This is a genomic window from Promicromonospora thailandica (genome assembly GCF_024171955.1).
Lineage (GTDB): Bacteria > Actinomycetota > Actinomycetes > Actinomycetales > Cellulomonadaceae > Promicromonospora > Promicromonospora thailandica.
Map to the genome: position 1 here is coordinate 225,463 of NZ_JAMTCS010000001.1, position 56,702 is coordinate 282,164.

A 56,702-nucleotide genomic window follows, 5' to 3' on the forward strand; every position below is an offset into this window, starting at 1 on the left:
GCCTCGCCTACGAGGACGTCACGTTCCCGTCGGCGGACGGCACGCCGCTGGAGGCCTGGTTCATCCCCCGCGAGGGCTCGGACAAGCTGATCATCGCGAACCACCCCCTGTGGTTCAGCCGCACCGGCCTGCCCGCGCACCTCGAACCCTGGCGGTCGCTCGGCGCGCTCGGGGGCAACGACTTCGCGGTCGACTTCCTGCCGGACTACCGGATCCTGCACGACGCCGGCTACAACGTGCTGACGTACGACATGCGAAACCTCGGCCAGAGCGGCAGCGCGAACGGCGGCCGCGGCAGCGGCGGCCGGTTCGAGGCACGCGACGTCATCGGCTCGCTGCACTTCGCCCGGTCCGACGCGCGCACGCGTGGCATGACGATCGGCCTGTTCAGCCGCTGCCAGGGCGCGAACGCCACGATGTTCGCCATGCAGGAGCACCCCGAGGAGTTCGAGGACGTGCGCTGCATGCTCGCGCCCCAGCCCCTGTCGGTGGGCGTGACCATGCGGCGCAGCCTGGAGCTGCTCGGCATCCCCGGACGCATCGACGACCTGGAGCGCGAGATCCAGCTCCAGGTGAGCCACACGTTCGCCGAGATGACGCCGGTGACCTGGGCACGCAGCGTGCAGGTGCCGACCTACCTGTACCAGGTGCGCGACGACCTGCTGACCGACCCGAGCGACGTGCAGGGCATGTTCGACAACATCCCGGTCGCCGAGAAGGAGCTGCACTGGATCGAGGGCACGACGGCCCGTTGGGACGGGTACCTCGACTTCCAGCGTGACCCGCAGCCCAAGCTCGACTTCCTGGCCCGGCACATGTCCTGATCACCGGGCGGCGCCGCCGGACGGAGGAACGGTCGCCGTACGACACCTCGTACGGCGACCGTTCCTCCGTCCGGCCGATCTCGCTCCGGGTCAGGCGAGGCCCGCGCGGCGCAGGGCGTCGGCCATCGCGGTGTCGGCCGGGGCCGGGCGGGCACCGCGCCCACCGCCGCCCTGCCTGCCCTGACCCTGACCGCGACCACGGTTGCCGCGGCCGTCACCGCCCCGGCCGTCCCCGCGGCGTCCGCCACCCTGGCCCTCGCCCGAGCCCTGGCCACCGCGAGCGCCCGACGTCCGCCCGCCGGGGGCGGAGCCCACCTCGTCGTCCAGGCGCAGCGACAGCGAGATGCGCTTGCGCTGCAGGTCGACGTCCATGACCTTGACCTTGACGATGTCGCCCGACTTCACGACCTCGCGTGGGTCGCTGACGAAGTTCTTCGACATGGCCGAGACGTGCACGAGGCCGTCCTGGTGCACGCCGACGTCGACGAACGCGCCGAACGCCGCCACGTTGGTGACCTGCCCCTCCAGCACCATGCCGGGCACGAGGTCGCCGAGCGTCTCGACGCCGTCGGCGAAGGACGCCGTGGTGAACGCCGGGCGCGGGTCGCGGCCGGGCTTCTCCAGCTCGGCGAAGATGTCGGTGACCGTGGGCAGACCGAAGGTCTCGTCCACGAAGTCGGTGGGCCGCAGGGTGCGCAGGGCACCGCCGTTGCCGATCAGGGCGGGCACGTCGGCGCCCGACGCCGTGACGATGCGCCGGGCCAGCGGGTACGCCTCGGGGTGCACGGACGACGCGTCGAGCGGCTCCTCGCCGCCCGTGACCTTGAGGAAGCCCGCGCACTGCTCGAACGCCTTGGGGCCCAGGCGCGGCACGTTCTTCAGCGCCGACCGGGAGGGGTAGGGGCCGTTGGCGTCCCGGTAGGAGACGATGTTCTCCGCGAGCGTCGAGGTGATGCCCGAGACCCGCGAGAGCAGCGGCACCGACGCCGTGTTCAGGTCCACGCCCACGCCGTTCACGCAGTCCTCCACCACGGCGTCCAGCGACCGCGACAGCTTGCTCTCGGTGATGTCGTGCTGGTACTGGCCCACGCCGATCGACTTGGGGTCGATCTTCACGAGCTCGGCGAGCGGGTCCTGCAGGCGGCGCGCGATCGAGACGGCGCCGCGGATGGACACGTCCAGGTCGGGCAGCTCCGCGCTCGCGTAGGCGGACGCCGAGTACACGGACGCGCCGGCCTCGGACACCACGGCCTTGGTCAGGCCGAGCTCGGGCACCTTCTTCATGAGGTCGGCGGCGAGTCGCTCGGTCTCGCGCGACGCCGTGCCGTTGCCGATCGCGACCAGGTCCACGTGGTGCTTCTGGGCGAGCCGGGCCAGCACGGCCAGGGACTCGTCCCACCGGTTGGCGGGGGCGTGCGGGTAGATGGTCGCGTGCTCGACGACCTTGCCCGTCGCATCGACCACGGCGACCTTCACGCCGGTGCGCAGGCCCGGGTCCAGGCCCATCGTGGCGCGCGTGCCGGCCGGCGCCGCGAGCAGCAGGTCGCGCAGGTTGGCCGCGAACACGCGCACGGCCTCGTCCTCCGCCTCGGAGCGCAGGCGCAGCCGCACGTCGATGCCGAGGTGCACCAGGATCTTGGTGCGCCACGCCCAGCGGACCGTGTCGGTGAGCCAGCGGTCGGCGGGGCGGCCCTGGTTCGCGATGCCGAACTGGTGCGCGATGGTGGCCTCGTACGACGTCGGCACGCCGGGCTCGATGCCCTCCTCCGGCTCGATCGTCAGGTCCAGCACGTCCTCCTTCTCGCCCCGGAACAGGGCGAGCACGCGGTGCGAGGGCAGGCTGGACAGCGCCTCGGAGAACTCGAAGTAGTCGGAGAACTTGGCGCCCTTGTCCTGCGCGCCGTCGCGCACCGCGGAGAGCATGCGCCCGCGCTGCCACAGCCGCTCGCGCAGGGTGCCGATCAGGTCGGCGTCCTCGCCCATGCGCTCCACGAGGATCGCGCGGGCGCCGTCGAGGGCCGCGGTGGTGTCGGCCACGCCCTTGTCGGCGTCGACGTACGCGCCCGCGGCCGCGGCCGGGTCGAGCGACGGGTCGCCCAGGAGCGCCTCGGCGAGCGGCTCCAGGCCGGCCTCGCGTGCGATCTGCGCCTTGGTGCGCCGCTTGGGCTTGTACGGGAGGTAGATGTCCTCCAGGCGCGACTTCGTGTCCGCCGACAGGATCTGGGCGCGCAGCTCGTCCGTGAGCTTGCCCTGCTCCTCGACCGAGCTCAGGATCGCCGCGCGCCGCTCCTCGAGCTCGCGCAGGTAGCGCAGCCGCTCCTCCAGCGTGCGCAGCTGGGCGTCGTCGAGCGTGCCCGTGACCTCCTTGCGGTAGCGGGCGATGAACGGCACGGTCGCGCCGCCGTCGAGCAGGTCCACCGCCGCGGACACCTGCCCTTCCCGTACGCCCAGCTCCTCGGCGATCCGCCGGTTGATTCCTGCCAACGTCTTCCTACCTCACATGTCGTGTCGCACGCGCCGGGTGGTCCGGACAGATTGTGCCCGGCACCACCGACATCTGTCGCATCCGCCCGCCCGTGTCAGAGGTCCAGGTCGCCCGGGTGACCCGCACGTCGGACACGGGAGCGGGTGCAAGGGGTGGGGGCGTCGGGACACAGGCACGGTGAGACCCCGCGCCGGTGCGCGGCCCCGGCCCCAGGAGGAACCCGTGCAGCGTCCAGCTCACCGTGCCACGACCGCCGGCGCGGCCGCCGCCGTCGCCCTCGCCCTGGCCGCCTGCGGCCCGGCCGCCGACGAGGGCCTGCTGCCGTCCGACGCCGAGCGCGCCGTCGTGCCCCTGGCCGACGCGCCCGCGACCGCCGGCGCCGTGCCGGCCACCGAGCACCTGGGCCTGCTGGCGCTGCGCACCGCCGCGGAACCGGACGAGGACGCCCTGGTCTCGCCCGCGTCGCTGTCCCTCGCGCTGGCGCTGCTCGCGGAGGGTGCGCGGGGCGAGACGGCCGCCACGCTCGACACCGCGCTCGGGGCGGCGGGCCCGGAGCGCACGGCGGCGTACAACGCCCTGGCGGGCGCGCTCGCGGAGCACGACGGCGACCCCGCCGTCGTACGCGACAAGGACCTGCCGGACCGTCCGCTGCTGCACCTGGCGAACCAGGCCGTGCTCGACGACGACCTCGTGGTCGAGCAGGACTACGTGGACGCCCTGACCACGTCCTTCGGCGCGGGGATCCAGCGCACCGACCTGGACAGCGGTGCAGGCAAGGCGCTCCTGGACGCCTGGGTCGACGAGCACACCGGCGGCCTGGTCGAGCGGTCCGCGATCGAGCCCGACGGCGCCCTGCGGCTCGTGCTGCAGAACGCGGTGCTGCTCGCGGCCCGCTGGGAGACCCCGTTCGAGCGGGACCTGACCACCGACGTCGACTTCACCGGGCCGGCGGGGACCGAACCCGTCGAGATGGTGCGGGGCACGCAGCCGTGGGCGTACGCGGCGCGGGACGGGTGGGCAGCCGTGCGGCTGCCGTACGACGAGGCGTTCCACGCGGACGTGCTGCTGCCGCCGCCCGGCACCGACCCCGCCGAGGTCACCACCGACACCCTTGCCGCCCTGACCGGCGCCCTGGACGCCGAGTCCCCGCGCGCGGTCGAGCTCACGATGCCGACCCTGGAGATCGAGCCGCCCGCGCTGGACCTGGCGCCCGTGCTGGAGCAGGCGGGGCTCGGCGGCCTGTTCGGCACCCCGGACCTGTCCGGTGTCACGACGGCCGAGCCGCTGCGGCTGAGCCAGGCCATGCAGCAGGCCTACCTGCGCCTCGACGAGGAGGGCACCGTGGCCGCGGCCGTCACCGAGCTCGGCGTGGAGGCGGCGGGCGGGGTGCCGGAGCAGGCGGTCCCGATGCTCGTCGACCGGCCGTACCTGCTCCGGATCGCCCACACCCGGACCGCGTTGCCCCTGTTCCTGGCCGCCGTGCGCACGCCCGCACACTGATTCGTTGATGATTCATTGACCGGGGCACCGGCCACCACTAGCGTGCGCAGCACAAACGGGTGAAACCGGATTCGAGCGGACACCCCTTCACAGCAGGAGGTACTCCGTGGCGCTGTCGTTCCTCGACCGCGAGCACACGGTGGCCACGCCCGGCTACAGCCGGTGGCTCATCCCGCCGGCGGCGCTCGCCATCCATCTGTGCATCGGCCAGGCCTACGCGACCAGCGTGTACAAGAACGCGCTGGTCGCCCACTTCGACTCGAGCCTGACCGCGATCGGCGTCATCTTCTCCATCGCCATCGTCATGCTCGGCCTCTCGGCGGCCGTCATGGGCACGTGGGTGGAGCGCGTGGGCCCGCGGGCCGCGATGTTCACCTCGGCCTGCTTCTGGGCGGCGGGATTCCTGGTCGGTGCGCTCGGCATCGCGACGTCGCAGCTCTGGCTCGTCTACCTGGGTTACGGGTTCATCGGCGGCATCGGCCTCGGCATCGGCTACATCTCGCCGGTGTCCACGCTGATCAAGTGGTTCCCGGACCGTCCGGGCCTGGCCACGGGCATGGCGATCATGGGCTTCGGCGGCGGCGCCCTCGTCGCGTCCCCGCTGTCCCGCCAGCTCATGGCGGTCTACGACAGCGGGTACGACCCGGCCGACCCCACCTCCGTGGCCTCCGGCAGCGCCGTCACCTCCCTGTTCGTGACCCTGGGCATCGCCTACTTCCTCGTCATGATGCTGGGCGTGTTCACGGTGCGCGTGCCCGCGCCGGGCTGGATGCCCGCGGGCTTCGACGCGAGCTCCGTGGCGGCCCGGCCCATGGTGTCGACGGCGAACGTCTCGGCCGCGAACGCGATCCGCACCCCGCAGTTCTGGCTCCTGTGGACCGTGCTGTTCTGCAACGTGACGGCAGGCATCGGCATCCTGGAGCAGGCCGCGCCGATGATCCAGGACTTCTTCCGCGACGGCGGCACGTCGTCCGTGGCGCCGACGACGGCGGCCGGGTTCGTCGCGTTCCTGTCGCTGTTCAACATGGCGGGACGGTTCGCGTGGTCGTCGACGTCGGACTACATCGGCCGCAAGCCCACGTACGTGATGTACCTGGGCGTCGGCATGGTGCTGTACGTGCTGCTGGCCACGGTGGGCAACCTGTCCACGGTGATCTTCGTGCTGGTGGCGGCCGTGATCATCTCGTTCTACGGGGGCGGTTTCGCCACGGTGCCCGCCTACCTGCGCGACCTGTTCGGCACGTTCCAGGTGGGCGCCATCCACGGCCGCCTGCTCACCGCGTGGTCCGCCGCGGGCATCGCCGGACCGCTGATCATCAACGGGTTCCTCGACGCGCAGGGCACGCCCGGCGAGCTCGTCGCCGCCGACTACCGGCCCGCGCTGTTCACCATGGTGGCCGTGCTGGCGGTCGGCTTCGTGGCCAACGCCCTGGTGCGGCCCGTCGCCGCACGGTTCCACGAGCCGGCGGATCCCGCCGGTGAGCTCGCCGAGGGGAAGGTGTGAGCATGCCTGAGCAGACATCCGGGCAGCCCGGCAACCAGGTGCCACGGCTGGTGGTGACGTGGCTCGTCGTGACGGTGCCGCTCGCCTACGGCCTGTTCGAGACGATCCGGGGCGTCATCCCGCTGTTCACGTCGTAGCGGCCGGGGCGGCCCCGCGCGTGGTACATCCTGGACCAGGCGGGGCCGTCGCGGGATCGACGGCGGCCGCCGCTCAGCCCAGCCGGTCCGCGCGGGTGTAGACGTTCATCGAGTCGCCGCGCACGAACCCGAGCAGGGTCACGCCGCTCTCCTCGGCGAGGTCCACCGCCAGCGTGGACGGCGCCGAGATGGCGGAGAGCACCGGGATCCCCGCCCGCGCGGCCTTCTGCACCAGCTCGAACGACGCCCGCCCGCTGACCTGGAGCACCGTCCCGGCGGCGGGGAGGACGCCGTCCCGCAGCGCGGCGCCGACCACCTTGTCGACGGCGTTGTGCCGGCCCACGTCCTCGCGCACGTACAACGCCTCGCCGTCCGCCGTGAACAGGCCCGCGGCGTGCAGGCCGCCGGTGCGGTCGAAGGCGCGCTGCTGCTCGCGCAGCAGGTCGGGCAGGGCAGCGATCACCTCGGGGTCCACCACCACAGGGTCGGCGGCGACCGGCCAGCGCAGGCCGGCCAGCACCTCCACGACCGTGTCCGAGCCGCAGACGCCGCACGCGCTCGTCGTCGCGAAGGCGCGGGCCCGCGGCGGCTCGACGCCCCGCGCGAGCACCACCTCGACGGTGTTGTCCTCGTCGGGGCACAGACGCATCGCCACGATGTCCGACGGCGCAGCCACCGCACCCTCGGAGACCAGCCACCCCGCCACGAGGTCGAAGTCGTGCCCGGGGGTCCGCATGGTGACGGTCAGCGTCTCACCGGCGCCGGCCGCGGAGCCGTCGGAGGCAGGGCCGCCGACCGGAACCACCGGGCGTACGGGCCCCACGGTGCCGACGGGCACGAGCGGCGCACGCGACCGCGCCACGGCCGGCACGAGCCGCACCATCAGGGGTTCCTCGACGGCGAGCGTGTCGGGGCGCTGCGCACGGTTGCCCTGCCGGACGCGGACCACACGACGTCGGTCGGTGACGACTCCCATGCCGCAAGTCTCGCACCCGCGCCCGCCGCCCTGTCCAGCCCCGCGCACGTCGGTCCGCGTCCGTGAGCTCGGCCCTTCGCCCCGGTCGGAGCCGGGTGTTCGGTCCCTTGCCCTGAGATCGGTCGTTCGACCGACCGATCTCGGGGCAAGGGACCGAACACCGCACGCCAGGAGATGCAAGTGACCGATATGTCATACCTCCACACCGGGGTGAAAGCGGCGTAGTGTCGCCCGTGTGACCGACGTGAGCGACGCAGCCCGCACCGACGCCCCCGAGCAGAGCCTGCGCATCGGACCACCGAAGACGACCGCCGCGGGCGTGCCCGGCGTGGTGCACGGGCTCGCCCACGTGCTCGACGAGGCCGGCGTCGCGCGCGGCCTGCGCACGCTCCCCATCCTGAACCAGCACGGCGGCTTCGACTGCCCCGGCTGCGCCTGGCCGGAACCGGGCAAGCCCCACGTCGCGGAGTTCTGCGAGAACGGCGCCAAGGCCGTCGCGGAGGAGGCCACCCGCCGGCGGGCGGACGCCGCGTTCTTCGCGGAGCACCCGATCTCGGAGCTCGCCACGTGGACCGACCACCGGCTCGGCAAGTCCGGGCGCCTCACGGAGCCGATGCTGCGCGAGGAGGGTTCGGACCACTACCGCCCCGTCTCCTGGGACGAGGCGCTCGACCTGGTCGCCACGGAGCTGCGCGGCCTGGACTCGCCGGACGAGGCCGCGTTCTACACCTCGGGCCGCACCAGCAACGAGGCCGCGTTCGTCTACCAGCTGCTGGCCCGCAAGCTCGGCACCAACAACATGCCAGACTGCTCGAACATGTGCCACGAGTCGTCCGGCACGGCGCTGACGGAGACCCTGGGCATCGGCAAGGGCAGTGTCTCGCTGGAGGACATCACCGACCACGCCGACCTGGTGGTCGTCGTCGGCCAGAATCCCGGGACCAACCACCCCCGGATGCTCACCGCGCTGGAGCACGCCAAGGAGCGCGGGGCGCGCATCGTCGCCATCAACCCCCTGCCCGAGGCGGGCCTGCAGACCTTCAAGAACCCGCAGCGCGTCAAGGGTGTGGTGGGCCCGGGCACGAAGCTGGCCGACCGGTTCCTCCAGGTGCGCCTCGCGGGCGACCTGGCCCTGTTCCAGGCCGTCAACCGCCTGCTCCTGGAGGCGGACGACGACGCCCGCACCGCCGGCCACCCGGGCGTGCTGGACCACGCGTTCATCGCCGAGCACACCTCGGGCTTCGAGCACGCCGCCGCCGCGTGGCGCGCCCTCGACTGGGCCGACGTCGACGCCGCGACGGGTCTCGACCGGGCCGAGATCGAGGGGTTCGTCGAGGACGTGCTGGCGGCGAAGAACGTCGTCGTGTGCTGGGCGATGGGGCTGACCCAGCACAAGCAGTCGGTCGCCACGATCCGCGAGGTCGTGAGCTTCCTGCTGCTGCGCGGGAACGTCGGCCGGCCCGGTGCCGGCGCGTGCCCCGTGCGCGGGCACAGCAACGTGCAGGGCGACCGCACCATGGGCATCTGGGAGCGGCCGACCCCCGCGTTCCTCGACGCGCTCGGCGCCGAGTTCGGCTTCGAGCCGCCCCGCGCGCACGGCTACGACGTCGTCGACACGGTGCGCGCCCTGCGCGACGGGAAGCTCAAGGTCTTCATGGCGGTGGGCGGCAACTTCGCGTCGGCCACGCCGGACAGTGCCGTCACCGAGGCCGCGCTGCGCGAGGTGCCGCTCACGGTGCACGTGTCGACCAAGCTCAACCGGTCGCACGTGCTGCCCGGCCGGCGGTCCCTCGTGCTGCCGTGCCTGGGCCGCACCGAACGGGACACGACCGGCGGGCGCGAGCAGGTGGTCACCGTCGAGGACTCGATGAGCGTGGTGCACTCCTCCCGCGGGCGGCTGGCCCCGGCGTCGGCGTCCCTGCGCAGCGAGACGGCGATCCTGTGCGACCTGGCGCGGCGCACGCTCGGGGCCGACGACCCGACCCCCTGGGAGGAGTTCGCCGGCGACTACGCGCGCATCCGCGACTCGATCTCCCGCGTGATCCCCGGTTTCGAGGACTTCGAGCGCCGCGTGGCCGAGCCGGGCGGATTCGTGCTGCCCCACCCGCCGCGCGACGCCCGCGTCTTTCCCACCACCACGGGCAAGGCGAACTTCACCGTGAACGAGCTCGAGGTGGTGCGGGTGCCCCAGGGCCGCCTGCTGCTGCAGACGGTGCGCTCCCACGACCAGTTCAACACCACGGTCTACGGCCTGGACGACCGGTACCGGGGCGTGAAGAACGGGCGCCGGGTGGTGTTCGTGCACCCGGACGACCTGGCCGCGGGCGGGTTCGCGGACGGCGACACGGTCGACCTCGTCAGCGAGTGGCCGGGGGCGGACGGCGAGGTCGCCGAACGCCGGGCCGAGGGGTTCCGGGCCGTGCCCTTCCCGACGGCGCGCGGCTGCGCCGCGGCCTACTTCCCCGAGACGAACGTGCTCGTGCCGCTGGACCACACCGCCGAGCAGAGCAACACCCCGGCCTCCAAGTCGGTGCTGATCCGCCTCGAGCCCGCCCGCTGACGTGACCGGGGTGCGGAGGGCCGTCGTGGCCGGGTGGAACGGGTTCATCGGGCGTGCGCTCGTCGCCGACCTCACGGGCCGCGGGTACGACGTCGCGCGCGTGGGCCGGTCCGGCCCGGACGCGCGCTGGTCCGACGGGCCGGACGCGCTCCGCGACCTCGTCGACGGCGCCGACCTGCTGGTCAACCTCGCGGGCAGGAGCGTGGGCTGCCGGTACACCGACGCCCACCGCGACGAGATCCTGCGGTCGCGGGTCGAGACCACCCGGCAGCTGCGCGAGGCCGTCACGGCGTCGGCCCGGCCGCCGCGGCTCTGGCTCAACGCGAGCACGGCCACCATCTACCGCTACGCGCTCGACCGCCCGCAGACTGAGGACGACGGCGAGCTGGGCACCGGCTTCTCCGTGGACGTCGCGCGGAGCTGGGAGCGCGAGCTGTTCGCGGGCGACCTGCCCGGCACGCGCCGGGTCGCGCTCCGGATGGCGATCGTGCTCGGCGGCCCGGCGTCCGACCTGCTGGCGCGCGTGGCGCGACTCGGTGTCGGCGGGCCGCAGCTCGACGGGTGGTGGTTCGGGCACCGCCGCTACCGCGGCATCGGCGAGGACCCGACGGGCGGTCCCGTGCCCGTGCACCACAGCCAGGGCCGGCAGAAGTTCTCGTGGATCCACGTCGACGACGTGCTGCGGGCCGTCCGGTTCCTGGAGCAGCACGAGGACATCTCCGGGCCGGTGAACCTGGCCGCGCCGCACCCCGTCGACAACCGCACCCTCATGGCCGAGCTGCGCCGCGTGACCCGCATGCCGATCGGCATACCGGCGCCCCGCTGGCTGCTGGAACCCGCCCTGTGGGTGCTGCGCAACGAGGCCGAGCTGGTGCTCAAGAGCCGCTGGGTGCTGCCGGCGCGGCTGGAGTCGGCGGGCTTCGCCTTCCGCTGGCCGCACCTCGCCCCGGCCCTCGACGACGTCATCCCCCGCTGAGTGCTGGGTATCCGCCCTTCTCGTGGACGAGAAAGGGCGGATACCCAGCACTCAGCGGACGGGGGGTCGGGTCAGTGGGAGACCGCCTTCTCCGCGCCCGCGCCCGTGAGGGAGCGGACCTCCATCTCCGCGTACTTCTCGGGGTGCGACCGCTCCTTGCTCAGGAACGTGCCGACGATGCCGAGCACGAACGCGAGCGGGATGGTCACGATGCCCGGGTTGTCGAGCGGGAAGAAGTGGAAGTCGATGGCCGGGTTGCTGATCATCGACTTGCTGAGCCCCGTGACCGGGTCGGCGGGCTTGCCCGACACGACCGGCGAGAAGATGATCAGCACGACCGTCGAGATCAGGCCGCCGTAGATGCTCCACAGCGCGCCCGACGTGTTGAACCGCTTCCAGAACAGCGAGTAGATGATGGTCGGCAGGTTCGCGGACGCCGCGACGCAGAACGCCAGCGCCACGAGGAACGCGATGTTCTGGCCGTTGGCGAAGATGCCACCGAGGATCGCGATGACGCCGATCACGACCACGGTCCAGCGGGCGACGCGGACCTCGCCGTCGGCCGAGACCTGCCCCTTCTTGATGATCGAGGCGTAGATGTCGTGCGAGAAGCTCGCCGCAGCGGTGATCGTGAGGCCCGCCACCACGGCGAGGATCGTCGCGAACGCGACCGCCGCGATGATGCCGAGCAGGATCTCGCCACCGAGCTCGAACGCGAGCAGCGGCGCCGCCGAGTTCTGACCGCCCGGGGCCGCGAGGATCGCCTCGGGACCCACGAGGGCGCCGGCGCCGTACCCGAGCACCAGGGTGAACAGGTAGAAGATGCCGATCAGCCAGATGGCCACGACCACGGACTTCCGGGCCTCCTTGGCCGACGGCACCGTGTAGAAGCGCATGAGCACGTGCGGCAGACCCGCGGTGCCGAGCACCAGGGCCAGCGCCAGGGAGAGGAAGTCGAGCTGCGAGAGCGCGGACGCGCCGTACTGCAGACCCGGCTCGAGGATCGCCTCGCCCTTGTCACCGGACATGTTCACGGCCTCCTGCATGACCGCGGACAGGTTGAAGCCGTGCAGCGCGAGCACCCAGATCGTCATGGCGCCGGCGCCCGCGATGAGCAGCGTCGCCTTGATGATCTGCACCCACGTGGTGCCCTTCATGCCGCCCACCAGCACGTACAGGATCATGAGGGCGCCGACCACGGCGATGACCAGGCCCTGGCCCGCCTGGTCGGTGATGCCGAGCAGGAGCGCCACGAGGCCGCCCGCGCCGGCCATCTGCGCCAGCAGGTAGAAGAAGACGACGGCCAGCGTCGACAGCGCGGCGGCCATCCGGATCGGCCGCTGCTTGAGGCGGAACGACAGCACGTCGGCCATCGTGAACTTGCCGGTGTTGCGCAGCAGCTCGGCGACCAGCAGCAGGGCGACGAGCCACGCCACGAGGAAGCCGATGGAGTACAGGAAGCCGTCGTACCCGTTGACGGCGATGGCGCCGGCGATGCCCAGGAAGCTCGCCGCGGACAGGTAGTCGCCCGCGATGGCCGTGCCGTTCTGGGTGCCGGTGAAGCTGCGCCCGCCCGCGTAGAAGTCGGCGGCGCTCTTGTTCTGCCGCGACACCCGGAAGACGACGATGAGGGTGACGACGACGAACGCGCCGAAGATGCCGATGTTGATCCAGGTGTTGCCGACGTTCGTCGCCGCGGCGGCCATCACGGTCCCGTTCACAGCTGACCCCCCTCGATCTCCTCGCGCAGGGCCTGCGCCCGGGCGTCGAACTTGTTGTTCGCCCACCGCGCGTAGAGCGTGGTGATCACGAACGTGGACACGAACTGCAGCAGCCCGAAGACGAGGCCCACGGTGATGGTGCCTGCCACCCGGATGCTCATGAACTCGTGCGCGTACGTGCTCATCAGCGCATAGAGCAGGTACCAGACGAGGAACAGCGCGGTCATCGGGAAGACGAAGTTCCGGAACGCCCTGCGCAGGCTCTGGAACTCCTCCGAACGCTCGACGCGTTGGTAATCGGTTTCGACAGGCCCTGAAGCCCCTACGTCAGTCATGACGCCTCCATTGGCTCACGGGGCGCGCGCTCTGCTCGCGGCCCGGTGCGCTCTTCGCACCCGGGGTCAAATGTGCCGTACTTCACATGCCGGGGGCAAACAGATCCCACGGTGGGTTGACTGACTTGACCAACTCGTTATACCCGGCTCGGAGGGGGCCTCCACGAAGGAGAACCGGCTGGTCAGCGCCGCACGTACGTGAGGTCGGTGATCTCGCGCCCCGCCCGGTGCGCCTTGCGCTCGAACCCCGTCAGCACCCGCCGCTCGAAGCGCGGCGCGCGGCCGCCCGCGCCGTGCGCGTTCTCCAGGTGCTCGTGCGCGTCCAGCACCTCGAGCATCTGCTCGGCGTACTCGGCCCAGTCGGTGGCGAGGCGCAGGGTCCCTCCGGGGCGCAGCACCCGCGCCGCGAGCCCCGCGAACTCCGCGGTGACCAGGCGCCGCTTGTGGTGGCGCGACTTGTGCCACGGGTCCGGAAAGAAGACCCACAGCTCGTCCACGCCCCCGGCCGGGAGGGTCGTGGCCAGCAGCTCCGCGGCGTTGGCCTGCACGAGCCGCAGGTTGGGCAGCCCCTCCCGGCCCTGCTCGGCGCCCGCCCGTTCCGCGCTCGCGATGGTGTGCGCGAGCCCGGGCTGGTACACCTCCACGGCCAGGTGGTCCCGGTCGGGATCCGTGGCGGCGGCCTCGACCACGGCGTCGCCCATGCCCGACCCGACCTCCACGACCAGCGGCGCCGCACGCCCGAACACCGCCGCCGGGTCCAGCACGAACTCCGGGTCCACGGACGTGCGCGCGACGGCCCGCGGCACGTCGATCAGGTAGGCGTGGTGCCGCGCGGCCCACATCCGCTTCTGCCGGTCCGTCAGGCGGCCCGACCGGCGCACGAACGACACCGGCTTGGTGCGGAACCCGGCCAGCTCAGGACGGTCGGCAGGGTCCGCGGGCTCGGGTGCGGCGTCGGGCTGGACGGGTACGGGCTGACTCACACGCACGATCGTACGAGGTGTCGCCCGGTCAGCTCGCCCGCACCTCGTCCGCCAGCATCGCCGTCGCCTCGGCCGGGTCGAGGTCACCGACCAGGACGCGGAGCGTCAGCCCGTCGGCGAGGGCCAGCAGGCGCCGGGCCTGGACCAGGGCCGGGTCGCCGGCGGTGCCCGGCGGTGCGGACCCCGCGCCCGCCGCGCGGATCAGGCGGGCGCACTCGTCCTCCGCACCCCGGCGGGCCTCGGCGAGCACCTGCCGCACGGCGTCGTCGTTGATCGACCTGGCGACGTAGGCGTACCAGACGCTGACGCCGGCCCGCCCGGCGTCGTCCCGCGGGATCTGCTGGCTCACCACGTGCAGCAGGCGCTCGCGCGGCGGGGCCTGCTCCGTCTCGAGGTAGCCGCCGTAGGCACTGTCGACCAGGGCCGTGCAGCCGGCCAGCACCAGGGCCTCCTTGGTGCCGAAGTAGTGCTGGATCCGACCCGTCGAGACGCCGGCCGCGGCCGCCACGTGCCGCAGGCTCACCCCCTCGATGCCCTGCTGCGCGATCACGAGCCACAGCGCGTGGACGATCTGGGTCCGGCGCTCTGCGTGGTCGACGATCCGCGGCATGCGCGCAGTTTAGCAATACGTTCGCATCGCAACCTGTTACGATGCGAACGTATTGCAAAACGTCCGGAGGAGATCCCGATGCGCACCGACACCCCACGCCGTCGCTGGCCCGTCGCCCTGCTGGCCGTGCTCGCGGCGGTCTCGACCGGCGGCCTCGTGCTGCTCGTCGCGGCCGGCGGGCCCGGGGTGAACCACTTCCGCACCGCCGAAGGCCGCGCGGCGTACGAGGAGGCCTACGCGGCGGCCATGGCGGGCCTGCCCGAGCCGACGGCGACGCACGACGTCGCGACCACCTTCGGCACCGTCCGCGCCTACGCCTGGGTCGACGAGGAGCACCCGGACGCCACGCCCGTCGTGCTGCTGCCGGGGCGGTCGGCGGCCGTGCCGATGTGGGCCGACAACCTGCCCGACTTCGCCCGGCACCGCACCGTGTACGCCTTCGACACGCTCGGTGACACCGGCCTGTCCGTGCAGACGCTGCCCCTGGCGGACGTCGGCGACTCCGCCCGCTGGGTCGACGAGGCCATGCAGGCCCTGGGCATCGAGCGCGCCCACCTGCTCGGCCACTCCCAGGGGGGCGGCCTGGCGGCGGCCGTCGCCGTCCGCCATCCGGAGCGGCTCGCGAGCCTCACGCTCCTGGAACCGGTGCTCACGCTGGGCGTGCTGCCGATGTCGACGATCCTGTACTCGATCCCCGCCTCGCTGCCGTTCGTCCCCGAGGCGTGGCGCGAGGCGGCGCTGAACCGCATCGGCGGCGTCGAGCCGGAGGAGGTGGACCCCGACGACCCGCTGGCCCGGCTCATCACGGAGGGCTCGCGGCACTTCGCGTCGTCGTCGCTGCCCAACCCGGTGCCGCTGACCGACGACGAGCTGCGCGGCCTGGACATGCCCGTCTACGTGGGTCTCGCGAGCGACGGCTCCCTGTCCGGCGGCGACGCGGCCGAGCGCGCGACCCTGATCCCGGACGCACGGGTGAAGGTCTGGCCGGACACGACCCACTCGCTCCCGATGCAGGCCGCCGATGCCCTGGGCGCAGACCTGAAACAGTTCTGGACCACGAACGACCCGTCGCCACGCTGATGCGCTCGCCGAACGTAGGAGTTGTCGGCGCATGATCCGTCATGCGCCGACAACTCCTACGTCCGGCGGGTCACTGTCCCAGGAGGCGGGTCGTCAGCCAGTAGAGAGCCGTCGCCGCGATTGCCGTGGTGGTCACCGCTAGGGCCCAGCGGGCCACGCGCGGGGTTCGGGTGCGGAGCAGCGCCAGCAGCGGGAACGCCACCGCGACGATGCCGAGCTGCACCGCCTCGATGCCCACGTTGAACGACAGCAGCGACCACAGCAGCGTCCACGACCACGCCGCGTCGATGCCGAGCGCCCCGGCGAACCCCAGGCCGTGCACCAGCCCGAACACGAACACGACCGGCAGGCGCCACCGGTCCCAGGCGGTGCGCTCCTCGCGGACGGCCGGCGCGCGCAGGCGCAGCGCGTCCCGCACCGACCCGTGCACGGTCGGGCCCCGTCGCACCTGCCCCAGGTCCACGAGCGCCACGACGGCGATCGACGCCGCGATCACCGGCTCCACCACCGCCGCGGGCACCGAGACCACACCCAGCGCCGCGAGCAGGAACGTGACCGAGTGCGCCACGGTGAACGCGGTCGCCGTCCAGACCACGTCGCGCAGCCGGCGCGTGCCGATCAGCAGCGCCAGCAGGAACAGCACGTGGTCCGCCCCGAACAGCAGGTGCTCGCCGCCCAGCACGAAGAACTCCCCCATCTGCCGCAGCAGCCGGTGCTCCCCCGTGGTCAGGGTCGGCGACGCCGCGGTCAGCACCGCGGAGCCCTCCTCCTCGTCGAGCGCGTAGCGGACGATCGTCTCGGTCGAGTGCACGAACGACTCGGCGTCCGGGAACAGGGCGCTGGAGATCTCGTGGGTGCCCTCGGGCTCACCGGCGCACGCGAAGGCGTACGTGAGCGAGGCGTAGGCCCGCTCGCCCCGCTCCACCACGTCGACGTCCGCGAGCGCCGGGGTGCACGGCACGCCGTCGTAGGCGACTGCGAACCGGCCGGTGACGTACTCGTCGACGTCGTCCCGGTGCTCGTCGAGCTGCGCGAGCTGGGCCTCGCGGCCGGTGGCCTCGTACGCCTCGGCCCGGAGCCAGGCCGACTTCATGAGCAGGTCGTACTCGAGGTCCAGCACGGCGGACACGTCGGCCGTGCTGCCCGACGGCGCCGCGGTCACCTGGGCGTACACGTCGCTCGTCGCGTCGTGCGCCCACGCGACGGACCCTGCGACGGGGCTGCTCACCAGAGCGAGCAGCCCCGCCAGGGCCAGCGAGCGCCGGAGCGTCACCGGCGCGCCGTCGTGAACCACGCCGGCGACGCCGTCGCGGTGCCGCCCCCGGAGGTGCGGGCCGTGACGAACCAGGCGTAGGTGCGGCCGGGCTTGAGCCCGGTCCAGTGGACCGAGGCCGTCCGGCCGGAGGCCACGACGTCGCGCCCGATCTCACGCACGGGGTCGTAGAGGACCACCGACTCGGTGGCGAACGACGTGGTGCGGGAGGTCAGGTCGACCGGCAGCACCATGTTGTCCTCGCGGCCGTCGTACCGGTGCTCGGTGTCGTACTCGGTGGCGCCGAACTCACCGAGCAGCGGGGAGTAGGTGTCCACCGACATCTCGCCGCGGTCGACGTCGAACTGGAGCATGCGGAAGAAGGAGGCGCCGAGCTGGAGCTGGTCGGCCGGGTCGTAGCCGCCGATCCGGTCGAGCCCGACCCGGCCCGCGGCGACCGTGTAGAACTGGTAGTCCGCGAGCAGCTCGACCACGCCGCCGCCGATGTCGCCGATCACGGGCGGGCGCACGTTGGTGCCCACGCCGTGCCGGTGCCCGGCGAGCACGAGGAAGACGTTCGGGTTGTCCTTGACCAGCAGGTTGTAGAGCAGCGGTCCGTCGGACCCGCCGAAGGCGGCCCCGCGCCCGTCGGGCGCGGAGGACGGCTCGAGGTAGTCGTGGGTGAGCAGGATGCCGTTGCGGTCGGGGTACCGCTCGAAGATCGACGCCGCCCACTCGGCCTCGTCCCGCGTCACGCCGTAGGACAGGCCGACGGAGACGAAGTCGAGGCCGCCGGCCGAGAACAGGTCGTAGTGGTTCTCGTTCGAGCCGGGCTCCATGACGCCGCCGTACGAGGCGTTCTCCCAGCCCTCCGACAGCGCCTCGTACCGGTCCGGGCCGAAGTACTGGTCGTAGAGCGTCGGGTCGGTGCCGGACTGGTTGTCGTGGTTGCCCGCGACGACGCCGTTGGGGATGCCCGCCGCGTCGATCCGGCCCTGGGCCTGCGAGGCGAACTCGAGCTCACCGATCACCTGGTCCTCCATCTCGGGCGGGAAGGCCCGGATGTTGTTCTCGATGATGTCGCCGGTGTGGGCCACGTAGGCGATCTTGCGCTCGTCGGCGTTGTCGACGATCCAGTCCATGACGCCCTCGTAACCCTGCGCCCACACGGCGCGCTCCTCGGGCGTCTCCTGCTCGACGGCACCCTCGGACAGGTACTGCGTGTCGGTGTAGTGGACGATCGAGAAGTCGTAGTCCTCGGGGTCCTCGAACCGGTCGCCGTCGCCCGCGTCGATGTCGTCGGCGAAGGGGTCCTCACCGGTGACCAGCGCGTGCACGGTGCCGCGGTCCACGTGGTCCCGGGTGACGGTGCCCTCCAGGACCGTCGGGCCGTCGACGGCGCCGCGCGCCGCGGCGACGACGTCCCACGCGTCCGTGTCCGGGTTCCAGGCGCGCAGGGTGACCAGGCGGGCGGGGTCGGCGGTGCCCTCCCAGCGCAGCACGGGGGCCTCGACGTGGCCGCGGACGGGCACGTCGAACCGCTGGTAGGTCACGTCGGCCGACGCCGGCGCCTGCGCGGAGCGGCCGTCGCCGGGGGCCAGCGGCCTGGTGTCGATCTTCCGCTGCCCGCGCACGTCCAGCGTGGTGGGCACCTCGGCGGCGGTGCCCTGCCAGGCCTTGTTCAGGGTCAGGATCTCCGCGGCCGAGAACCGAGCGGTGACGCGGCCGCCGTCCGGCTCCGCGACCTTCGCCCGCAGCGTCGCGGTGCGTCCCACGCCGGAGGTGCCGGACGCCGGCGCGACGTCCGCGGGCACGTCCGGCACGCCGGCGCTCACGAACGTGACCTCGTGGGTCACCGCGTTGCCGAGGCCGTCCGTCGCCGAGACCGCGAGCGTGTGCTCGCCCGCGGTCAGGCCCGGACCCACGAGGTCGCCCACCGCGACCGCCGCGCCGTCGAGCGTGACGTCCGGGCCCTCGGTCACGCCGGAGGCGTCCTCGACCGAGACCGCGAGCGGCACGGCCGAGGTGAGCCGGTCGCCGTCGGCCGGTGTCGCGGAGACGAGCGCGGGGCCGGTGTTGTCGGTGAACAGGGCACGCGTGGCGGTCTCTCCCGTGGTCGAGGTCGCCGCGAGCTCGTGCTCGCCGTCGGGCAGCGTGGTGGTGTCGAGGTCGGCACGCAGGCCGCGCGCGGGCGCGTCGACCTCGAACGTCACCGTGATCTCGCGCAGCAGGTTCGCGTTCGAGCCGCACGTGCCGTCGCCCATGGCGTACGAGGGCTTGAGGCCGACGCCGGCCGCGGCGCCCGCCGCGGGCGTGAGCGCCAGGCCCGAGAGCGTGAAGTCGTCGCGGTTGCAGTCGTCCTGGAAGGTGCCGGTGACCACCCGGACCGTGTTCTCGCCGGGCCGCAGCCACTCGTTCGGGAACGTGACGTCGGCACGCTCGCTCGCGTACGAGCCGCCCAGCGGCGTCTCGATCCCGTTGACCACGAGCAGGTTGGCGGCGGCGCCGTCGACGGAGTTCGAGCCGACGTCGAACGAGAACGCCGCGTCGCCCGCGCCGAGGGTCTCGGTGGCGTCGAGCGGGTCGCCGTCGACCGTCAGCGCGGCCGTGGCACCCTCGCCGTCCGCGGGGCGCGCACCCGTGACGACGACGCCGCCGTGCGCCAGGGTGCCGTCGACCGGGGTGAGCAGCGGGGCGCCCGCCGGGGCGTTGTTCACCCGGACGGTGTGCTCCGTGGTGTCGCCCGAGGCGGTGCGCGCCTCGACCGTGTGCTCCCCGTTGGTCAGCGTGGTGGTGTCGAGGTCGGCGGCCAGGCCCGTGGTGCCCTGCGGGTCGCCCTGCACGAAGAACGTGAGCTCGGCACGCAGCAGGAGGCTCGTGTTGGAGCCGCAGCTCCCGTCGCCGAACGAGTAGGTGTACTCGTTCTCCTCGCCGTCGGCCAGCTCGCCGAGCGGGGCGAGCGTGAAGTCCGACAGCACGAAGTCGTCGTGGTTGGAGCCGCAGCTCGTCTCGATCGCCCCGACCACCACCTCGACGGTGTTCTCGCCGGTGACGAGCTGCTCGTTCGGCACCTCCAGCTCGACGCGCTCGCTCACGGCGTCGGGCAGGAGGATCGGCTCGCCGCCGTTGACCGAGACGTGGCTGCCGTAGCGCGCCTCGACGGAGTTGCTGCCCACCTCGTAGGAGAGCACCGACGTGCCCTGCGTCTCCGCGGCACCCGGCACGTCCGCGCCGTCGACGGTGAGCCGCACGACGTCGTCGCCCGGCGCCACCGGCTCGGCCGCCACGGGCACGGTGCCCTCGAGGAAGGCCCCGTCGCGCGGGGTCAGGAGCGGGCCGCCCGGGTCGGGCGCGGGCGCCGTCGTCCCGCCGGGCCGCGGGCCCGCCTCGGCGGGCGCGGCGGACGACGACGTCGCCGCCCAGCCCGTCGCCGCCAGCGTGACCGCCGTGACCGCCGCGACGAGACCGGCCTGCTGCCGTCGCCGCCGTCCGGCTCTCTCGTTCCTGGTGACTGGCCGCATGGCCGCCCTCTCTGTTGGTCGCAGCACCCTGGTGGGTGCGGGGCGGCCCGGAGCACGCCCGGACCACAACCTGGACCGGCCGGGTGAACGGGACGGATGCGGCAGGCAACAACCGGACGAACTGTCTGCTACCAGGACGAAGAACGGCGAAGGCCCCCACCGTGGTGGGGGCCTTCGCCGTGTGCTGTGCGCCATCAGGGACTCGAACCCCGAACCCGCTGATTAAGAGTCAGCTGCTCTGCCAATTGAGCTAATGGCGCCTGCCTGCGACGGAAAGATTACCAGGGCCCGGAGGCTCCCGCGCACCTGATGTCTCCGTCCACGACGGGCCGCGGAACGCCCCTGTGCCGGTGGGCAGAAGGGGGCCTGGAGACCGTCGTGCTGGTGCGCCATCAGGGACTCGAACCCCGAACCCGCTGATTAAGAGTCAGCTGCTCTGCCAATTGAGCTAATGGCGCGCAACGGGGAGAAACACTACCAGGACCAGCGGCGTCACCGGTAACCGAAAGAACGCCGCCGGCCTGTGAACTGCGCGACAGGCGGGCCGCCTACAGGTACAGGCCCGTGGCGCCGTCGGCCTCGTCGTTCTCGGCCACGCCGTGCACGTCCCGCTCCCGCAGCAGCACGTAGTCCGTGCCGCCCAGATCCACCTCGGCCCGGTCCTCGGGGTCGAACAGCACACGGTCGCCCACGTCGACCTGACGCACGTGCTCGCCCTTGGCCACGACGGTCGCCCACGCGAGCCGCTTCGGCCCGACGGCGGTCGCCGGGATCACCAGCCCCGCCGTCGACTGCCGCTCCGCCGAGTCGGTCTCGGGCTGGACCAGCAGCCGGTCGTGCAGCATGCGGATGGGGAGGTTGCCGGGGGCCGTCACGGTGCCCGCCCCGGCGTTCGGCGTCGCGGAGGTGCTCACGGGACAACGCTACGCGACGGCGACTACGGTTACGGGCATGACGACTCGCCTCGAGCCCGGGGACAAGGCCCCCGACTTCACCCTCCCGACCGCCGACGGCGGCACCGTCCGCCTCGCCGACCTCGCGGCCGGCACCGACAAGGGCGTGATCGTGTACTTCTACCCGGCCGCCGCGACGCCGGGCTGCACCAAGGAGGCGTGCGACTTCCGCGACTCGGAGGCGTCGCTGCAGGGCGCGGGGTACGCCGTCGTCGGCATCTCGCCCGACAAGGTCGCCAAGCTCGCGAAGTTCGCGCAGGACGAGTCGCTGACCTTCCCGCTGGCCTCCGACGAGGAGCACGCGACGCTGGAGGCGTACGGGGCCTGGGGCGAGAAGCAGAACTACGGCAAGACGTACGTGGGCGTGATCCGCTCCACGGTCGTGGTGAACCCGGACCTGACGGTCGCCGAGGCGTTCTACAACGTGCGGGCGACGGGTCACGTCGCGCGGGTGCGCAAGACCCTCGGGCTCGACTAGTGCCCTCCCCCGCCGACCTGCTGAACCTCGACGACGAGCTCAGCGCCACCGAGCTGGCCACGCGCGACCGAATCCGGGAGTTCGTGGACCGCCGGGTGCGGCCGGACATCGCGCGGTGGTTCGCCGACGCGTACTTCCCGCGCGAGCTCGTGCCCGAGCTGGGCGAGCTGGGCGTGCTCGGCATGCACCTGGACGGGTACGGCTGCGCGGGGCGGTCCGCCGTCGAGTACGGGCTGGCGGCCCAGGAGCTGGAGGCGGGCGACTCCGGCATCCGCACGTTCGTCTCGGTGCAGGGGTCGCTCGCGATGTCGGCGATCCACAAGCACGGTTCCGAGGCGCAGAAGCAGCACTGGCTGCCCCGCATGGCCACGGGCGAGGTGGTGGGCTGCTTCGGCCTCACCGAGCCGGGGGCGGGCTCCGACCCGGCGAGCATGACCACGCGGGCGCGCTTCGCGCCCGGCGCCGAGGGCGGGGACGCCGGCGGCGAGTGGGTGCTCGACGGCGCCAAGCGCTGGATCGGCATGGCCTCGTTCGCCGACGTCGCGATCATCTGGGCCAAGGTCCGCGAGCCGCGCGACGACGGCACCGAGCGGGACCGGGTGCGCGGCTTCGTGGTGCCGACCTCGACCCCCGGGTTCACCGCGGTGCCGATCGAGCCGAAGCTCTCCATGCGCGCGTCGGTGCAGTGCGACGTCACGCTCGACGGCGTCCGCCTGCCCGCCGACGCGATCCTGCCGGAGCACCCGGGCCTCGCGGGCCCGTTCGCCTGCCTGGACGAGGCCCGGTACGGGATCGTGTGGGGCGCCGTGGGCGCCGCGCGGGACTCGTTCGAGGCCGCGCTGGCCTACGCGCAGGGCCGGGAGCAGTTCGGTACGCCGGTCGCTGGCTTCCAGCTCACGCAGGCCAAGCTGGTCGACATGGCGCTGGAGATCACCAAGGCCCAGCTCCTGGCGCTGCGCCTCGGCCGGCTCAAGGACGCCGGACGCCTCGAGGCGCACATGATCTCGGCGGGCAAGCTGAACAACGCGCGCGTCGCGATCGACGTGTGCCGCCAGGCCCGCACGGTGCTGGGCGGCAACGGTGTGACGCTCGACCACTCGCCGATGCGGCACGCCAGCAACCTGGAGTCGGTGCGCACGTACGAGGGCACCGACGAGGTGCACACCCTCGTGCTGGGCCGGCACCTGACGGGACTCGCGGCATTCCGCTGACCTGCGGGGGCGTCAGCCCGTAGACTGTGCGCCGCGCGCGAGTGGCGTAATTGGCAGCCGCGCCAGGTTTAGGTCCTGGTGTCCTCGGACGTGCGGGTTCGAGTCCCGCCTCGCGCACCCCCCTGCGGCCGGCTGCGACGGCAGCCGGCCGCCCTCCCTCACCGGCCCGAGCGGGTGGTGCGCTGCGCCGCCGACAGCCCGTCGAGCACCTCGGTCAGCACCCGCATCCCGTCCGACTCCGCCATCCGCGCGGCCATGGCCCGGCTCGCCGTGCGGATGGCGGAGTCGGACAGGACCCTGCGCACCGCCCGGCGCAGCGCCCGCGGGGCGACCCGCTCGGCGCGGAAGCGCACCCCGACGCCGGACCACGCGACGCGCGCACCCACCTCGGGCTTGTCCTCGTGGCCCCCGGTCGCCACGATCGGCACGCCGTACCGCATTGCGAGCTGCACACCTCCGTACCCGCCGTTGGTCACGTACGCGTCGGTGCGGGGCAGCAGCTCGTCGTAGGGCAGGAGCTCGGCCGCCCGGGCGTTGCCCGGCAGCGGCGGGAGCGTGTCGAGCGGCCGCCCGCCGGTCGCCACCACGACGAGCACGTCCTCGTCCGCGAGCGCCTCCAGCGCCGGGGCGACGAGCTGGCCGAAGTCCTTGTTGGCGATGGTGCCCTGCGTGACGTGCACGACGGGACGGGACCCGTCGAGGTCTCCCCACCAGTCGGGCAGCGGCGCCGCCGTGCCCGACGCCGGGAGCGCGCCGGCGAAGCGCAGGTTGGCGGGCGCGTCGGAGCGCGGGTACTCGAACTCGGGCACGGTGAACTGCACGATGGCGTCGGCGTGCCGGGGCCAGTCGAACACCGGGGTGTCGAACGGCCTGCCGTGCAGGTCGCGGTACATGTCGTCGACGATCTCCCGGGAGCGCGCGAACACCGTGCGGTCGACGAGCGCGGCGAGCGCGGCGTTGCGGAGCCGTCCGAGCGGGCCGCGCACCGGCGGCAGGCCCATGCTGAACGGGGCGGTGTCCCGGCTCGAGATCATCAGCGGGAAGACGCCGCCGACGACGAGGGGCGGCCGGACGCCGGCCGGGTGGCCGGCCAGCAGCGCACCGCCCAGGAAGGCGGGGTCGGTGAGCAGCACGTCGACGGGCTCGGCGGCGTGGAGCTCCATGACGGCGTCGTGCTGGGGCCGTCCCGGGCGCACGAAGACATGCTCGATGTCGTGCGCGGCGGCCCGCGGGCCGCGGAGCGCGGCCCGCTCGGGGAACGTCTCGTTGAAGTCCTGCCGGTCGTCGAGGTCCGCGTCGGGCGGGAGTGCCACGTGGCGCGCTCCGGTCGCGGCCACGACGTCGGCGAACCGCGCGCCCGTCAGGAACCGGACGTCGTCACCGCGCTCGACGAGCTGCCGGGCGACGGTGAGGAGGGGGGCGACGTGCCCGTGGATCGGGACGGAGGCGATCAGGACGGAGGTCATCGGCTGGCCCATCGTGTGCGGTTGGACATATTGGGTAAGGTGCCACAGTATTGAATGTCACCTGACGGGAGTCAATGAATGTCGGTCACGGGCTCACCCACCCGCGGATACCGCTCCGACCTGCGACGACGCCAGGCAGCCGAGACCCGCGCGCGGATCGTCGCGGCGGCCGCCGAGCTGTTCGGCGAGCTCGGGTACGCGGGCACCACGCTCGCGCGGATCGCCGAGCGGGCGCAGGTCTCGGTCGAGACGGTGCAGAAGGCAGGGCCCAAGGCCGCGCTCATGCGCGCGGCCGTCGAGGTCAGCTCGTTCGGTGTCGAGGGAGAGGTCGAGCTCTCCGACCTCGACGAGGGCAAGGCCCTTCTCGCCGTGTCCGACCCCGCCGAGCTGGCGGTGTCCCTGGGCGAGCTGGTCACCGCGCTCAACGAGCGCGTGGCCGGTGTCTGGTCGGCGCTGACCGGGGGCGCCGCGCTCGACCCCGAGCTGGACGGCTACTACCGCGGCATGCTCGCGGCCATCCGCGCGCAGCAGGAGCGCACCCTGCGGGCGCTGGCCGGGCGCGGCTGGCTGCGCGACGACGTGCCGTTCGACGAGCTGCTCGCCGGGCTGTCCGTGGTGACGAGCGTCGAGGCGTACCTGCGGTACGTGCGGCTCGACGGCCGTCCGCGCGAGGAGTACAGCCGCTTCGTCGCCCGGATCGTCCGGGAGACGGTGCTGGCGCGGGAGGTCTGAACCTCCGCGCGCCAGCGGTCTTGCGTCAGTGCCTGCGGGTCAGTTCTTCTGCGCCTCGAGGTCCTTGCGCACCTGGTCCATGTCGAGGCCGCGCACGGCCTCGACGACCTCGGCGAGGCTCTTCGCGGGCAGGGCGCCGGCCTGGCGGAACACCAGCACGCCCTCGCGGAACGCCATCAGGGTGGGGATCGAGGTGACCTGCGCGGCGGACGAGATGCCCGGGTTCGCGTCGGTGTCGATCTTCGCGTGCACGATGTCCGTGTTCGCGTCGGACGACTTCTCGAAGATCGGGCCGAACATCTTGCACGGCGGGCACCACGTGGCCCAGAAGTCCACGAGCACGATGTCGTTGTCCGTGACGGTCTTCTCGAACGTGGCGTCGGTGATCTCGACGGTGGCCATGTCCTGGTTTCCTTCCGTTGAACGTCTGCTAGGTGCAGCACTTTTTCGCTCGTGGCTATTCCAGGGACGGCGCGGGGTAGGGCGCCGCGGGGCCCGAACTGGTAGAACGGACCCGTGACGGACACTGCCGACTACCCTTCCGACGACTTCTACCCCGAGCCCACGCAGCCGTCGGGGTGGCTGACCGACGAGGACCTCGCCGTCGTGCGCGCGCAGCTCCCGCTCGTGTACGTGGACGCCGTGCCGGTCCGCGTCGACGACTCGGGGGACGTGGTCGCCGTCGGCCTGCTGCTGCGCGTGAACACGCAGGGCGTGATGACGCGAGCCCTCGTCTCCGGCCGCGTGATGTACCACGAGCGGCTGCGCGACGCGCTGCTGCGGCACATCGAGAAGGACCTCGGCCCCGTCGCGCTGCCGCAGGTGCCGCCGTCGCCGCAGCCGTTCACCGTCGCCGAGTACTTCCCCACGCCCGGCATCACCGCGTTCCACGACCCACGCCAGCACGCCGTGTCCCTCGCGTACGTGGTGCCCGTGACGGGCGACTGCCGGCCGCAGCAGAACGCGCTCGACCTCGCGTGGCTGACGCCCGAGGAGGCGTGCGCCGACGACGTGCAGGCCGAGATGATGAACGGTCAGGGCATGCTGCTCAAGCAGGCCATGGCCCACGTGGGCCGGCTGCCGTAACGCGCGTCAGGTGCCGCGCGTCAGGTCCAGGACGGGCCAGTCCTCCAGGTCCGCGCGCATCCGGCGGTCGTGCGTCGCGACCACGACGGCGCTCGGCGTCACCTGGAGCGCCCGGGTGAGCTCGTCGACCAGGTCGATCGACAGGTGGTTCGTCGGCTCGTCCAGGAGCAGCAGGTGCGGGGCGTGCAGGAGCGCCCGCGCCAGCTCGAACCGGCGGCGCTGACCGGCCGAGAGCTCGGCGAGCGGCCGGTCCAGGTCCTCCTCGCTCAGCAGCCCGAGGCCCGCGACGGGTACCACGTGGTCCGGGTCCAGCTCGCCGGACGCCAGCAGCCGCAGCGCCTCGTCGGCGTAGGTCTCGAAGCCCGTCCGCAGCCGCGCCGGTCCGGTGATCGCCGGGCTCTCCTGCCCGACCACGCCGATGCGCACACCCGGCACGACCGACCGGCTGCCGCGGTCCAGCGGGAGGGCGCCGGCCAGCGCGGCGAGCAGCGTGGACTTGCCGGTCCCGTTCGGTCCCACGACCAGCAGCCGGCCGGACGGCGGGATCGCGATCCGGGTACCGGGCAGGTCCAGCCGCGCGGCCCCGTCGTCCCCGACGCGCGGGGAGCGCACCTCGACCACCGGGTCGGCCGGCTCCCAGCCCGGCGACATGGCCGGGAGGTCCGGGAAGCGGAGCTCGACGGGCGGCACCGGCACCTCGATGGCCTCGGCCTCCAGCTTCTGGATGAGCCGGTCGGCGGCCTTGACGTGGATCCGGGCCCGCGTGGCGCGGCGGTGCTTCTGGGACCCCTTGGGCGGACGCCACTCGTCGGACAGCCCCTCGTACGACTCGTCGAGCCGCTCCGCGAGCGCCGCGGCCCGCTTGCGCTCGGCGCGGTAGCGCTGCCGCCAGCGGTGCAGGGCCTGGTTCTTGGCGAACCGGTAGGCCAGGTAGCCGGGCTGCCCGTAGAGCACCGGCCTGCCGTCCCAGGAGGGGTCGAGGTCGAGGATGGCGGTGGCGGCGTCGTCGAGCAGCTCGCGGTCGTGGGTGACCAGTACCACGCCGCCGCGCCACGCGACGAGCTCGCCGGTGAGGAACTCGATGGCGGAGTCGTCGAGGTGGTTGGTGGGCTCGTCGAGCAGGAGCAGGTCGGAGCGCTCGGCGAGGCGGCACGCGAGCCGCACGCGGAACCGCTCCCCCACGCTGAGCTCGTCGAGCCGGCGGGCGGGGTCGCGCGGCGCGCCGAGGCGGGTGAGGGCCACCTCGACGCGGCGGTCGGCGTCCCAGACGGCGAGGTGCTCCGCGAGCGAGAGGGTGCGTTCGAGCACCGCGAGGTCGCCGGATCCGTGGTCGAAGGCGGCGGCCGCGGCCTCGAGCTCGGCCGCGGCGGCGCGCAGGCCGTCGAGCGTGGCGGCCACCAGGTCGCCGACGGTCTGCCCGGGCGCGGGGTGCAGCTCCTGCTCGACGAGCGCGACGCTGCCGTGCCGGCGCACCTCGCCCGCCTTCGGCGTCAGGTCGCCGGCCAGCAGGTGCAGCAGCGTCGACTTCCCGGAGCCGTTCTCGCCGACGACGCCGAGGCGCGTGCCGTCGTTCACCGTGAGGCTCACGCCGGCCAGCACGTCCCGCCCGGGGTACGCGAAGGCAAGGTCCTGGGCGACGAGGTGCATCCCCCAAGCCTACGGGCCACGCCCAGGGAGTTTCCTCGACCGGGCAGGGCGGCCCGCGGCACGATGTGCGGGCCGCCCGCCGACGCCCTGGAGAGTGACGTGCCCCGGACCACGCCCGCCCTTCGCCTGACCAACGTCCTGCTGGCTCCCGGTGCGCGCACGCGCAGGGACCCGGACGCCGTCTTCGACCGGATGGTCGCCCGCGCCGCGCGCGGCCGGGCACCGCTGAGCCCCGAGAACGCGGCGGACATCGACCACCTGCGGCTGGTCCTGCGCGCGTTCGCCGGTTTCCCGGGGCTGAGTCCCCTGGGCTGGGCGGCGGGACAGGCGCTGGTCGCGGGCCGGGTGCGCAACCGCGTGGTGGTCGGCGACCTGCTCGCCCGGCACCCGCGGATCGCCGACGAGCCCGTGGAGGCACCGGTGTTCGTCGTCGGGATGCCGCGCACCGGCACGACGCTCACCTACAACCTGCTGGCCCGGTCGCCCGGGCACCGCGGGCCGCGCCTGTGGGAGATGACCTACCCGGGGCTGCCGGTCGACGCCACGACCCAGGCCGCACTGGTGCGCCGCACGCGGCGCCGGTTCGCCATGACGTCGGTGCTCAGCGACACGTGGGACACGATCCACCCGATGTACGCGGCGGCCGAGGAGGAGGACACGTTCATCCGCGCGCACTCCGAGCTGCACTCCTCCGCCGTGCCCATGCCGGAGTACCTGGCGCTGCTGCGCGACGGCGACCTGCGGCCGGACTACCGCTTCCTGCGGGACACGCTCCGGCTCCTGTCGTACGGACGGCCCGCGCGACGGTGGGTGCTCAAGCACCCGGCCAACCTGTTCCACCTGTCCGCGATCGCCGACGTCTTCCCGGACGCCCGCTTCGTCTGGACGCACCGCGACCCGGAGGTGGCACTGGCGTCGCTGTGCTCGCTGGCCGAGTCGGCCCAGCGCATCCACCGCGTGGAGCGTGCCGTGGACCTGCACGAGATCGGCCGGGAGTGGTTGCCGCTCATGGCGGACGGCGTGGCCCGCGCCCTCGCGCAGCGCGCCGACCTTGGGCCGGACCGCGTCGTCGACCTGGCGTACGACCGGCTCACGCGGGAGCCCGGTACGGCGCTGCCCGAGCTGTTCGACCGGCTCGGCGCGCACTGGGGCCCGGCGGACGAGGCCAACCTGGCGGCCGAGCGGGACGCCCCGCGCCGCAGGCCGCCGCACCGGTACAGCCTGGAGCGGTACGGGCTGGACCCGGCCGAGGTCCGGGCGGCGTTCGGCGACTACCCGCGGACGGTCGAGAGCCTGCGGGCGTGAGGGTGGTGCGGTGCGGCGGCCGGGGCGATAGATTCGGCGATCGTCGCCCGACGGCGGCCGTGGGTCGCCGCCACGGCGATCGTGCTGGCGCTCTGGGCCGCCAGCCGCGTGCTGGCCACCGGGCGCCTCTTCTGACGAGCGGCCGTTGACGCTGTGGGTACGCGGCGGGGGTCCATCCAGGGGCCGGATGTGCCGCGTACCCACAGCGGGCTGGTCAGGCGGAGGTCACCTCCGCCCTGCGCTCGGCGGGGTACCGGATGTTCTCGACCATCTCCTGCACCTCGTGCGCCGGAGGCCTGGTGAGCAGCGACACCGTGACGGTGACGACGAGGTTCACGACCGCGCCGATCGTTCCGATGCCCTCCGGGCTGATGCCGAGGATGTGGTCGTTCGCCTCGGTACCGAACACCGGCAGGGTGTAGATCATGTACGTCGCGGTGAACGCGAGACCCGCCAGCATGCCGGACACCGCCCCGACCGCGTTGGCCCGCTTCCAGAAGATCCCCAGCAGCAGGATCGGGAAGAACGTGGACGCGGCGAGCCCGAAGGCGAAGGCGACCACCTGCGCCACGAACGCCGGCGGGTTGATGCCGAAGTAGATGGCGACCAGCACGGCCAGGCCCATCGCGATCCGGCTGACCAGGAGTCGGCGTGCCTCCGAGGCGTGGTGGTCCACGTAGCGGAAGTACAGGTCGTGCGACGCCGACGAGGAGATGACCAGGAGCAGGCCGGCCGCCGTCGACATGGCCGCCGCGAGACCGCCCGCCGCGACCAGGCCGACGATCGGGGCCGGCAGGCCCGCGATCTCCGGGCTGGCCAGCACCAGGATGTCGTTGTTGATGATCAGGTCGGCCCCCGAGTCCGGGTTGTTGCTGACCGAGCCGATCGTCTCCACGCCGTCGCCCACGGTGACCAGGCCGGTCGCCATCCAGTTCTGCACCCAGGACGGGAGGGCGTCGACGGCGGCGCCCTGCACGCCCGAGAGCAGGTTGAGCTTGGTGAACGCGCCCACGGCCGGAGCCGTCGTGTACAGCAGGCCGATGAAGATCAGCGCCCACAGGGCCGAGTAGCGCGCCCCGCGCACCGTCTTGGTCGTGTAGAACCGGATGATCACGTGCGGCAGGCCGGCGGTGCCGATCATGAGCGACATGGTCACGAGGAACACGTCGATCTGCGGACGCGCCGTGAACGCCTCGGTGTACACGGGCAGGCCGAACTCGGCACCGATCCGGTTCAGCTCGGCCAGGATCTCGCCGAACGTGATCTGCGGTACCGGGAATCCCGTCATCGTCTGCGCCACGGCCCAGGCCGGGATGAGGTACGCGACGATGAGCACCGTGTACTGGGCCACCTGGGTCCAGGTGATGCCCTTCATGCCGCCGAACACGGCGTAGGCGAAGATGACGGCGGCCGCGATGGCGACGCCCCACGCCTGCTCCACCTGGAGGAACCGGGAGAAGACGATGCCGCCGCCCGCCATCTGCCCCACCACGTAGGTGAAGGACACGATGATGGCCACGACGGCGGACACCGAGCGCACCGTCTCGGAGAACCGGTCGCCCACGAACTCCGGCACCGTGAACTTGCCCCACTTGCGCAGGTACGGCGCGAGCAGCAGGGCCAGCAGCACGTAGCCGCCCGTCCAGCCCATGAGGTAGATGGAGCCGTCCGACCCGAGGAAGGCGATGAGGCCCGCCATCGAGATGAACGACGCCGCCGACATCCAGTCCGCCGCGACGGCGGCACCGTTGGCGACGGCGGGGATGTTCTGCTCGGCGACGAAGAAGCCCTTGGTCTCCCGCACGCGGCTGCGCCAGGCGATGACGATGTAGAGGGCGAACGACCCCGCGACGAAGATCAGCGCCCAGGTCTGGATGTCGCTCATGCGCGGCTCCCGTCGTCGTTGCGCTCACTGACGCCGTACTCGTCGTCGAGCCGGTCCATGCGCAGGGCGTAGACCAGGATCAGCACGATGAACGTGTAGATGGACCCCTGCTGCGCGAACCAGAAGCCCAGGGGGAAGCCGGCGATCACGACCTGGTTGAGCTGCTCGACGAACAGGATGCCCGCGCCGAACGAGACCGCGAACCAGACCACGAGCAGCACCACCATGAGGCGCAGGTTCTTCTTCCAGTACTCCGTGCGCCAGCCGTTGCCCGGACCGTCCGGTCCGGGGGTGCCGGCGTCCGGCGGCGGCGCACCACCGGACGGGCTCTCGTGCGTGTCGGCCATGTCTCGACGCTCCTTTGCGTGTGGTGGTGCGGCCCGGCGGTGGCCCCAGCCACGCGCCGGGCCGCGGTGTGGTACGGGTCACAGACACCCCTGAGCCTGAGCAAAGGGCCCGCGCCCCGGCGCCGCAAGGGCCGACCGGGCGGACGGCGGCCGCGACCCCGCGAGCGGTCGATCGGGGCGGCGAGCGGCACGGCGGATCTTCACCCGACCGCTCGCGGCGCGATCCCGACCGCCCGCGGGCCCCGGTCCGCCGTTCGGCAGGACGAGGAGGTGAGAGCCCTCCCCGGCACGGCGCGGCGGTCCTACGATCGGCCCATGGCCTCGACGTCGAGCACCTCCGGTACCGCCGTGCGCCGTCGTGTCTTCCACCCGGGCAGCCTGGCGATGGTGATCGGCGGCCTCTGCGTCCTCGTCGGCTCCGTGCTGCCCTGGATCAGCACGCCGCTCGGCGACATCCCGGGTCACGCGAGCTACCTGGGCTGGGCCACGATGGCGGTGGCGCCCCTGGCGTTCGCCGGGGCGGTCCTGCCGTTCCGGCGCGTGGCCGTCGCCCACTGCCTGCTCGTGGCCGGCCCCACCGTCGTCGCGGGCGGGATCTACGTCGCCCAGGTGGTCCAGCTGAACGTGATCGCCGGGGCCTTCCCCACGGCCTGGCCGGGCATGGGCCTCGTCATGATCATCGGCGGCGCCGTGATCCTGCTGCGCACGGCGTGGCGCCTGCGGCGCACCTCGGCCACGTCCTCCTGACTACCCTCTCGACATGGAGTACGACGACGGCGTCGACGAGCACGACACCCCGGCCGAGGTCGACGCGGCCTTCCGGACCCTGCGCCGCGTCGCGATCACGCACGTCGTCCTCTTCCTCGTCGCCGTGCTGGGCGTGCCCGCCCTGTCCCTCACCCTCGGGTGGTGGTCGGACGGGCAGCTCGCGGGCGGCATGAGCCCCGGCTTCGCCATGGCGGCCTTCGGGCTCTACGCGTTCTTCCTGGTGATCGGGCTGGCGGCCGCGTCCCTCTCGTCCGCCGTCGAGGCCCGCATGCTCGGCGGCCGGCACACCGGCGAGGACGACGGCTTCCCGGCGGACGGCGACCGCTCGTGACGGCCGCCGGCGCGGGCACCCTCGCCGTCCTCCTCGCCCTCGTCACCCTGGTCACGCTGGTCATGCGCCCGCGGGGCTCCTCCACGGTGGACTTCTACCTGGCCGGGCAGCGGGTCGGCGTCGCGTCGAACGCCCTGGCCATCTGCGGGGACTACTTCTCCGCGGCGTCGTTCCTGGGCGTCGCGGCCGCCGTCTACGTCTCGGGGCTGGACGGCGTCTGGTACGCCGTCGGGTTCGCGGCGGGCTTCGTGCCCGTGCTGCTGTTCGTGGCGGCTCCGCTGCGCCGGTTCGGCGAGTTCTCGATCCCCGACTTCCTCGGGCGCCGGCTCGCGTCGGAGCGCGTGCGGCTGGTCGCCGTCGGGGTGGTGCAGATCGTCATCCTGTCCTACCTCATCCCGCAGGCGGTGGGCAGCGGGATCACGTGGCAGCTGCTGGTCGGGCGCGGGCTGCCGGGGCTGTCCGCGTACGCGACCGGCGTCGTGCTCTCGACGGCGGTCGTGGCCGGGCTCGTCGCGTTCGGCGGGATGCGGGGCACCACCTGGACGCAGGCGATCCAGTTCCTCCTGCTGCTGGGTGCGCTGGTCTGGCTGGCCCTCGCCGTGGCGGGGTCCGGATTCCACTACTCGTCCGCCGTCGCGGAGCTCTCGGCCGAGCCCCTGGCCAACCCGGCGCAGGGCGACGACGGGTGGTACCTGCGGCCCGAGGCCAACCAGATCGACCCGGGCACGCCCGCGCTGTTCGGGCAGCCGGGCGCGGCGTACGGGCCGCTGGCCCAGTTCGCGCTCATCCTCACGCTCGTGCTCGGCACCGCCGGCCTGCCGCACGTGATGAACCGCTACTTCACCAGCCCGACCGGCACCGCGGCGCGCATGACGACCGTGTGGGTGATCGGCCTGGCCGGCCTGTTCTACGCGCTGGCCGTCATGCTCGGCACCGCGGCCCGGCAGCAGATCGCCGCGGCCGTCGACGACCACCCGTGGCTCGACGAGCTCACGGTCGACGGCGTGCTGCGCGTCCCCGAGCACGCGCTGCCCGTCCTGGGGCGCATCTACGGCGGCGACTCCGGGCTCGCCGTCGTCGCCGCGGGCGCCCTGGTCGCCGTGATGTCGACCATCGCGGGGCTGCTGCTCGCCGCGGCCGCCTCCTGGGGGCACGACGTCTACGAGCGGCACATCAACCCCCGCGCCAGCGAGAGCCAGGCCGTGTGGGCGGGCCGGGTGAGCACGGCGTTCGTCGCCGTCGCCGCCGGCGTGCTGGCCATCGCCATGGAGCCGCGCGAGCTCACCCCGGCCGTGCCGTCCATCGTCGCGGCGATGGTGACGTGGGCCTTCGCGATCGCGGGCTCCGCGCTCACCCCGGTCTTCGTCCTGGCCATCTGGTGGCGCGGCACGACGGCGGCGGGCGCCACCGCGGGCATGGCGGTCGGCGGCACCGTCTCGGTGAGCATGTTCGTGCTGGGCGCCCTGCCGGTCGGCCCCGGGCTCGGCGAGACCCTGATGACCCCCACGCTCGTCGCCGCACCGCTCGCGGCCCTGGTCACCTGGCTCGTCTCCCGCCGGACCGCGCCGCCGGACGACGTCGAGCGGCAGTGGCTCGTGCTGCACGGGACGGCCGCCGACCGGCACGCCGAACGCCTCGCCCGGCTGACGCTCGCGAGCCTCGAACCCACACGGCGCCGGTCCGGTCGCGCCGCCCGGCGGCGGGAGGGCCGCGGTGCGAACGGGTAGCGCGCTCCTCGCGGCGACGATCTGCGGCACGTGGGCGGTGGTGTACCTCGTGACGCAGGTCGTCGTGTCGCCTCCGCTCGGGGTCGGGACCACGGTGGTGGCGGGCACCGCCGCGTCGGTGCTGCTCGTGCTCGGGTACCCCTCCGCGCTGCGCGGGCCGCGCGCTCCCCTCGCGCTGCGGCGGCGGCTCCGGGGACGCCCCGCCGGGGCGCGGCCGGCCGCACGGGAGGGACGTGGCCCCGAGGAGGGCCGCGGCGCCGAGCGGTCCCGCCGGCGCATCGTGGCGGGGCACCGCATGCCGCTGCGGTCCGGCCTCACCGCCGACGCCGCGCGCCGCACCGCCACCCGGCTGCGTCCGCTGCTCGGCGGCGACGCCGTGGTGATCACCGACCGCGAGCTCAACCTCGCCTTCGTCGGGCCCGGGTCGGACCACCACGAGGCGGGCGGCCCGGTGCGCGCGGCCGCCGTCCGGAGCGCCATCGGCAAGGGACGCACGGTGGTGTCCCGCCGGCCGTCGGCCATGGGCTGCGACGTGCCGGGCTGCCCCCTGCGCAGCGCCGTCGTCGTGCCGCTCGTGGTGGGGTCGCGCGTGGTGGGCGCCATCGGCGTGTTCCGCACGCACGACGACCCCGCGCCCCGCGACCAGGTCGAGGACATGGCGAGCATCCTGTCGCTGCACCTCGAGCTCGCCGAGGCCGACCGCGAGCGCAAGCTCGCCGCCGACGCCCGCCTCGACGCGCTGCGCGCCCAGATCAACCCGCACTTCCTGTTCAACATCCTGAACACCATCGCGTCCAAGTCGCGGACGGACCCGGACGAAGCCCGGCAGCTGCTGCTGCGGCTCTCGGACTTCTTCCGGTACGCGGTGCGGCAGGAGGGGCAGCTCGCGGAGTTCGCGCAGGAGTACTTCTTCGTCCGCACGTACCTGTCCCTGGAGCAGGCCCGGTTCGGGGACCGGCTGCGCGTGCGGTACGACGTCGACCCGCAGGTGCTCACCGCCCACGTGCCCGTGCTGACGATCCAGCCGCTGGTCGAGAACGCGGTGAAGCACGGGCTCGCGGCCAAGGTCGAGGGCGGCACCGTCACGCTGCGGGCGCGCGTGGACCCCCTGACGCGCACGACGACGATCCGCGTGACCGACGACGGCGTCGGCGTCGCCGCGGACGTGCTCGACGGTCTCGGCGGGGCGGCGCCGGGCCGGGCCGGCGACGGCGTGGGCCTCCGGAACATCTCCGAGCGGCTCACCACGCTGTTCGGCGAGAGGTTCACCCTGGACATCCAGTCGACCGAGGGTGAGGGCACGGTCGTCGAGGTACGCGTCCCGCTACGCTGAGGCGCATGCGCCCCCGCGCCCTGATCGTCGACGACGAGGCCCCGGCCCGGGCCGAGCTGCGCTACCTGCTGGAAGAGCTCGGCGGGGTGCAGGTGGTGGGCGAGGCCGCGAACGGTGAGGAGGCGCTGCTGCTCCTGCGGTCGCTCCCCTACGACCTGGTGCTGCTGGACATCCGGATGCCCGGCGGCAGCGGCCTGGAGGTCGCGGCCGCCCTGCGCGAGCTGCCGAACCCGCCCAAGGTCATCTTCACGACCGCCTACCCGGACCATGCGGTCGAGGCCTTCGACCTCGCGGCCGCGGACTACCTGGTCAAGCCCTTCGACACGGAACGCCTGGGGCGGGCGCTGGAACGCGCGCTGGAGCACACCGGGTCGGACGACGCGCCGCCGGGCCCGGGCGCACCGGCCGCCGTCGGCCCGCCGAATGGTGGGCCGGGGCGGCGCGGCGAGGAGGCCGCGCAGCCGCTCGCGCGCGTCCCGGTGCAGCGCGACGGCCGCACGGTGCTGGTCGACCAGTCGGCGATCGTGTACGCCAGCGCCGCGCGCGGCTACTCCTACCTCAAGCTCGCGGACGAGCGGCTGCTCGTGACCTTCTCCCTGAACGAGCTGGAACGCCGCCTGCACGGGCACTTCTTCCGGGCGCACCGGTCGTACCTCGTGAACCTGAACCACGTGCGCGAGCTCGTGCCGGACTTCAAGGGCGCGCTCGCGCTGGTGATGAACGACCGGCAGCGCAGCCGGGTCGAGGTCTCCCGGCGGCAGGCGCCGGAGCTGCGCCGTCGGCTGGGCGTCTGACCCGCGACCGGCGTCGGGCGGCGCGACGTTACGCTCGACGCGTGAGCACCACCGCGCCCTCCGTGCGTACCGCGCCCGTCTGGCCCGCCGCGGCCGCCGACGCCGTCGCCGTCCTCGCCTTCACCGCCATCGGCATCGCGTCGCACGACGGGAACCTGCTGAGCGCCTTCGGCCGCGTGGTGTGGCCCTTCGCGCTGGCCGCCGTGCTGGGCTGGCTGGTGGCGCGCGCCTGGCGGCACCCGGCGCGGGTGTGGCCGACCGGCGTCGTGGTGTGGGCCGTGACGGTGCTGGGCGGGCTGGCGCTGCGAGGCGTGTCGGGCGGGGGCCTGGCGTGGTCCTTCGCGCTGGTGACGGCGGCGTTCCTGGCGCTGACGCTGCTCGGCTGGCGCGCCGTGGCCACGCTGACCCGCCGCCGCCGCACGCCGCGGCCCTGACCCGCCGCCGGCCCGCCGGCCCGCCGCGCTCCCGCCGCCACTCCCGCCCCGCCCCCGCCGCCGATCCCCCGCCGATCCCCCCGATCCCCTTCGAGACCGAGGTTGCTTCGCTGTGGGCGGCTCCAAAGCGAAGCAACCTCGGTCTCGAAGCGGAGCGGCGGCGAGCAGCCGCGCCGGGGAGGCGCGGGCGGCCGTGTCCGTCGCGGGGGCGCGCTGAGCGCGGCGCCGCGAAGGTGACCCGCCGGTCAGGTTGCCGAGGCGGTCAGGGCGTCCAGGATCGCCGGGGCCAGCGCGCGGAACGCCTTGCCGCGGTGCGAGATCGCGTTCTTCTCCTGCGGCGACAGCTCGGCGGCGGTGCGTCCGCCGTCCTCGTCGACCACGAGGATCGGGTCGTAGCCGAACCCGTTGGTGCCGCGCGGCGCGGTGGCCAGCACGCCCCGCATCTCGCCGAGCTGCACCTCCTCGCGCCCGTCCGGCGTGACCAGGGCCGCCGCGCAGACGAACCCGGCCTGCCGGTGCTCCGGGCGCACGTCGCCGAGCTGGCCGAGCAGCAGCTCCAGGTTGGCGAGGTCGTCGCCGTGCCGGCCGGCCCAGCGCGCGGAGAAGATGCCGGGCGCGCCGCCCAGCACGTCGACCGCGAGGCCCGAGTCGTCAGCGACGGCCGGCAGGCCGGTCGCCGCGCACACCGCGCGGGCCTTGATGAGGGCGTTCTCGGCGAACGTCACGCCGTCCTCCACCGGCTCGGGCGCGCCGACCTCGCCCGAGGTGACCAGTCCGCCGTCGGCCAGGACAAGGCCGGCGGCCTCGAGGATGGCACGGAGCTCCCCGACCTTCTTGGCGTTGTGGGTCGCGAGGACGATGCGGGCGGCGGGCGGGACGTTCAAGGAGGTCATGCCCCGATCATGCCAGCCGGCGCGCTCGGGTCCCGCGCCTCAGAGCTCGCGGGCCAGCGCGTCCTGCTGGATCTTCGCGAGCTCCGCGGTGCCGCCCACCGCGAGGTCGAGCAGCGCGTCGAGCTCCGCGCGGTCGAACGGCGCGTGCTCGGCGGTGCCCTGCACCTCGATGAACGTGCCGCCGCCCGTGACGACCACGTTCATGTCGGTCTCGGCGCGCACGTCCTCGACGTAGGGCAGGTCGAGCATGGGCGTGCCGTCGATGATGCCGACCGAGACGGCGGACACCGAGTCGGACAGCACCTCCTTGCCGCCCTTGATGTGACCGTGCCGGCGGCCCCACGCGATCGCGTCGGCGAGGGCCACGTAGGCGCCGGTGATCGCGGCGGTGCGCGTGCCGCCGTCGGCCTGCAGCACGTCGCAGTCCAGCACGATCGAGTTCTCGCCGAGGGCGCTCATGTCGACGACGGCGCGCAGCGAGCGACCGATGAGCCGAGAGATCTCGTGCGTGCGCCCGCCGATCTTGCCCTTCACCGACTCGCGCTGGCTGCGCTCGTTCGTGGCGCGCGGCAGCATCGCGTACTCGGCGGTGACCCAGCCCTCGCCGGACCCCTTGCGCCAGCGCGGCACGCCCTCGGTGAACGACGCGACGCACAGCACGCGCGTGCGACCGAACTCCACGAGCACCGAGCCTTCGGCCTCGTCGAGCCAGCCGCGGGTGATGGTCACGGGGCGGAGCTGGTCGGTGGCGCGGCCGTCGGCCCGCACGATGTCGCTGGTGCTGGAGGTCATGCGGACCACCCTAGCGACGCGCGGGCCGACCGGCGGCCCCGGATCCGGTGGCACCCACCGCTCTGACCTCCTGACCTGGCGAAACGTGGTACGCGTCACGCGTGGCACGGCTCACGGGTCGCGGTTGCGGCGCGTTGGGATCGCTAGGCTTCACCCCGTGAACGACGCGCCCATCGGGATCTTCGACTCCGGCCTCGGCGGCCTCACGGTCGCGCGCGCCATCCTGGACCAGCTCCCCAACGAGCAGGTCCGGTACCTCGGCGACACCGCGAACAGCCCCTACGGCCCCAAGCCGATCGCCGCGGTGCGCGCGATGGCCCTGGACGCCCTGGACCGGCTCGTGGCCGACGGCGTGAAGATGCTGGTCATCGCGTGCAACACGGCGTCGTCCGCCATGTACCGGGACGCCCGCGAGCGGTACACGCAGCGCCACGGGATCCCCGTCGTCGAGGTCATCCTGCCGGCCGCGCGCGCCGCGGTGACCGCCACCCGGTCCGGGCGGATCGGCGTGATCGGCACGCGCACCACGATCCAGTCGCGCGCCTACGACGACGCCTTCCACGTCACCCCGGGCCTGTCGATCACCAGCCAGGCGTGCCCGGAGTTCGTGCGCTTCGTCGAGGAGGGCCGCACGTCCGGCCCCGAGGTGCAGAAGTTCGCGCACGAGTACCTCGACCCGGTCCGGGCGGCCGGCGTCGACACGCTCGTGCTGGGCTGCACGCACTACCCGCTGCTCGCGGGCGCCATCTCGTACGTGATGGGCGAGGACGTCACGCTCGTCTCCAGCGCCGACGAGACCGCCAAGGACGTGTACCGCACGCTCGTGGAGCACGACCTGGAGCGCACCCCCGACGCGGGCGCGCCCGTGCACCGCTTCCTGACCACCGGCGACCCGGCCCCGTTCGGTCAGCTCGCCAGCCGGTTCCTCGGCCCCGAGGTGTCCCTCGTGGAGGCCGTCTGATGCGCCTGATCCCCCTCGGGGTCTCCGGGTCGTTCCCGGGCCCCTCGACGCCCGCGTCCTCCTACCTGGTGCGGGTCACCGCGGCCGAGGCGGCCGCCGCCGGGCACGAGGCCCGCGACTGGAACCTGCTGCTCGACCTCGGCAACGGTGCCCTCGGTGCCCTGCAGCAGCAGCTGGACCCGATGGCGCTGGACGCCGTGTCGATCTCCCACCTGCACCCGGACCACTGCGCCGACCTCGCCGGGCTGTACGTCTACCTGCGGTACCACCCGGTGCGGGGCTCGCTGCGGGACGGCGGCCGCGGCGCCCCGCTGCCCGTCTACGGCCCGTCGACCGCCGGCCGCCACGTCGCGCTGTCCTACGGGCTGAGCGAGGGCGAGTCCATGGCGAACGACTTCGACTTCCGCTCCTGGGCCGAGCACCCGTCGGTCCAGGTCGGTCCCCTGACGATCGAGCCCTACCGCGTGTTCCACCCCGTCGAGACGTACGGCGTGCGGGTCACCGGCCCGTCGACGGCGGGCGGCACGGCGACGCTGGCCTACACGGGCGACACCGACGCCTGCGAGTCCGTGGTCGAGCTCGCACGGGACGCGGACCTGCTGCTGAGCGAGGCGGCGTTCGTGGAGGGGCGCGACGACGTCGTCGAGCGCGGCATCCACCTGACCGGCCACCGCGCGGGCCGGCTCGCGACCGACGCGGGCGCCCGCCGTCTGCTGCTGACGCACCTGCCCGTGTGGAACGACCCCGCGGTCTCCCTGGCCGAGGCCCGCGGCGCCTACGCGGGCCCGGTCGACCTGGCCCGCCCGGGCACCCCCTACGACATCTGACCTGTCAGCTGAGCGGACGGCGGCCGCGCAGCTCCGCGAGCATCACGTCCATCAGCGTCTCCTGCGCGTAGCCGGCCGCGACGAACACCCCCGACCAGAACCGCCGCGCGGCCCGGCCGTCGGTGGCCACCGGGATCTCCCGGCCGGCCTGCCGGTCCCACATGATCTCGTCGGTGAGGTGCATGACCTGCTCGTCGGTCTTCAGCCCGAGCCGCTCCGCGATCACGAGCCGTACGTCCGTCAGCGCCCCGGCGAACTGCTCGGCGTCCTCGCGCGGGACCCGCACCGGCGGGGGTGCGCCGTGGCGGCCGAGCGTCGAGGGCGCGTCGCTGGGCAGGTCCAGCAGCGCGGCGAACGCCTCGAGCCGGTCCACCTTCGCCCGCGCGACGTCGTTCTGCGTGAGGCGGCGGAACTCGCCGGCCAGCTCCGGGTCGTCCTTGCTCGCATCCGGCAGGAGCCGCTGCGCGGCGGGGTCCGTGGGGTGCCGGGCGATCCCGGTCACGCCGGTCAGGCGGGCCAGGTCGGCGTCGGTGAGCTCGTCGGGGGCGAGCAGGCCGTTGGCCCACGCCTGCCCCTTGCCCGGCCCGGGGTGTGCCGACGGTCCCGGCTCGCCGCCGTCGTCGAACAGGTCCAGGCCGGCCTCCTCGCGGAGCATGTCCGCGACGTCGCGCGCGACCCGGGCCAGGACCACCCGTTCCACCGGTTCGAGCCTGGCCTCGTAACCCCGCCGCATGGCGCGGAACGGAGTCATGCGACTCCCCGTGCGCCGGACTCCTGCAAGGTCGCCCACAACCCGAACCCGTGCATCGCCTGCACGTCCACCTCCATGCGCTCGCGTCCGCCGCTGGACACGACGGCGCGGCCGTTCTTGTGCACCTGAGTCATCAGCCGCTCTGCCTTGACGCGCGGGTACCCGAAGTAGCTCTCGAAGACGTACGTCACGTACGACATGAGGTTCACCGGGTCGTTCCAGACGATGGTCACCCACGGATCAGCGACCCCCGACACGAGGTCCGCGTCGGTGTCCTCCTCGACGGCCGTCCCGGCTGACCCCAGGGGCGTGAGCAGCGGCGAAGGGGAAGAAGTCACAGGTCTCACTCTAGGCGGTTCTGTCCCCGGACTGGACACCCTTGTCCACAATTTTCGCGAAGTTGTCGCCTGGCTGTGACCTGCCGTCCCCGGCCCGTCACGAGCAGGTCACCAGGTGGCGTCCAGGCGCAGGTCGACGGTCGGGATGGCCGGGTCGCCGGCCGACAGCCTGCGTGCTCCGCGCGGCAGCTCGGCGCGCACCATGCCGTGGTTGATGGCCGCGTTCGCCACCCCGTACGGCCCGACCCAGCGGGAGTCGACGGCCCCGTCGACGACCATCGGCGCGAGCAGCGGACGCAGGTCGTCGCTCTGCGGCGTCCACTCCGCCACGGCCGTGTCCGGGCCGGTCACCATGATCTCCTCGATCGCGTGCCCGTCCCGGCCGTACCGGCGCGCGGCGGCCTTGCGCCCGCCCCGGGAGGCCTTGTTCGCGGACGCCTTCGCCACGGGCTGGAGCACGCCCGACGCGTCGGCGCGGGCCACGAGCTTGTAGACCATGCCGCAGGTCGGCGCCCCCGACCCGGTCACGACCGACGTGCCGACGCCGTACACGTCCACCGGCGCGGCGGCCAGCGACGCGATGGCGTACTCGTCCAGGTCCGAGGTGACCACGATCTTGGTGTCCCGCGCCCCGAGCCCGTCGAGCTGGCGGCGCACCTCCTGCGCCAGGCCGCTCAGGTCGCCCGAGTCGAGGCGCACGGCACCCAGCCCGGTGCCCGCCACCTCGACCGCGGTGGCCACGCCCTGCTTCACGTCGTACGTGTCCACCAGGAGCGTCGTGCCGGGGCCGAGCGCGGCCACCTGGGAGACGAACGCGTCCCGCTCGCTGTCGTGCAGCAGCGTGAACGAGTGCGCGGCGGTGCCGATCGTGTCCAGCCCGTACCGCATGCCCGCCTCGAGGTTGGACGTGCCGGCGAAGCCGCCGATCACGGCCGCCCGGGCCGCCGCGACCGAGGCCTGCTCGTTCGCGCGCCGCGAGCCCATCTCCAGCACGGGCCGCCCGCCGGCGGCGCTCGTCATGCGCGACGCCGCGGAGGCCACCGCCGAGTCGTAGTTCAGGATCGACAGGATCAGGGTCTCCAGCAGCACCGCCTCGGCGAAGCTGCCCTCCACCTGCAGCACGGGCGAGCCCGGGAAGAACACCTCCCCCTCGGCGTAGCCCTGGATGGTGCCCGAGAACCGGTAGTCGGCGAGGTAGTCGAGAGTCCTGCGGTCCACCACGCCGTTGTCCTCGAGATACGCCAGCTCGGCGTCCTCGAACGTGAAGTGTGGCAGCGCTTCCAGGACACGACCGGTGCCCGCCAGGACGCCGTAGCGGCGCCCGGCCGGCAGCCGACGCGTGAACACCTCGAACACGCAGTGCCGGTGCGCCGTCCCGTCCGCCAGGGCGGCCTGGAGCATGGTCAGCTCGTAGCGGTCGGTCAGCAGCGCCACGGAAGGGCGCACCGCCGGAAGGGGTGCTGCGGGAAGCGGCCGAGGCTCGTCGACACCGTTGTCGAACGCAGGCCACGAGTCTGTGAGCGGGGCGCCGATGCCCCGGAGCTCGTCGGTCATGCACTCACGGTAGGCCAGAGAACCGGCCCAGGTAGTGCGAACCGGGGCGTGGCGCCGTTGTGTCTCAGCATGCGGATCGTGGCGCTCGCCACTACTTCTGCCCGACGAACCAGCGACGCACCTGGGCCACCCGTGCCTCGAGCTGGTCGGCCGTCGCCAGGGGCACCTCCGGCCCGCCGCACGTGCGGCGCAGCTGGGTGTGGATCATGCCGTGCGGCTGGCCGCTGCGCTTGGCCCACGCCGAGACGAGCTTCGAGAGCTCCTTGCGCAGCTCACCGGCGCGCCGGTGCTCCTGCTCGGAGCGCTGCGCCTCCACCTCGCGGGCGCTCGGCGCACCCCCGCGTGCCCGGAGGTGGTCCGCCTGCCGCTGCCGCAGCAGGGTGGCCACCTGGTCGGGCTCCAGCAGGCCCGGCAGCCCGAGGAAGTCGAGCTCCTCCGCCGAGCCGACGTCGGCACCCGCGCCGAACTCGCCGCCGTCGAACAGGACCCGGTCGAACGACGCCTGCGCGTCGAGCGCCTGGAACGAGCCCAGGAGCTCGCCCGAGGCCTTCTCCTCCTTGTTCGCCTCGGCCACCAGCGCGGCCTCCGGGTCGTACTCGATGCCCTGCTCCTCGGCCGTGCGCGGCCGGTCGAGCGCGTGGTCGCGCTCCTGCTCCATCGAGTTCGCCAGGCCGAGCAGCGGCGCGACGCTCGGCAGGAAGATCGACGCCGTCTCGCCGCGCTTGCGGGCACGCACGAACCGGCCGATCGCCTGGGCGAAGAACAGCGGTGTCGAGGCGCTGGTGGCGTACACGCCGACGGCGAGCCGCGGCACGTCCACGCCCTCGGACACCATGCGGACGGCGACCATCCAGCGGTCCTCGCTCTGCGCGAACTCCTCGATGCGGCCCGACGCCCCCTCGTCGTCCGACAGCACGACCGTGGGCCGCCGGCCCGTGATCTCGTGCAGGTGCGCGGCGTAGGCGCGGGCGTTGTCCTGGTCGGTGGCGATCACCAGACCGCCGGCGTCCGGGACGGTGCGGCGCACCTCGGTGAGGCGCTTGTCCGCGGCCGAGAGCACCGACGGGATCCACTGCCCCTCGGGGTCGAGCGCGGTACGCCACGCCTGGCCGGTCATGTCCTTGGTCATGGCCTCGCCGAGCCGGGCGCTGACCTCGTCGCCCGCCTTCGTGCGCCAGCGCATGTCGCCCGCGTACGACATGAACAGGACGGGGCGCACGACGTGGTCGCGCAGCGCCTCGCCGTAGCCGTACGTGTAGTCGGCCTTCGAGCGGCGGATGCCCTCGGCGTCGGCCTCGTACTGGACGAACGGGATCGCCGACGTGTCGCTGCGGAACGGCGTGCCGGTCAGCGCGAGCCGCCGCTCGGCACCCTCGAACGCCTCGCGGACGGCGTCGCCCCAGCTCAGGGCGTCGCCGCCGTGGTGCACCTCGTCCAGGATCACGAGGGTGCGCGCCGCCTCCGTGCGCGCCCGGTGCAGCGCCGGCTTGGCGGCCACCTGCGCGTAGGTGAGCGCGACGCCGTCGTAGTGCGAGCCGTGCCGGCCCTGCGAGTTCTTGAACTGCGGGTCGATGCGGATGCCGACGCGCGCCGCGGCGTCGGCCCACTGGGTCTTGAGGTGCTCGGTGGGCGCCACGACGGTGACCCGCCGGACGATGCCCTGCTCGAGCAGCTCGGTGGCGATGCGGAGCGCGAACGTCGTCTTGCCGGCGCCGGGCGTGGCGACGGCGAGGAAGTCCTGCGGGTTCTTCTCGCGGTACAGCTCCAGCGCCTCGGCCTGCCAGGCGCGCAGGCTCGACGCCGTACCCCAGGGGGCACGGCGCGGGAAGGCAGGGCTGAGCGACGAAGCGGCCGCAGACGACGGTGTGTGGGGCAGCTGCTGCGGCTGGCTCGTCACTTTCCGGAGTCGCCCTCGCCGCCGTCCTGCGGGTCACGGAGACCGTCGTAGATCTCCTTGCACCGGGGACAGACCGGGAACTTGCCCGGGTCCCGGCCGGGCACCCAGACCTTGCCGCACAGCGCGATCACGGGCTTGCCGCTCATGGCGGACTCCATGATCTTCTCCTTGCGCACGTAGTGCGCGAAGCGCTCGTGGTCCCCGGGCTGCGCCTCCTCCCGGGTCTCCTCGCGCTCGAGGACGCTCGTACCGCCCTGCGTGCGGGGGTCGTCCTGCGGGGTGGAGAGTGGTTCGGTCATGCCGAGAAGTCTACGCGGGACCACCGACAGGCACGGCGCGGGCGACGCGTCCCGACGTGTTCACCGACCGGTTCCCGTGCAGGTCACGGCGCGTTTCCGCACCTCCCGCCGGGAATCGCCCGCCGGGAATTCCTTGCGGGCGTGTCGGTGGGCACCGCTATAACTGACGCATGCCACGACCCCGCCCCGAGAGGAGCCTCACCCTGCCCGACGACGCCCCGCCCCGCCCCGCACCCGACCCAGACCTCGCCGCCACGCTGTCCGCCGCCCTGCCCGTCGCCCTGGCCGACGGGCTGCCCGGCGGCCTGCCCGGAGTGGACTGGCCCGACTTCGGCGACCACGACGACTGCGCCCGCCGGGCGGTGGCCGCCGTGGCCGCGATGCTCGGCCGGCCCGTCCCCGAGCGCCCGAAGGACCCGCGCACGTCGGCCGAGTGGCTCGCCCGCCGCTGGGACGTCGACGAGAGCGCGCTGGTCAACGTCTCGCGCGACATGTCGCGCACGCTCCAGCGCCTGCACGGGTACGCGCTCCAGCGGTGGATCGACCGGCACGCGGACGACGTGGCCGTGTTCGGACCGGGCGGGGCGCCCCAGCGCGCGGCCCTCGACCTGGGCAACGGCACCTCGGTGAGCGTCCCGGCGGTGGCGACCGTCCTCTTCCCGGCCGGGTCGGCGTACGACTCGGCCGTGGCTGTGGAGGTCGCCTACCGGTACGGCACCCCGACGGTCACCGCCTTCACGCCGCCGGGCGGGCTCGCCCTCGCCGAACGGGTGCTGGCCGACCTCACCCGGACCCTGGAGACGGACCACCCGTACCGCGGCGGCGTGCTGTCGGCGCGGTCGTCGACCGGCTCGGTCGAGCTCACCCCCGTCACGCACACCCCGCAGGCCCGCGGCGACGTCGTGCTGCCCGCCGACCTGTGGCGCGAGGTGGACCTGTTCTGCTCCAGCGTCACGACCCGCCGCGACGCGCTGCGGGCCCTGGGCCACACCACGTCCCGCGGCCTGCTGCTCGCGGGCCGGCCCGGTGTGGGCAAGACCAAGCTCGCGCGCGTGATCGCCACCGAGCTGGCCGGGCCGCTCACGGTCGTGCTCGTCACCGCCGAGGTGCTGCGCACCTGGATGACCGAGCTGTACGACGAGATCCGCGGCCTGGGGCCGTGCCTGGTGGTGCTGGAGGAGATCGACTCGGTGGCCGCCAAGGGGTCGCGCGGCGACACCTCGTTCGCGGAGTTCCTGGACGCCCTGGACGGCACCCGCAGCTCCGACGACGTGCTCACGCTCGCCACCACGAACGACCCGGATGCCCTCGACCCGGCGGTCAAGCGTCCCGGGCGCTTCGACACCATCGTGGAGGTACCCCCGCCCGACCAGGACGGCCGCACGGAGATCCTGCGGCTCTTCCTGCCGCCGGGCACGCCGGTCGACGTCGCGCTCGTCGCGTCCTTCCTGGACGGCGCCACGGGCGCGGACCTGCGCGAGGTGGCGCGGCGCTCGATCCTGGAGCACGGCCCCGACGACCTGACGACCGAGCGCGTGGCCGACGTGGCGACGTCCGGCCGCTGGAAGCCCGCCCCGGTCGCGGGCAACTACCTCTGACGTGTCAGACGCTCAGGTCACCCGGGTGACCTGAGCGTCTGACACGTCGTCAAGGTCGGGGGCAGGTCAGAGACCCTGCCAGGCCGGCTTGTCGGCGTAGGTCTGGCGGTAGTAGTCGGCGAGCTGCAGGCGCGAGGCCGCCGCGTCGTCGACCAGCACCGTCGCGTGGGGGTGCAGCTGCATGATCGTGGCCGGCCACATCGCCGAGACGGGGCCCTCCACGAGCTGGTGCACGGCCTCGGCCTTGGCCCGCCCGGAGGCCAGCAGCACCAGGTGCCGCGCCTCCATGATGGTCGCCAGCCCCTGGGTGAGGCAGTGGCGCGGCACGTCGTCGACCGAGCCGCCGAAGAACCGCGCGTTGTCCTCGCGGGTCTGCCGGGTCAGCGTCTTGATGCGGGTACGCGACGCGAGCGAGGAGCCCGGCTCGTTGAACGCGATGTGCCCGTCCGTACCGATGCCGAGGATCTGCAGGTCCACGCCCCCGGCGTCGGCGATCGCCGCCTCGTAGCCCGCGCACGCGGCCGCGAGGTCGTCGGCGAGCCCGTCCGGCCCCTGCACCGCCCCGGGTGCGAAGTCGACGCGCGAGGCGATCTCCTTCTCGATCACGTTGCGGTACCGCTCGGGGTGGTCGGCGGGCAGGCCCACGTACTCGTCCAGCATGAACGCGCGGGCCCGGGAGAACGAGAGCCCGTCCTTGTGCCGGCGGGCCAGCTCGTCGTAGACGGCGAGCGGGGACGACCCCGTCGCCAGCCCGAGCACCGCGTCGGGTCGGGCCCGCAGCAGCTCCTCGACGGCGCCCGCCGCCAGCGCGGCGAGCTCGCCCGCGGGCGCGATCACAACCTCCATCAGCCTCTCCTCCCCAGGACGGCGGCGCCGACCGCCGCGACCGGAACGTGCGTCGGCGCCAGCCTGACGCGCTCGGCGAGCCGCAGCGACCCGAGGAACGCGGACACCTTGGCCTGCTCGCGCAGCGCGTCCTGCACCACGTCCAGCAGCTCGGCGCCGAGCTGGGCCACGCCGCCGCCCAGCACCACGTGCCGCACGTCGGTGGTCAGCACCAGCAGCCGCACCGCCGAGGCGACGGCGGCCGCGAACCGGTCGCGCACCACCAGTGCCTCCTCGTCGCCTGCGCGGGCCGCCTCGAAGAGCTCCACCGGCGACGGCTTGCCGTGCCGGGACGGCCACGCCGCCTCCAGCGCCTTGCCCGAGGCGAACCGTTCCAGGCAGCCGCGCTGCCCGCACGGGCACTCCGGCCCGAGCGGGTCCACCGGGATGTGCCCGATCTCGCCCGCGGCGCCGCTCGCGCCGCGGCGCAGCTCGCCGTCCAGCACCAGGCCGGAGGCGAGGCCGGTACCGAGCGCGAGGAACGCGAGATCCTCGTGCTCGTCCGCCTCGCCGGCCGCACCGGCCGCACCGGAAACGTTCGCCACGCCGGGCGTGCCGGTACCGCCGGCACCACCGACCGCGTCGGTGCCGCCGGCCACGGCGAGCCCGTCGGAACCGCCGGTACCACCCGCCCGGTCCGCCGGACCGGCCGACCGCTCCAGCACGTGCGCCGCGCCGACCGCGGCTACGTTGAGGTCGTTCTCGACCACCACCGGAACCCCGCCGACCTGCGCGGACAGCAGCTCGGCGAGCGGCAGCTCGTCGTCGTGCACACCCAGGTTGACCGCGTGCTTCACCGTGCCCGACCGGTGGTCGACGATGCCGGGGATGCCCAGCCCGACGCCGGCCAGGGCGGAGAGCTCCGCCCCGCCGGACGCGACGACGTCGCGCACCGCCTGCGCCGCGCCCGCCACCAGGCCCTCGGCGCCGTGCACCGTGGACCGGCGCACCGTGGCCACCACCTCACCCTCGGGGTCGAGGAGCGCACCCAGGATCTTGGTGCCGCCGATGTCGAGCCCTACCGTGTACCGGCCCATCCCGTCCTTGCCCATCAGCCCTTCACCGCGCCGGACACCAGACCACCGGTCATCCGGCCCTGCACGATCAGGAAGAAGATCACCGCGGGGATCGCGATGAGCACCGAGGCCGCCATGACGGCGCCCCAGTTGGTGGCCTGCGTGGCCTGCACGAACGTGCGCAGCCAGAGCGGGAGCGTCATCGCCTCGGGCCGCTGCATGATGACCAGCGCCGTGACAAACTCGTTCCACGCCTGGATGAAGGCGAACACACCGGTGGCCACCAGGCCCGGCGCCAGCAGCGGGAACGTGACCCGCCAGAACGCGCCGGCCCGCGAACAGCCGTCGATCATCGCCGCCTCCTCCAGCTCCTTGGGTACACCGTTCACGAAACCACGTAGCGTCCAGATCGTGAACGGCAGGACACCGGCCGTGTACACGAGCGTCAGGCCGATGATCGTGTTAAGCAGCTGCCAGCCGTCGATGATCCGGAACATCGAGACGATCATTGCCTCTCCAGGAATCATCTGGACGACGAGGATCAGCACGATAAAGGTCCGCCGGCCCTTGAACTGGAACCTGGTGAGGGCCAGCGACGCGACGAAGCCCACCACGAGGGCGATCACCAGGGTCAGGAACGTGACACTGATCGAGTTCAGCACCGCGGGCGGGAACGGCGCCCGCGTCTCGCCAAACATTGCCGACCGGTAGTTGTCAAGCGTGAACACGTCCGGCGTGGGGAAGAACGCCAGGTCCTCGCCGCGGATCCGGTTGTTCGGCAGGAACGACGTACTGACCATCCAGTACACAGGGAACGCCGAGAAGGCGAAGACGATCAGGGCCAGGGCGCCAAACCCGGTGTCGGCGAGACGCTTGCGGATCGTGATCACAGCTCTTCCTCCCGCAGCGTGCGCCGCACATAGGGGTACGAGATGGCCAGCATGACGATCACGAAGATGACGCCGATTGCGCTCGCCAGGCCGTAGTGCCCCTGGGCCATGCCCATCTGATAGATATAGACACCGATGGTGTTGGTCAGCTCGCGGTTGCCACCGATGTCCTGCAGCACGAACACCTGGGTGAACAGCTTGAGGTCCCAGATCATCGACAGGACGATGAGCACCGTGATAATGCTGCGCACGTAGGGCAGCTGGATGAGCCGGAAGCGTTGGAAGGCGCTCGCGCCGTCGAGTTGCGCGGCCTCCATCACCTCCCCTGGGATCTGAGTAAGGCCCGCGTACAGCGTAAACGCGACGAACGGTACGGCGCCCCAGACGACTATGCACGTGAGGATCAGGAAGAACGACCACGGGTTGATCAGCCAGGAGCGGCCGAACCACTGATCGCCAGTGATGGCTGTGAGCAGGTTGTTCACGACGCCGTACTGCGTGTCGAAGACCCAGCCCCACACCGTAGTCGCGGAGAGCGACGGCATGGCCCACGCCAGCAGCAGGCCCACGGACACGAGGAGCCGCATTCCCTTGTTGACGCGGATCATGAGCATCGCCACGAGCATGCCGAGCATGATCGTGATGGCCACGAGGACGACCATGAGCGCGAAGCTGCGCGCCAGCACGGTCCAGAAGCCCTCGACGTCGGTCAGCACCGTCGCATAGTTGTCGAGGCCGACCCATTCGGCGGGTTGGCCCATGAGCTGTGCACGCTCGTACTCCTGGAACGACATGACGAACAGCCGGAGCACCGGAGAGCCAGTCATCACGCCGAGGATGACCATCGTGGCCGAGAGGAGGAGCCACGGCAGATAGGGCGGCCGTCGCCTTCTCTGCCGGATCGCTTGGCGCGCTGGCGCCGCGGGGTCTAGAAGTGTGGTGCTCATGTCCTGTCTTCCTTGGAGGCGGCCGACACCCCTTCGCTGGAAGCGCGACAGCGAGCATCAGGCGGGCAGTGGTGTCCCGTCCCGCCCGGGCTTCCTGGGGCCGCACCGGGCGAGACGGGAAGTCGTGCTGACTCAGGTCAGCCGTTGAGAATCTCCTCGATGTCCGCGTCGAGCTTCTCGGCGATGGTCTTGACGTCGTCGCCGGCGGCGATCTTCGAGAAGGCGGTCTGGAGCAGCTTCTGGGATTCGACGTCTGCCCACTTCGGAGAGGCGGGGGTCAGCTTGGCATTGGCGGCGGCCTCGACAGCGGCCTTGCCGATCGACGTCTTCTGGTCGACCTTCTCGAAGAGCGAGGTCTGGGCCGGGATCAGGCCGATGCCGGCGAGGATCGACTGGTACTCGTCGCTGAGCAGGATCTCGTAGGCACTCATCGCGAGGTCCGGGCGGGCCGACTTCTGGGCGATGGCGATGTTCGAGCCACCGGCGAACACCTGGGCGACGCCACCATCCTTGCCCGGCAGTGCCACGCCCTCGAGGTCCTTGCCGTACGTGGAGGCGCAGCCCGGCACGCCCTCGGGGTCTTCCGGCTCTTCCGGAGCGTTGATGGACCACTGGACCCAGCTCGGTGCGGACGCGAAAGCGATCTTGCCCTCGCAGAACGGCACTTGCAGGTCGTCCTCGTTGGTGTCGGCCGGGGCGTTGTTTCCCTCGGTCATGATCGTCTGGATCTGCTCGAGGCCAGCGAGGCCGCCCTCCGACGAGAAGCCTGCCTCCCACGTGCCGTCCTCGGCCTGCTCGGCGATGTAGCCGCCGTTCTCCCAGATGAAGGGCAGGGCGTTGTACCAGTCCTGGCCGGGCCAGTAAACGCCGGACAGGTCGTCGGTCCGCAGGTCGACGGCGGTCTCGACGTACTCGTCGAGCGTCGTCGGCACCGGGGTGTCCCCCAGGACCTGCTTCGAGTAGAAGACCACCCGCGAGCCCGAGTAGTACGGCAGGGCGTAGTGCTTGCCCTCCCAGTCACCTGCCTCGACGAAACCCGGCAGCAGGTCCGAGCCGCCCAGGTTCTCGAACTCCTCGGCGGTGATCTCACGAAAGTAGCCGTTCGAGGTGAACGCGGCGGCCTGGGTGTTGCCGATCTCGACCACGTCGGGGGCGTCCGAGCCGGCCAGCGCCGTCGTGTACTTGTCGACGAGCCCGTCCCAGGCCTGCTCCTCGATCGTGAGGGTGCTGCCCGGGTTCTCCTCCTCGAAGGTCTTCTTCAGGTAGTCACGCGCCTCGGGGGGCGTGTCCGAGCCGACGAGCCAGACCCGGACCTCGCCGGGTCCGGTCTCCTCCGGGGCGGAACCGGCGGTGCCGCCCGCGTTACCGCAGGCGCTGAGCGCGAGCGTCAGGGTGATCGCCGACGCCGCGGCGCCGACCAGACGGTTTCTGTTCACGTGTGTCTTCCTCCCGGGATACGACTATGTGTCGCGGTGGTGCATGGTGAGTGGGTCGCCTGCCGCCGACACGTGCGCACTGATGCTCACGAGACCCCCAGCTGGGCGGAAAGCACGAGGACGGCGGCGCCCGCCAGCACCACGTCCTCGTCGAGCGCGGCCATCCGCAGCTGCAGGCCCGAGGTGATGGCCGGCATGGTGCGCTGACGGATGGTGTCCAGCGCGGCCTCGCGCAGGGGGCCGTCGAGCAGGTCGCGTGGACCGCTCAGCAGCACCTGGTTGAGGTTGAGCGCGCTGACGACCGGGGCGAGGGTCACGCCCAGCACCCGGCCGGCCGACGCCAGAGCGGCGTCGGAAGCTTCCTTGTCCTTGCCGTCGACCGCACGCCGCAGCGCCGGGACCGACAGGACCGTCTCGAGGCAGCCGCGGCGCCCGCAGGCGCACTGCTCGCCGTCGTCCACGACCGTCACGTGGCCGATCTCGCCCGCGGCGTCGCCCTGTCCGTGCACGCGTACGCCGTCGACGACGACGCCCGCCCCGACGCCGGCGCCCACCGTGACCGCGAGCATGCCCGAGCTGCCGCCGCCGTAGGTGAACTCGCCGAGCGCCGCGGTGTTGGCGTCGTTCGCGACGTGCACCGGCAGCCCCAGGCGCTCGCCCAGGATCTCGGCGAGCGGCACGTCGTACCACCCGCGGTTGGGCGCCTCGACCACGCGTCCGTCGAGGTCGATGATGCCCGGCGAGCCGACGCCGACGCCGATCACCGGGTGGTTCGCGGCCGCCACGAGCCGCCGGACGAAGCGGGTCAGCAGGTCGACCAGCTCGTCGCCCGTGCGCCCGTCGATGTCGAGCTGCCGGCGCACCACGATCTCGCCGGTGAGGCTGAGGACCGCGCCGCGCATGCGGCCGTGCTCCGTGAGGTCCACGGCCACGATCTGGTAGGCGTCCGAGCGCAGGCCCACGAGGATCGCGGGCTTGCCGACGCGCTGTCCCGGCCGGGTGCCGAGCTCCTCGACCAGGCCCTCGGTGATGAGCACCGAGACCAGGTCGGAGATGGTGACGCGGGTGAGCGAGGTGGCTCGTGCGAGGTCGGCCCGGGAGGTGGGCCCCTCGTGGAAGAGGTGCTGCAGCACCAGGGAGCGGTTGTGCGCCCTGGCGTGCTCGGGGAGCACCTTGGACGTCGCGCGCAGCCGAGCCCCGAGCCCTCGCCCGGTGCCGTTGCGTTCTGTCGCCGTCGCCATGTTTGTTAGTAGACCTCCTTAACAGAGTCGCTGTCCATCGCCCGGTATGACCCGTAACAAGACTGTTACGTGGGTCACCCTTGCCCGGGCCGAGGTCGCGACTCCGCACCGAAACCGGATTACTTCACGTGCCTGACGAAACCGAGCCTGCCGCACGCCGGCCCGCCGAGCACGGCGTGACCGCACCGTGATCAAATACCGCGCAAACCCGCCGAAAAATCCGGTCAGGAGGTTCGCAAGTTCACAAAGGGATCACAGTTCCCAGGTGGGGCGCGTCCGGACCCCACGGGCCTCCTACGCTCGTGCCCATGAAGCGCATCCGGTCTGCCCTGGGGGACGCGGGCCTGCCCGCGCGCCGACCCGTCCACACCCTCCTGGCGGCCGCGACCACCGGTCTCCTCGTCGCCGCCCTCGCGGGCTGCTCGGGACCGGGCGCGGGTGACTCCGGCGGCGAGTCCGGCGGGGACGGCGCCGCACAGAGCGAGGTCATGTCGCCCGACGCCGCTCGCTCCGACGCGGTGGCCGACGCCGTCGGCGCCGTCGGCCTGGGCGACGCGGCCGAGGAGGCCGTGGACCGGGAGCTGGTGACGACCGGCAGCGCCACGCTCGCCGTCGACGACCCGTTCGACGCCGCCGAGGAGATCGCCCGGCTCGTGGAGGAAGCCGGGGGCCGTGTCGAGTCGCGCGACGAGCAGGCACCCACCGACGACGAGCCGGGCCGCGCGTCGATGACGCTCCGCATCCCGGCGGACCGCGTGTCGGCCACGCTGGACGCCCTCGACCAGCTCGGCGACATGCGCGACCGGCACGTCGAGACGGTCGACGTCACCGGGACCGCGCAGGACCTGGACGCCCGCATCGAGGCGCTGCGCACCTCCACCGACCGGCTGCGCGAGCTCATGGCGGACGCCGACCGCACGGCCGACCTCATCGATATCGAGGCCGAACTGTCCACGCGTCAGGCCGAGCTCGACGCGCGCGTGGCCGAGCGCAGCCGCCTCTCGGACGAGGTGGCGATGTCCACGCTGCACGTCGAGATCGTGGCGGAGGGCTCCCCGGCCGCCCAGGCACGGCCGGGCGGGTTCCTCGGGGGCCTGACGGCGGGGTGGAGCGCCCTGGTGAGCACGTTCAACGTGGTGGTGCTCGTGCTGGGCGCGATCATCCCGTGGCTCGCGCTGGCGAGCGTCGTGTTCCTGGTGGTTGTCGGCGTCCGCCGGCAGCTGCTTGCCAGGAACCGCCTCACTGGCCCGCCGCCTGCCGTCGAACCGGAGCCCGTGGAGCCTTGACCGTCCGACACGCGCCGCCACTCCGTCTCCGCGATCACGCGGGTAGGGTGCAGGTCAGGTGATGCAATGACGCGGATGCCCGTCGCCCGGTTCGACGCAGATTGTCTAGGTTGGCCCTCGATTCGTCAGCCGGATTTTCGGATTGGCCCGAGCGAGCGATTTCGGCTCTTTCCTGACATGCAGCGGTACACGCCGGGACCCACGAGCTAGGGCTCGTCGCTCGTTGTCGGCCGAGGCCAGTCTTGGTCCTGATGGAGCCAAGTCGGCGGACGTGACGGACAAGGTGCGCAGGTCAGTCGCGGGTAAGAGTTAGCGACAAATGCCCAGGGACGGTTCACTGTCCACGACTGAGAGGGCAAGCCGCGCAGGCCTGTCTGCCTGTTGGTGCATATCTACTCTTGGACCACAGCGCGGTGATGATGGGTCGCATCGATCTACTAGGCCAGCCACGTGCCGCCACATTATTGAGCCTGGTGGTGATGTTCATAGCAATAACATGGCACATCATCTTCTACCGATGTCGGTCAACTTCTTCGCGTCTCGCGCTGCGGAGCGCACCCACCCGGAGATGCCCAAATGCTCGTCAAGCCAGCCGGTGCAAGTCGGCAGACCGGTGACAGACAACCACATTGCCTGCACGTCCGGCGAGACGACGCCCTGGCCGAGTATTGTCGACCCGCCCTCGATGTCAGGGGCAGCGATCATCTCGTCCGTGGGCACCAACTTCCATCCAACCGTGCAACGTGCCAAACGGTCGATGCGTGAACGCCGCGGCGTCGATGCGTGAACGCCGCGGCGAGGTAGTCAGCCAGCTCGCGACACGCGCCCGCCCTGTTGATCCCGGACTATGACCTTTGCCAGCACCAGGTATGGAACACGCTACAGCGCCCACCCAGGACCGTGATGGGGTCGCGGACATCGTTCGCCCCGGCAGTTCCCGCACCACAACCTCATCACCAGCAACTCGGACGCCCTCGCCAACCACGCTGCCAGCGGGTGCAAGCCGTGGGTGCGCTTGAACGCAGGCGCACCTTGCCTTTCACCTCAGATCAACAGACGCCCGCAACTGAATACCGGAGCCTTCACCACAGTTTCGCCGTCGACACCATCAACCGATGACCGGCTGCTACGCGCGTGGAACGAAGCAAAAAGCGAAGGTGCTATCATTCCACCGAGTACGGGTCATTAATACATTCGCTCAACCCGGGATCGCTCGACCACCTAGTCTCGTCGCCCATCAAGCCCACCAGTTCGTCGTCCGTGAGATCAAACCACTCAACAAGATCCTTCGCTTCAATACACGCCCTCACAGCCTCTACAGGAGTGAGGCCCTCTGGATTTGTACGCATATCAAAGTACAGCATCGAGATCATTTCTGTAGTCCCATGGGAACATTCATCGACGACTCGCTCCAACGCAGCGGTGCCGGAATCGTCATCCGGGAAGGACGAGATAAAACCTTCAATTCCGCTCATGATCTTTTGATTGGAAGTATCAGAAAATTCTACTTCCACGCCAGGAGCCGCCCGCTCGAGGCATTCGGAATACGCATCCTGCGACTCCCGAAGTTCGGCATCCGTGACGGCCATGTCGTCGAACACCCGTCTCTCAAGTTCGCTCGGCTCATCAGCGAGCAACTCGTCGATCAGCGCTACGTACATGTCAGCGACGGGTGCGGGGGCGTTCGCAGAGGAAGGCGCCCCGCACCCGGCGGTCATGAGTAGCGCGACGACACCGGCCGGCCACACCAGGCACCTTGCCATCGCCGCGCTAGTTATCACGGGTAGATGTACCAGGGCGACGAAACGTTTGCCACACCGTTGACGGTCCTCGTTCCGGCGTAGCGGTGCCCTTCGAGGTACGTACCGCTCAACGGCCGTTCAGCAAGTGCCGTCCCGGTATGTTCGTTCGTGAGGAAGACCCGGCTTCCGCCACCGGTGCGGTAGTAAATGCCCGCCTTGGCCTTCGTGCATGTCACATTACGAACGGTAGTTGCGTAACTGTCGACCGTCACATTGACCTTACAGGTTGCCGACGAACTACCGGACGTCGCCGTAACGGTCCGCTCTGCTGCCTGAGCGGGACCCGAGACACCGAATACGAGCGCTCCAGCCAACAGCAAAGAGATCG

52 protein-coding genes and 3 tRNA genes (2 of these 55 only partly in view) are annotated in these 56,702 nt (G+C 72.5%); 24 read left to right on the forward strand and 31 right to left on the reverse strand.

The features are described 5' to 3' along the window. Positions 1-824, forward strand: the 3' portion of a protein-coding gene (locus APR03_RS01080; protein ID WP_253831920.1) for an alpha/beta hydrolase family protein. It extends 121 nt beyond the left edge of the window; only the last 824 of its 945 coding nucleotides appear in the window; its start codon lies beyond the left edge, outside the window; it ends in the stop codon at positions 822-824. Positions 825-914: 90 nt separating this feature from the next. Here the strand turns inward: APR03_RS01080 and APR03_RS01085 are convergent, their stop codons facing one another. Continuing rightward, entirely contained in the window at positions 915-3,308 is a 2,394-nt protein-coding gene (locus APR03_RS01085; RefSeq protein ID WP_253831922.1) for a Tex family protein, read from the reverse strand. Between the two features lie 223 nt (positions 3,309-3,531). Between APR03_RS01085 and APR03_RS01090 the strand changes: the two genes are divergently transcribed. The 3 genes from APR03_RS01090 (at position 3,532) to APR03_RS24720 (ending at position 6,450) form a co-directional block, all read left to right on the forward strand. Next, positions 3,532-4,809: a serpin family protein gene (locus APR03_RS01090; protein ID WP_253831924.1), complete on the forward strand. Its 1,278-nt coding sequence runs from the start codon at positions 3,532-3,534 to the stop codon at positions 4,807-4,809. Between the two features lie 112 nt (positions 4,810-4,921). After that, entirely contained in the window at positions 4,922-6,313 is a 1,392-nt protein-coding gene (locus tag APR03_RS01095) for an OFA family MFS transporter (RefSeq protein ID WP_253832661.1), read from the forward strand. Positions 6,314-6,315: 2 nt separating this feature from the next. Further along, positions 6,316-6,450, forward strand: a complete 135-nt coding sequence (locus APR03_RS24720; RefSeq protein WP_275976939.1) for an MFS transporter small subunit — start codon at positions 6,316-6,318, stop codon at positions 6,448-6,450. A 73-nt stretch (positions 6,451-6,523) separates the two neighbouring features. Here the strand turns inward: APR03_RS24720 and fdhD are convergent, their stop codons facing one another. After that, on the reverse strand, positions 6,524-7,426 hold the full coding sequence (gene fdhD / locus APR03_RS01100) for a formate dehydrogenase accessory sulfurtransferase FdhD (RefSeq protein WP_253831926.1): 903 nt from the start codon (positions 7,424-7,426) through the stop codon (positions 6,524-6,526). A 235-nt stretch (positions 7,427-7,661) separates the two neighbouring features. Here fdhD and APR03_RS01105 point away from each other — a divergent pair, with 235 nt between their 5' ends. Beyond that, complete coding sequence (locus tag APR03_RS01105) at positions 7,662-9,986, forward strand: FdhF/YdeP family oxidoreductase (RefSeq protein WP_372494723.1); 2,325 nt, start codon at positions 7,662-7,664, stop codon at positions 9,984-9,986. Positions 9,987-10,011: 25 nt separating this feature from the next. Next, on the forward strand, positions 10,012-10,962 hold the full coding sequence (locus APR03_RS01110; RefSeq protein ID WP_253831928.1) for an epimerase: 951 nt from the start codon (positions 10,012-10,014) through the stop codon (positions 10,960-10,962). A 71-nt stretch (positions 10,963-11,033) separates the two neighbouring features. Here the strand turns inward: APR03_RS01110 and APR03_RS01115 are convergent, their stop codons facing one another. From APR03_RS01115 to APR03_RS01130, 4 genes are all read right to left on the reverse strand, one after another. Next, on the reverse strand, positions 11,034-12,668 hold the full coding sequence (locus APR03_RS01115) for a monocarboxylic acid transporter (RefSeq protein ID WP_253832665.1): 1,635 nt from the start codon (positions 12,666-12,668) through the stop codon (positions 11,034-11,036). A gap of 11 nt (positions 12,669-12,679) precedes the next feature. Then, positions 12,680-13,018 carry a DUF485 domain-containing protein gene (locus tag APR03_RS01120; protein ID WP_253831930.1) on the reverse strand — a complete coding sequence of 113 codons (339 nt, stop codon included), beginning with the start codon at positions 13,016-13,018 and terminating at the stop codon, positions 12,680-12,682. A gap of 182 nt (positions 13,019-13,200) precedes the next feature. Continuing rightward, positions 13,201-14,001 (reverse strand): tRNA (guanosine(46)-N7)-methyltransferase TrmB, encoded by an 801-nt coding sequence (gene trmB, locus APR03_RS01125; RefSeq protein ID WP_372494724.1) that lies wholly within the window; start codon positions 13,999-14,001, stop codon positions 13,201-13,203. A 28-nt stretch (positions 14,002-14,029) separates the two neighbouring features. Next, positions 14,030-14,611, reverse strand: coding sequence for a TetR/AcrR family transcriptional regulator (locus APR03_RS01130; protein ID WP_253831932.1), 582 nt, complete (start codon positions 14,609-14,611; stop codon positions 14,030-14,032). Positions 14,612-14,689: 78 nt separating this feature from the next. Between APR03_RS01130 and APR03_RS01135 the strand changes: the two genes are divergently transcribed. Next, positions 14,690-15,691, forward strand: a complete 1,002-nt coding sequence (locus APR03_RS01135; RefSeq protein ID WP_253831934.1) for an alpha/beta fold hydrolase — start codon at positions 14,690-14,692, stop codon at positions 15,689-15,691. Positions 15,692-15,761: 70 nt separating this feature from the next. Here APR03_RS01135 and APR03_RS01140 read toward each other — a convergent pair whose 3' ends face one another. The 5 genes from APR03_RS01140 to APR03_RS01160 all read right to left on the reverse strand — a co-directional run bounded on the left by APR03_RS01140 (position 15,762) and on the right by APR03_RS01160 (position 21,309). Then, entirely contained in the window at positions 15,762-16,985 is a 1,224-nt protein-coding gene (locus APR03_RS01140; RefSeq protein WP_253831936.1) for a HupE/UreJ family protein, read from the reverse strand. After that, positions 16,961-20,464 carry a metallophosphoesterase gene (locus APR03_RS01145; RefSeq protein ID WP_253831938.1) on the reverse strand — a complete coding sequence of 1,168 codons (3,504 nt, stop codon included), beginning with the start codon at positions 20,462-20,464 and terminating at the stop codon, positions 16,961-16,963. The genes APR03_RS01140 and APR03_RS01145 overlap by 25 nt, the downstream gene beginning before the upstream one ends. A gap of 187 nt (positions 20,465-20,651) precedes the next feature. Then, a tRNA-Lys gene (locus tag APR03_RS01150) sits at positions 20,652-20,724 on the reverse strand. 122 nt (positions 20,725-20,846) lie between these two features. Beyond that, positions 20,847-20,922 (reverse strand) — tRNA-Lys (locus APR03_RS01155). Positions 20,923-21,012: 90 nt separating this feature from the next. Further along, a complete protein-coding gene (locus tag APR03_RS01160) occupies positions 21,013-21,309 on the reverse strand; it encodes a GroES family chaperonin (protein WP_275976996.1) in 297 nt (98 codons plus the stop codon). 106 nt (positions 21,310-21,415) lie between these two features. Here APR03_RS01160 and bcp point away from each other — a divergent pair, with 106 nt between their 5' ends. The 3 genes from bcp (at position 21,416) to APR03_RS01175 (ending at position 23,223) form a co-directional block, all read left to right on the forward strand. Next, the gene (gene bcp / locus APR03_RS01165; RefSeq protein ID WP_253831943.1) at positions 21,416-21,895 is read left to right on the forward strand and encodes a thioredoxin-dependent thiol peroxidase; all 480 of its coding nucleotides are present in this window, start codon (positions 21,416-21,418) and stop codon (positions 21,893-21,895) included. After that, positions 21,895-23,106 (forward strand): acyl-CoA dehydrogenase family protein, encoded by a 1,212-nt coding sequence (locus tag APR03_RS01170; RefSeq protein WP_253831945.1) that lies wholly within the window; start codon positions 21,895-21,897, stop codon positions 23,104-23,106. Before bcp ends, APR03_RS01170 begins: the two co-directional genes overlap by 1 nt. A 35-nt stretch (positions 23,107-23,141) precedes the next feature. Next, positions 23,142-23,223, forward strand: a tRNA-Leu gene (locus APR03_RS01175). 41 nt (positions 23,224-23,264) lie between these two features. Here the strand turns inward: APR03_RS01175 and APR03_RS01180 are convergent. Then, positions 23,265-24,572: a glycosyltransferase gene (locus APR03_RS01180; protein ID WP_253831947.1), complete on the reverse strand. Its 1,308-nt coding sequence runs from the start codon at positions 24,570-24,572 to the stop codon at positions 23,265-23,267. 78 nt (positions 24,573-24,650) lie between these two features. Here APR03_RS01180 and APR03_RS01185 point away from each other — a divergent pair, with 78 nt between their 5' ends. Continuing rightward, a complete protein-coding gene (locus APR03_RS01185) occupies positions 24,651-25,304 on the forward strand; it encodes a TetR/AcrR family transcriptional regulator (RefSeq protein ID WP_253831949.1) in 654 nt (217 codons plus the stop codon). Positions 25,305-25,343: 39 nt separating this feature from the next. Here APR03_RS01185 and trxA read toward each other — a convergent pair whose 3' ends face one another. Continuing rightward, on the reverse strand, positions 25,344-25,706 hold the full coding sequence (trxA, locus tag APR03_RS01190; RefSeq protein WP_253831951.1) for a thioredoxin: 363 nt from the start codon (positions 25,704-25,706) through the stop codon (positions 25,344-25,346). A 114-nt stretch (positions 25,707-25,820) separates the two neighbouring features. Between trxA and APR03_RS01195 the strand changes: the two genes are divergently transcribed. Then, positions 25,821-26,390, forward strand: coding sequence for an NUDIX hydrolase family protein (locus APR03_RS01195; RefSeq protein WP_119138663.1), 570 nt, complete (start codon positions 25,821-25,823; stop codon positions 26,388-26,390). A gap of 6 nt (positions 26,391-26,396) precedes the next feature. Here APR03_RS01195 and APR03_RS01200 read toward each other — a convergent pair whose 3' ends face one another. Beyond that, positions 26,397-28,037, reverse strand: coding sequence for an ATP-binding cassette domain-containing protein (locus APR03_RS01200; RefSeq protein ID WP_253831952.1), 1,641 nt, complete (start codon positions 28,035-28,037; stop codon positions 26,397-26,399). 99 nt (positions 28,038-28,136) lie between these two features. Between APR03_RS01200 and APR03_RS01205 the strand changes: the two genes are divergently transcribed. Continuing rightward, positions 28,137-29,342 carry a sulfotransferase family protein gene (locus APR03_RS01205; protein ID WP_253831954.1) on the forward strand — a complete coding sequence of 402 codons (1,206 nt, stop codon included), beginning with the start codon at positions 28,137-28,139 and terminating at the stop codon, positions 29,340-29,342. Positions 29,343-29,556: 214 nt separating this feature from the next. On the opposite strand, the gene APR03_RS01210 is transcribed toward APR03_RS01205, so the two are convergent. Further along, the gene (locus APR03_RS01210) at positions 29,557-31,227 is read right to left on the reverse strand and encodes a sodium:solute symporter family protein (RefSeq protein ID WP_253831956.1); all 1,671 of its coding nucleotides are present in this window, start codon (positions 31,225-31,227) and stop codon (positions 29,557-29,559) included. Next, positions 31,224-31,574, reverse strand: a complete 351-nt coding sequence (locus APR03_RS01215; RefSeq protein WP_253831958.1) for a DUF4212 domain-containing protein — start codon at positions 31,572-31,574, stop codon at positions 31,224-31,226. The genes APR03_RS01210 and APR03_RS01215 overlap by 4 nt, the downstream gene beginning before the upstream one ends. 315 nt (positions 31,575-31,889) lie before the next feature. On the opposite strand from APR03_RS01215, the gene APR03_RS01220 reads away from it, so the two are divergent. Genes APR03_RS01220 through APR03_RS01245 form a run of 6 tightly spaced genes read left to right on the forward strand, consistent with a single transcriptional unit; the run spans position 31,890 to position 36,961 of the window. Next, positions 31,890-32,321, forward strand: coding sequence for a hypothetical protein (locus APR03_RS01220; RefSeq protein ID WP_253831960.1), 432 nt, complete (start codon positions 31,890-31,892; stop codon positions 32,319-32,321). A 13-nt stretch (positions 32,322-32,334) separates the two neighbouring features. Further along, positions 32,335-32,673 (forward strand): hypothetical protein, encoded by a 339-nt coding sequence (locus APR03_RS01225; RefSeq protein WP_253831961.1) that lies wholly within the window; start codon positions 32,335-32,337, stop codon positions 32,671-32,673. Further along, positions 32,670-34,400, forward strand: a complete 1,731-nt coding sequence (locus tag APR03_RS01230; protein ID WP_253831963.1) for a solute symporter family protein — start codon at positions 32,670-32,672, stop codon at positions 34,398-34,400. Before APR03_RS01225 ends, APR03_RS01230 begins: the two co-directional genes overlap by 4 nt. Continuing rightward, a complete protein-coding gene (locus tag APR03_RS01235; protein ID WP_253831965.1) occupies positions 34,387-35,733 on the forward strand; it encodes a histidine kinase in 1,347 nt (448 codons plus the stop codon). Before APR03_RS01230 ends, APR03_RS01235 begins: the two co-directional genes overlap by 14 nt. 5 nt (positions 35,734-35,738) lie before the next feature. Beyond that, positions 35,739-36,527, forward strand: a complete 789-nt coding sequence (locus tag APR03_RS01240) for a LytR/AlgR family response regulator transcription factor (RefSeq protein ID WP_253831967.1) — start codon at positions 35,739-35,741, stop codon at positions 36,525-36,527. A gap of 41 nt (positions 36,528-36,568) precedes the next feature. Next, entirely contained in the window at positions 36,569-36,961 is a 393-nt protein-coding gene (locus APR03_RS01245) for a DUF3054 domain-containing protein (protein ID WP_253831969.1), read from the forward strand. A gap of 245 nt (positions 36,962-37,206) precedes the next feature. Here the strand turns inward: APR03_RS01245 and rdgB are convergent, their stop codons facing one another. Continuing rightward, a complete protein-coding gene (gene rdgB / locus APR03_RS01250) occupies positions 37,207-37,854 on the reverse strand; it encodes an RdgB/HAM1 family non-canonical purine NTP pyrophosphatase (RefSeq protein ID WP_253831971.1) in 648 nt (215 codons plus the stop codon). 39 nt (positions 37,855-37,893) lie between these two features. After that, positions 37,894-38,646 (reverse strand): ribonuclease PH, encoded by a 753-nt coding sequence (rph, locus tag APR03_RS01255; RefSeq protein WP_275976940.1) that lies wholly within the window; start codon positions 38,644-38,646, stop codon positions 37,894-37,896. Positions 38,647-38,803: 157 nt separating this feature from the next. On the opposite strand from rph, the gene murI reads away from it, so the two are divergent. Continuing rightward, the gene (gene murI / locus APR03_RS01260) at positions 38,804-39,607 is read left to right on the forward strand and encodes a glutamate racemase (protein ID WP_253831972.1); all 804 of its coding nucleotides are present in this window, start codon (positions 38,804-38,806) and stop codon (positions 39,605-39,607) included. Continuing rightward, positions 39,607-40,434, forward strand: coding sequence for an MBL fold metallo-hydrolase (locus APR03_RS01265; RefSeq protein WP_253831974.1), 828 nt, complete (start codon positions 39,607-39,609; stop codon positions 40,432-40,434). The genes murI and APR03_RS01265 overlap by 1 nt, the downstream gene beginning before the upstream one ends. Positions 40,435-40,438: 4 nt before the next feature. Here the strand turns inward: APR03_RS01265 and APR03_RS01270 are convergent, their stop codons facing one another. The 5 genes from APR03_RS01270 to APR03_RS01290 form a co-directional block, all read right to left on the reverse strand. Next, positions 40,439-41,185, reverse strand: coding sequence for a DUF2017 family protein (locus tag APR03_RS01270; protein WP_253831975.1), 747 nt, complete (start codon positions 41,183-41,185; stop codon positions 40,439-40,441). After that, positions 41,182-41,490, reverse strand: coding sequence for an ATP-dependent Clp protease adapter ClpS (clpS, locus tag APR03_RS01275; protein WP_275977003.1), 309 nt, complete (start codon positions 41,488-41,490; stop codon positions 41,182-41,184). The genes APR03_RS01270 and clpS overlap by 4 nt, the downstream gene beginning before the upstream one ends. Before the next feature lie 141 nt (positions 41,491-41,631). After that, on the reverse strand, positions 41,632-43,077 hold the full coding sequence (locus APR03_RS01280) for a nicotinate phosphoribosyltransferase (protein ID WP_253831977.1): 1,446 nt from the start codon (positions 43,075-43,077) through the stop codon (positions 41,632-41,634). A gap of 91 nt (positions 43,078-43,168) precedes the next feature. Beyond that, complete coding sequence (locus tag APR03_RS01285; RefSeq protein ID WP_253831979.1) at positions 43,169-44,974, reverse strand: DEAD/DEAH box helicase; 1,806 nt, start codon at positions 44,972-44,974, stop codon at positions 43,169-43,171. Then, complete coding sequence (locus APR03_RS01290) at positions 44,971-45,273, reverse strand: DUF3039 domain-containing protein (protein ID WP_253831981.1); 303 nt, start codon at positions 45,271-45,273, stop codon at positions 44,971-44,973. Before APR03_RS01290 ends, APR03_RS01285 begins: the two co-directional genes overlap by 4 nt. Before the next feature lie 170 nt (positions 45,274-45,443). Between APR03_RS01290 and APR03_RS01295 the strand changes: the two genes are divergently transcribed. After that, positions 45,444-46,871 (forward strand): AAA family ATPase, encoded by a 1,428-nt coding sequence (locus APR03_RS01295; RefSeq protein ID WP_253831983.1) that lies wholly within the window; start codon positions 45,444-45,446, stop codon positions 46,869-46,871. Positions 46,872-46,937: 66 nt separating this feature from the next. Here APR03_RS01295 and nagB read toward each other — a convergent pair whose 3' ends face one another. The 6 genes from nagB to APR03_RS01325 form a co-directional block, all read right to left on the reverse strand. Continuing rightward, positions 46,938-47,717: a glucosamine-6-phosphate deaminase gene (gene nagB, locus APR03_RS01300; RefSeq protein ID WP_253831985.1), complete on the reverse strand. Its 780-nt coding sequence runs from the start codon at positions 47,715-47,717 to the stop codon at positions 46,938-46,940. Continuing rightward, positions 47,717-48,808: an ROK family protein gene (locus tag APR03_RS01305; RefSeq protein ID WP_253831987.1), complete on the reverse strand. Its 1,092-nt coding sequence runs from the start codon at positions 48,806-48,808 to the stop codon at positions 47,717-47,719. Before APR03_RS01305 ends, nagB begins: the two co-directional genes overlap by 1 nt. Beyond that, positions 48,808-49,662, reverse strand: a complete 855-nt coding sequence (locus tag APR03_RS01310) for a carbohydrate ABC transporter permease (RefSeq protein ID WP_253831989.1) — start codon at positions 49,660-49,662, stop codon at positions 48,808-48,810. The genes APR03_RS01305 and APR03_RS01310 overlap by 1 nt, the downstream gene beginning before the upstream one ends. Further along, positions 49,659-50,609: a carbohydrate ABC transporter permease gene (locus tag APR03_RS01315; RefSeq protein ID WP_253831991.1), complete on the reverse strand. Its 951-nt coding sequence runs from the start codon at positions 50,607-50,609 to the stop codon at positions 49,659-49,661. Before APR03_RS01315 ends, APR03_RS01310 begins: the two co-directional genes overlap by 4 nt. Before the next feature lie 137 nt (positions 50,610-50,746). Then, positions 50,747-52,045 carry an extracellular solute-binding protein gene (locus APR03_RS01320; RefSeq protein ID WP_253831993.1) on the reverse strand — a complete coding sequence of 433 codons (1,299 nt, stop codon included), beginning with the start codon at positions 52,043-52,045 and terminating at the stop codon, positions 50,747-50,749. Between the two features lie 86 nt (positions 52,046-52,131). Then, a complete protein-coding gene (locus tag APR03_RS01325; protein WP_253831996.1) occupies positions 52,132-53,286 on the reverse strand; it encodes an ROK family transcriptional regulator in 1,155 nt (384 codons plus the stop codon). A gap of 308 nt (positions 53,287-53,594) precedes the next feature. On the opposite strand from APR03_RS01325, the gene APR03_RS01330 reads away from it, so the two are divergent. Together APR03_RS01330 and APR03_RS01335 are read left to right on the forward strand one after the other, a co-directional pair. Beyond that, the gene (locus APR03_RS01330) at positions 53,595-54,572 is read left to right on the forward strand and encodes a DUF4349 domain-containing protein (RefSeq protein ID WP_253831998.1); all 978 of its coding nucleotides are present in this window, start codon (positions 53,595-53,597) and stop codon (positions 54,570-54,572) included. A 517-nt stretch (positions 54,573-55,089) separates the two neighbouring features. After that, a complete protein-coding gene (locus APR03_RS01335) occupies positions 55,090-55,359 on the forward strand; it encodes a hypothetical protein (RefSeq protein ID WP_253832000.1) in 270 nt (89 codons plus the stop codon). A 376-nt stretch (positions 55,360-55,735) separates the two neighbouring features. On the opposite strand, the gene APR03_RS01340 is transcribed toward APR03_RS01335, so the two are convergent. Both APR03_RS01340 and APR03_RS01345 read right to left on the reverse strand, forming a co-directional pair. After that, complete coding sequence (locus tag APR03_RS01340) at positions 55,736-56,233, reverse strand: hypothetical protein (RefSeq protein ID WP_253832002.1); 498 nt, start codon at positions 56,231-56,233, stop codon at positions 55,736-55,738. 116 nt (positions 56,234-56,349) lie between these two features. After that, on the reverse strand, positions 56,350-56,702 hold the 3' portion of the coding sequence (locus APR03_RS01345; RefSeq protein WP_253832004.1) for a hypothetical protein. 22 nt of this gene lie beyond the right edge of the window; only the last 353 of its 375 coding nucleotides appear in the window; the start codon falls outside the window, past its right edge; it ends in the stop codon at positions 56,350-56,352.

Bases quoted from the DNA above. Each gene is read 5' to 3' on its own strand.
- APR03_RS24720 (WP_275976939.1), top strand. From the start codon at position 6,316: ATGCCTGAGCAGACATCCGGGCAGCCCGGCAACCAGGTGCCACGGCTG.
- fdhD (WP_253831926.1), bottom strand. From the start codon at position 7,426: ATGGGAGTCGTCACCGACCGACGTCGTGTGGTCCGCGTCCGGCAGGGC.
- APR03_RS01115 (WP_253832665.1), bottom strand. From the start codon at position 12,668: ATGGCCGCCGCGGCGACGAACGTCGGCAACACCTGGATCAACATCGGC.
- APR03_RS01120 (WP_253831930.1), bottom strand. From the start codon at position 13,018: ATGACTGACGTAGGGGCTTCAGGGCCTGTCGAAACCGATTACCAACGC.
- APR03_RS01130 (WP_253831932.1), bottom strand. From the start codon at position 14,611: ATGCCGCGGATCGTCGACCACGCAGAGCGCCGGACCCAGATCGTCCAC.
- APR03_RS01135 (WP_253831934.1), top strand. From the start codon at position 14,690: ATGCGCACCGACACCCCACGCCGTCGCTGGCCCGTCGCCCTGCTGGCC.
- APR03_RS01145 (WP_253831938.1), bottom strand. From the start codon at position 20,464: ATGCGGCCAGTCACCAGGAACGAGAGAGCCGGACGGCGGCGACGGCAG.
- APR03_RS01160 (WP_275976996.1), bottom strand. From the start codon at position 21,309: ATGCTGCACGACCGGCTGCTGGTCCAGCCCGAGACCGACTCGGCGGAG.
- bcp (WP_253831943.1), top strand. From the start codon at position 21,416: ATGACGACTCGCCTCGAGCCCGGGGACAAGGCCCCCGACTTCACCCTC.
- APR03_RS01180 (WP_253831947.1), bottom strand. From the start codon at position 24,572: ATGACCTCCGTCCTGATCGCCTCCGTCCCGATCCACGGGCACGTCGCC.
- APR03_RS01185 (WP_253831949.1), top strand. From the start codon at position 24,651: ATGTCGGTCACGGGCTCACCCACCCGCGGATACCGCTCCGACCTGCGA.
- trxA (WP_253831951.1), bottom strand. From the start codon at position 25,706: ATGGCCACCGTCGAGATCACCGACGCCACGTTCGAGAAGACCGTCACG.
- APR03_RS01200 (WP_253831952.1), bottom strand. From the start codon at position 28,037: ATGCACCTCGTCGCCCAGGACCTTGCCTTCGCGTACCCCGGGCGGGAC.
- APR03_RS01210 (WP_253831956.1), bottom strand. From the start codon at position 31,227: ATGAGCGACATCCAGACCTGGGCGCTGATCTTCGTCGCGGGGTCGTTC.
- APR03_RS01215 (WP_253831958.1), bottom strand. From the start codon at position 31,574: ATGGCCGACACGCACGAGAGCCCGTCCGGTGGTGCGCCGCCGCCGGAC.
- APR03_RS01220 (WP_253831960.1), top strand. From the start codon at position 31,890: ATGGCCTCGACGTCGAGCACCTCCGGTACCGCCGTGCGCCGTCGTGTC.
- APR03_RS01225 (WP_253831961.1), top strand. From the start codon at position 32,335: ATGGAGTACGACGACGGCGTCGACGAGCACGACACCCCGGCCGAGGTC.
- APR03_RS01240 (WP_253831967.1), top strand. From the start codon at position 35,739: ATGCGCCCCCGCGCCCTGATCGTCGACGACGAGGCCCCGGCCCGGGCC.
- rdgB (WP_253831971.1), bottom strand. From the start codon at position 37,854: ATGACCTCCTTGAACGTCCCGCCCGCCGCCCGCATCGTCCTCGCGACC.
- rph (WP_275976940.1), bottom strand. From the start codon at position 38,646: ATGACCTCCAGCACCAGCGACATCGTGCGGGCCGACGGCCGCGCCACC.
- APR03_RS01265 (WP_253831974.1), top strand. From the start codon at position 39,607: ATGCGCCTGATCCCCCTCGGGGTCTCCGGGTCGTTCCCGGGCCCCTCG.
- APR03_RS01270 (WP_253831975.1), bottom strand. From the start codon at position 41,185: ATGACTCCGTTCCGCGCCATGCGGCGGGGTTACGAGGCCAGGCTCGAA.
- APR03_RS01280 (WP_253831977.1), bottom strand. From the start codon at position 43,077: ATGACCGACGAGCTCCGGGGCATCGGCGCCCCGCTCACAGACTCGTGG.
- APR03_RS01290 (WP_253831981.1), bottom strand. From the start codon at position 45,273: ATGACCGAACCACTCTCCACCCCGCAGGACGACCCCCGCACGCAGGGC.
- APR03_RS01295 (WP_253831983.1), top strand. From the start codon at position 45,444: ATGCCACGACCCCGCCCCGAGAGGAGCCTCACCCTGCCCGACGACGCC.
- nagB (WP_253831985.1), bottom strand. From the start codon at position 47,717: ATGGAGGTTGTGATCGCGCCCGCGGGCGAGCTCGCCGCGCTGGCGGCG.
- APR03_RS01305 (WP_253831987.1), bottom strand. From the start codon at position 48,808: ATGGGCAAGGACGGGATGGGCCGGTACACGGTAGGGCTCGACATCGGC.
- APR03_RS01315 (WP_253831991.1), bottom strand. From the start codon at position 50,609: ATGAGCACCACACTTCTAGACCCCGCGGCGCCAGCGCGCCAAGCGATC.
- APR03_RS01325 (WP_253831996.1), bottom strand. From the start codon at position 53,286: ATGGCGACGGCGACAGAACGCAACGGCACCGGGCGAGGGCTCGGGGCT.
- APR03_RS01330 (WP_253831998.1), top strand. From the start codon at position 53,595: ATGAAGCGCATCCGGTCTGCCCTGGGGGACGCGGGCCTGCCCGCGCGC.
- APR03_RS01335 (WP_253832000.1), top strand. From the start codon at position 55,090: ATGTCGGTCAACTTCTTCGCGTCTCGCGCTGCGGAGCGCACCCACCCG.
- APR03_RS01340 (WP_253832002.1), bottom strand. From the start codon at position 56,233: ATGTACGTAGCGCTGATCGACGAGTTGCTCGCTGATGAGCCGAGCGAA.